Raw genomic sequence first — 57,671 nt, forward strand, 5'->3', positions numbered from 1 at the left:
AACCAGGAAATATTGGCGCTATTCTAAGGACTGCTGATGCTGCTGCGGTAGACGCGGTCATTATTGCAAACCCTAAAACAGATCTCTATAATCCAAATATCATCAGGAGTAGCGTAGGTTGTGTTTTCACTAACAAAATAGCCACCGGGGAAACTTCAGAAATAATAGAATTTCTTCGGAATAAGAATATTCATATTTATGCAGCCATTTTACAGGCCGCCAAACCTTACCATGAAGTTGATTTAAAAGGACCAACCGCAATCGTCGTGGGAACCGAAGCCACAGGGCTTAGCGAAGAATGGCGCGAACATTCTCTTCAGAATATCATCATTCCCATGCAGGGTGCTATCGATAGTATGAACGTATCGGTCGCAGCTGGTATTCTCATTTTTGAAGCACGAAGACAACGTGGCTTTAATGTTTAAACTTTATAATTTGCAAGCTGAAACTCTTTATTATATCATCCTTGGAGTCGTGATCGCTGATTTTCTTTTCGACACCCTCCTTGATGCGTTGAATGCCAAACATTTCGATGACCCTATACCCGCGGAACTGACAGATGTGTACGATGATGAGAAGTACGAAAAGTCTCAGGAATACAAAAAAGAACGTTTTAAGTTTGGCCTGCTCTCCTCTGGTTTTTCAGTAATTCTTACGATACTTTTTCTGGTTTTCGAAGGCTTTGCCGCGGTAGATGTTATTGCACGTGAGTTTTCAAGCAATCCTATTGTGATAGCTCTTATATTCTTCGGCATCATCATCATTGGCAGTGACCTGCTTACAACCCCTTTTTCCTGGTATAGCACCTTTATAATTGAAGAAAAATATGGATTTAATAAGACCAGTACTAAAACGTTTGTAATAGATAAATTAAAAGGTCTTTTGATGACCATGATCGTAGGCGGCGGGATCTTGGCATTGATCATCTGGTTCTATCAAATTGCAGGAGAAGATTTCTGGTGGTACGGTTGGATAGTAGTATCTGTCTTCGCTGTTTTCATGAATATGTTCTATGCAAAATTGATCGTTCCACTTTTTAACAAGCAAACCGCTCTGGAGTCAGGTAGTTTGAGAACTAAAATCGAAGCTTATACGCAAAAAGTAGGATTCCAGCTGGATAATATCTTTGTGATCGATGGCTCCAAACGTTCCACTAAAGCCAATGCTTATTTTTCCGGTTTTGGTTCAGAAAAAAGAATTACTTTATATGACACTTTGATCAATGATCTGGATGAAGAAGAGATCGTTGCAGTCCTGGCACACGAGGTTGGTCATTATAAAAAGAGACATATTGTGTTCAATTTAATTGCTTCAATAGCTACTACTGGATTCACCTTATGGCTGCTATCCTTGTTCGTAGGTAGTCCCGTACTATCTTCAGCATTAAGTGTAAGCGATCCAAGTTTTCATATTGGCCTGATTGCCTTCGGAATATTATATAGTCCGATTTCAGAAGTAACCGGTCTTGTTATGAATTACATTTCCAGAAAGTTTGAATACCAGGCTGATGATTATGCGAGTAAAACCTACAACGCACAATACCTGATAAGTAGTTTAAAAAAGTTATCCGGAAATACATTGAGCAACTTAACTCCTCATAAAACCTATATTTTCGTACATTACTCACACCCGAGTTTACTGCAAAGATTTCAGAATTTGAAGGCAGGTATTTAGTTGTTTACTTTTTATCTTAATTGTACTTTTAACTTATGACCGAGGCTGCGATAGAAAAAGAGAACAAGCAAATTGCAAGGCAATACAAGGAATTGCTACGCATAAGCTACCAAACCCTTTCCGAAGATGACAAGAAACTCATTCGAAAGGCGTTTGATACTGCGGTAGACGCACATAAGGATCAGCGCAGAAAATCTGGTGAAGCGTATATTTTCCATCCAATAGCGGTCGCGAAAATAGTAGCTTCGGAAATTGGACTGGATGCAACTTCGATCGCTGCTGCACTTTTGCATGATGTGGTGGAAGACACGGAATACACGCTTTTAAACATAGAAAAAATGTTTGGTGAAACCGTGGCCAAGATCGTAGACGGACTCACCAAGATTTCCAGCCTTAAAAAAGATAAGGATGTTTCGCTGCAGGCAGAAAACTTCCGTAAAATGCTGCTTACACTCAACGATGATGTTCGCGTTATCATCATCAAGATCGCAGACCGCTTACATAATATGCAAACAATGGATGCCATGCGTCCTGATAAGCAGATTAAAATTGCTTCGGAAACCTTATATATTTATGCTCCTCTCGCACACAGGATTGGACTTTACAACATAAAAACCGAATTGGAGGATCTTGGTCTAAAGTATACAGATCCTGAAGTATACCACGATATCTTAACGAAAATCAAGGAAAGTAAGGAAGATCAGGATATTTATATCAAGGCGTTCAGCCGTGTGATCGAAGATTCTCTTGACAAGGAATCGCTTGACTATAGTATAAAAGGGAGACCAAAATCCATCTATTCCATCAACCGGAAGATCCAGACTCAGAATATTAGTTTTGACGAGATCTATGATAAGTTCGCGATCAGGATTATTTATAAAAGTGAACCATCACAGGAGAAATTCCTGGCCTGGAAGATCTATTCCATAGTGACCGATCATTTCCGTCCCAACCCTACTAGACTAAGAGACTGGATCTCATCTCCAAAATCTACAGGATATGAAGCTCTGCATATTACTGTAATGGGACCAAAAGGCAGATGGGTGGAAGTACAGATTCGAAGTGAACGAATGAATGAGATCGCAGAGAAAGGATATGCTGCTCACTATAAGTACAAACAGGGAGATGACAATAAAGAGGAACGAGGTTTTGAAGAATGGGTAACCAGACTTCAGGAAGCACTTGAAAATCCAGATGTGAATGCCGTTGACTTTGTAGAACAGTTCAAACTTAACCTGTATTCAAAAGAGATTTTTGTTTTTACACCTCAGGGAGATCTTAAATCTCTTCCGAAGGGATCCACACCATTAGACTTTGCTTTCAGCATTCATACAGAAATTGGATTGCGAACTCGAGGTGCTCGTGTAAATAGCAAACTGGTTCCTTTAAGTCACGAATTAAAAAGTGGCGACCAGGTGGAAATCATCACTTCAGATAATGCTCAGCCTAATGTGAACTGGCTGGATTATGCAACTACCGCAAGAGCCCGGGCAAAGATCAAATCATCCTTGAAAGATGAGAAGAAAGAGATCGCAGAAGAAGGAAAAGCTGTGCTGGCCAGGAAACTAAAAGCACAGAAGATTCAGTTTAATGAGAAGTCTATCAATGAACTTGTGGTATTCTTTAATCTGAAAACGAGTCTTGATCTTTTTTATCGCGTAGGTATTGGAAAGATCGACAATCAGTTGCTTAAGGATTTCGCAAATTCCCGAAGCAATTCTCTGGTTAGCTATTTCAAAAGTAAGATCAAAAAACCACAGGTAGCAGCCGATATTAATAAGGATGAGATCACTGCTAAGTATGACCAACTGGTGTTTGGTAAGGAAGAAGAGAAACTGGATTATAAATTAGCGAATTGCTGTAATCCTATTCCGGGAGATACTGTATTTGGATTCATTTCTGTAAACGACGGCATTAAGGTTCATAAGAAAGATTGTCCAAATGCATTGCAACTACAATCCAATTACGCCTACAGGATCATCCAGGCGAAATGGATTGACAGTTCTCAACAGGATTTCCAGTCGGTCATTAAATTACAGGGAATTGATAATCTTGGATTGGTAAGTGAGATAACTAAAGAGATCTCAAGTAACATGGGTGTGAATATGAAAAACCTGAATTTTGACAGTTCAGATGGTATTTTCAATGGAAGAATTACGCTGGTGGTGAAGAACAATAATAACCTGAATACGATCATCCAGCGACTGAAAAAAATTAACGGCATAGACAAGGTAAGCCGTGAATAAACTTTTACCTTTGCAAGGCAATTATGAGCAAAAAAGTCGTAAATAAAAACGATCAGGCGGTCGTAAAAAACGTTTTCACGAAGTATCTTGAAGACAAGGGACATCGGAAAACACCCGAACGTTTCGCTATTCTTCAGGAGATCTACAATTCTGAAGATCATTTCGATATTGAGTCTTTGTATATCATGATGAAGAACAAAAAATATCGGGTGAGCCGGGCAACACTATACAACACGATCGAACTCCTACTGGAGTGCGGACTGGTTAGAAAACATCAGTTTGGGCAGAATCAGTCACAATACGAGAAATCATATTTTGACCGGCAGCACGATCATATCATACTTACAGATACAGGAGAAGTTATTGAATTCTGCGATCCAAGGATACAAAGTATTAAGCAAACGATCGAGGAAGTTTTTGATATTGAAATCAATAAACACTCCCTGTATTTCTACGGAAACAAAAAATCAACCAACTAAGTTTAAGAATTCATGGCTGTAGATTTACTACTAGGTCTTCAATGGGGTGACGAAGGAAAAGGCAAAATTGTCGATGTACTTACCTCCAAATACGATATCATTGCCAGATTTCAGGGTGGTCCAAATGCAGGACATACTTTGGAGTTTGATGGGCAAAAACACGTTTTACACACGATACCATCAGGTATATTTCATGATGATAGCATCAATCTTGTTGGAAACGGCGTAGTGATAGACCCGGTAATCTTTAAAAAAGAACTGGACAATCTTGCCAAACATGGAATAGATTATAAGTCTAAACTATTAATCTCCAGAAAGGCACATCTTATTCTTCCAACCCATAGATTGCTTGACGCTGCTTCGGAAGCTTCAAAAGGCAAAGCTAAAATTGGATCTACTTTAAAAGGAATTGGTCCAACTTACATGGATAAAACCGGTAGAAATGGTTTACGTGTAGGAGATCTGGAAATGGCCGACTGGCAGGATTGCTATCGTGCACTTGCAGACAAGCATGAGAAGATGATCGCATTCTATGATGTGGATGTACAGTACGATCTGAAGGAACTTGAAAAAGAATTCCGTACTGCGATTGAAACTTTGAAAGAACTTACTTTTATTGACAGTGAGGATTACCTTCACAAGTCTATGAAAAACGGAAAATCAATCCTTGCTGAAGGTGCCCAGGGCTCTTTACTGGATATTGATTTTGGAACATACCCATTTGTAACCTCTTCCAACACTACTGCGGCCGGTGCATGTACCGGGCTTGGAGTAGCACCACGCGAGATCGGGGAAGCATTTGGAATATTCAAAGCCTATACCACCAGAGTTGGTAGTGGCCCTTTCCCTACCGAACTTTTCGATGAGACAGGAGAAAAGATGGGACGAATAGGTAATGAATTTGGAGCTACTACAGGACGAAAGAGAAGATGTGGATGGCTGGATCTGGTTGCATTGAAATATGCGGTCCAGGTGAATGGAATCACCCAGTTGATTATGATGAAAGGTGACGTACTTAGTGGTTTTGATACTTTAAAGGTATGTACCGCCTATAAATACAAAGGTGAAACTATTGATCATCTACCATTTAATATAGAACCTGAAAATCTTGAACCGGTCTATACCGAAATGAAAGGCTGGAAAGAAGATCTTACTAAAATGACAGATGCCAACACGCTTCCAAAAGAATTCAACGACTACGTTGAGTACCTTGAGCGAGAACTGGAAACACCAATTACCATTGTATCGGTAGGTCCAGACAGAAGTCAGACGATTCAAAGAAGCTAATACAAAGTTATTTTATATATCAAAAAGCCCCTGTGTGGGGCTTTTTTTGTTTTTTATTTCTACAAGATAATTATTGAAATGGTTCCGTTTAACATCGTATAATTTGATAATCTTTTTCATCAAGCCTATCCTAATTGTTCAACTACGGGTAGCTGAAAGCAAAGCTTAATTACTAAATTTAAAGGTTTATTTATTCAAGGATTTATTCAAAGCGGATAATATTATTCTCGAATCACTGCTATATTCGCTTACTCATAGACTTACTCAGATTACAAAAATAAAATTATAGCATAAAAAAAAGCCCCCTAATTGGGGCTTTTTCTATTCGGTAGTATTGAATTAGTTTAGCTATCTGAGTCAGAATCTGAATCAGAATCACCTGATACTATAAATAAACTTGCAATATTAGTAGCGGTCTCAGCATTAATTGGCTCATCAAACGCTTGAGAAACAGCTTCGGCTGCATCACCAACAAGTGGGGAATCTCCGTAATCGTACCCTACAAGATCAATATCTGCCTGAGTTGTTACTTCTTCACCATCATATACAGCCTGAGTAGCTTCCGGCATACCTTCACCTCTGTTATTTAATGTAATCCAACCTTCAAGTCCGCGAATTCTTCTAATTTCAGAAGCATGACGCGCTTCTACGGAGTGAATTTGAAGAGCTGGCTCTAAAAATGGAGTTCCCATAAGATTTGCAGCCTGCCCTTTGTAGGCTCTAACTCCAGTATCTTCGAAAGCCTGAGCTAACGCAAGTAATTGTGCATAAGCTGTAGCCTCTCCAATACCATTATCGTTAAAAGGATCAAAGTCGCCACCAGCCGTAAAGTCAAAGTTTGGCTTGGGCACTGGAGTTGCTCCAACTCCTTCTAATCCTGCCACTAGGAAATCCACGTGTGCCGACTCATGCTTAGAAATTTGCATATATACCGTTTCTGGTCTACCTGAAGGTAGCACACCCGATTCCAATGCTTTTAAATAAAATTCGGCTTCTAGATATTCCAAGGTTAATGCTAATTGTAAGGCATCTACCGCTGGATTTCCACTGTCCTGAAACATTGCATTAGCTTTTGTACTAGCCAATCCAAAAGGAACAGCAGCCATTGCCGCCTTCTTTCCGAAAGAACCTAGGGTACTAAACATCTCCCTACGTGAAGAAGATTTCGTCGTTAGTTTTTCAGATGAAAATTCATCCAATAATTTTATTATACTCATAATGTTTTTTTTTAGATTTTAATAGATTACGCTCCAGTCATTGGTTCAGGCAGCTCATTAGCTGTGAAATCAGTTACAATAAATCCACCTGCAATGTCAAATACTTCTGCTGGATCGTAAGCAAGATCTAAACCTGTATCTGTAGTAATAACGTCATCACCTGCGAAATCTGCAGAGTCTGGATTAATTAATGATCTAATAGCAGACGCGTGTCTAGCCTCTACTGATACAATTTTACCAGCTAATAATAGGTAAGCAGGATCAGCAATACGATCTCCAGCACCATTGTATGCTCCGACTCCAGTATCCTCAAGTGCCATTGCAGTTGCTAGTACCTGATCTCTACTAGACAAATCAACAGAACTTAAATCAAATTCCAAATCCGGCAACATTGCCTCCGGAGTATCAACGGTTGCTGCGGCTATAGCTGTTCTAAAAAATTCTCTGTGTATAACTTCATGGTTGTAAAGATCATCCATTAGATCTTTTTCTTCTTGTGGAGCGCCTGCATAATAGTCACCACCTCTTACAGCAGTATAAAATGCAGCTTCCAATTGCTCTAAAGCATATGCGTAATTAAGAATACCCAAATCTCCGCTTCCTAGATCAAATACTGCATCTACTGGTGGCTCTGTTGGATCCGGATCCACTGGATCTGGTCCTCCTACATCTCCGCCTGGGTTGAATAAATCATCATCGCTACATCCGTACAGTAAAAAACTGGAACCGGCTATACCGAGACCACCTAATTTAATGAACTTCCTACGCGAATTCTTGTTCGAATTTTTCGGTGATGCATCAACTACATCTACCTTCACTAAGGGTTTTTTCATGATTAAAATTTTAGTTTCTATGGAAACTTACGAAGGGAAAGGCAATTCAGTTTTAATCCAATCGTTAAGGTTGTCTTAAAAGCCTTAAAATTTTGAAAGCTTTAAGAAATTTGATAAAATCAAGATTTTATTTTAAGACAAATTAGCATACCTGATCTTACCACACCACGTTTATGTATAAAATTAAGGGCATATAAATTTTGAGTACTTTTGAAAAAAATATCTGCATTGCGAAACATCTTTAGCGTACTTCTTTGTGTGATCTTCTTTCAGGTAGGAATGGCACAAAATAGTCAGGAAATCAACTATGAATCTGATAGAACTTTAAAAAATGAAGCCAGGTATCCTGGGGCTCTTATATTGAGTAAAATCGATAACCAGGTATATTTTGATCACGATGGAATCGAAGTCTGGTGCGATAATGCTGTTTTTTATAAAGAAGCCAATTTCTTCAAGGCATATGGTAATATTCGAATGCAGCAGGGCGATAGTGTAAGTATGACCAGCAACTATGCTGAATATAATGGTGATACCGAATTTGCATTTGCCAGCGGAAAAGTATTAATGAAAAGACCTCAAACCACCCTTGAAACCGACAGTTTGTTCTTTGACAGACTGAAACAGGAAGCATACTATAGAAGTGGCGGAAAGGTTCGGGATACTGCGAGTGTCCTTACCAGTAGGATTGGCCGCTATTATATGGAACAAAACAAATACAGTTTTGTTGATGAAGTAGTAGTAACTAACCCGGAATATACTATAAACTCTGAACAACTTGATTTTTATTCTGAAAGTGGTTACGCTTACTTATATGGACCTTCAACAATTAAAAGTGAAACCAGCACTGTTTACTGCGAACGCGGATTTTATGATACCAGAGCAGATAATGGTTATTTTGTGAAAAACTCCAGGATAGATTATGAAAACCGAGTCCTAAAGGGTGACAGTCTGTATTTCGATCGTGAAACCAGTTTCGCTTCTGCCACAAATAATATACAGGTCATCGACACTATAAACCAAAGCAAAGTAACCGGTCATTATGCTGAAGTTTATAGGGATAAAGATTCTGTTTTTATAACCAAAAGAGCACTTGCCGCAAGCTTACAGGAAAGAGACACCCTGTTTATCCATAGTGATACCATTATGATCACTGGGAAACCTGAACATAGAATTATTCGTGGTTTTTATGACGTTCGAATTCTAAAAGAAGATCAAACCGGTGAAAATCCAATGAGCGGGCGTAGTGATTCAATTTACTCAGATCAACAAAACGGACTTTCAAAATTGATCAATCTTGGTCGTTTTGGTGATAAAAAACCTGTTTTATGGTCGGGGCTCAATCAAATGAGTGGTGATAGCATTCACCTTCAATCCAATCCTGAAACTGAACAACTGGATAGTCTGCTGGTATTTGACAATGCTTTTTTAATTCAGAAGGATACCATAGAAGGATACAACCAGTTGAAAGGAAAGATTCTCACAGGATATTTTGAAGATAATCAACTACGGGAAGTTATTATTGATAAGAACACTGAAACTCTCAATTATTTGAGAAACGATGAGGGCGCCCTTATATCGATTAATAAAACACTAGCCAGTTATATACGTATCCTGTTTCAGAATCAGCAGATCGAATTCATAGATTATTTAAACGCTGTCCAGGGTAAAATGCCTCCGGAAGATGAAGTTCCTCAAAACCAAAGAACCTTAGCTGGTTTTAACTGGCGCGGTGATGAAAGAATCACTTCGAAAGATGGACTATTTGAAGGTAAACCTGTACCGGAACTTACCAAGATCAAAGGTATCGAAATGCCTGAAGCTCCTGAGGAATTTTTTGAAGAACGCGAGAAGGACGACCTCCTACTGGATCAAAATTCCAGACTCAAACCAGAAATTCTAAAGAATAGAGCTAAAGATTCTCTGAAGTATAAAAATGAAAAGGTTCAGGATTCACTTAAGGACGCTATTGAACCAATTGCAAAACCTGTAAAGGACACTCTAACTGGCAACCAGGAATGAAAGAAGATTTTCTAAAGTTTCAGGCCCAAACCACTCCTCACCCACTGGCATTAGAAGTAGAAAGTGCTACCGGTAGTTATATAAAGACAAGTGACAGCAAAGAATACCTTGATTTCGTTGCTGGCGTATCTGCCTGTACTCTTGGTCACTCTCATCCTGCAGTGGTAAATGCTATCAAGGAGCAGGCTGAGAAATATCTGCATGTCATGGTCTATGGCGAATATGCACAGGCTCCGGCAGTAGAGCTTAGTAAATTACTTGCTGAAAATTTACCTGGCTCGCTCTCTAAAACCTATCTCGTAAATAGTGGAACTGAGGCGATCGAAGGTGCACTAAAACTGGCCAGAAGGGCTTCTGGAAGAACAGGGATCATTGCTGCAAGGCACGCCTACCATGGTAATACGATGGGCTCCTTAAGTCTGATGGATTTTGAAGAAAGGGTAAAGGTTTTTAAACCTTTGATAGGAGATGTTTCATTTATAGAATTCAACTCCACGGATGACCTTTCAAATATCAACGAACATACAGCATGCGTAATTCTGGAGACAATCCAGGGTGGAGCCGGATTTATTCAGCCTGTAGATGATTATCTTCTGAAAGTAAAAAAACGTTGTGAAGAAGTAGGCGCATTACTTATTCTTGATGAGATACAACCTGGTTTTGGAAGGACCGGTAAATTATTTGGATTCGCAAATTTCGGACTTGTTCCTGATATCCTGGTAATGGGAAAAGGAATGGGCGGAGGATTGCCAATTGGAGCTTTTACAGCTTCAGAAGAGGTCATGGATCTACTTATGGATAATCCTAAACTTGGACATATCACAACATTTGGCGGCAATCCTTTAATTGCTTCAGCAGCACTTGCTACTTTAAAAGAACTCCTTAGCACAAACCTTATTTCTGAAACACTACAAAAGGAAAAGCTCTTCAGAAAACATTTAGAACATCCGCTCATTGAAGAAGTTAGAGGAAAAGGCTTAATGCTGGCAATCATATTAAAGTCTGCCGAAATTGCAGACCAGCTGGTGCTTAGAGCTAAAGATGAACAATTGATCTTATTCTGGTTATTGTTCGAAAAGCGAGCCGTAAGGATCACTCCGCCCCTGACAATATCTTCTGAAGAAATTTTGAAAGGATGTGGCATTATTGTTGACATACTGGAAGAGTTAAATAGTAATATTGAAGCTGTTAATTAATTTGTTAACAACAATGCTAGCGGGCGTACCTATTGCCCTTATTCCTTTTTAACTTTAATAACAGTAGAAATCCCATAATCACTCTCTTATGCAATTGAGCCATAACGAAGAAGATAATTTCTCTCTTGATCGCTTCGAATCCATGCTAAAGACCAATGACGTTCTTTTCTTCGATTCAAACGAATTTGAGAATATCATCAACCATTACATGGAGAATGGCAAGATAGCTCTTGCTAAAAAAGCGGTGAAATTGGGTCTCGCCCAGCATCCTACTTCAGTAAATCTAAGATTATACAAAGTTGAGATTCTGGTTTTTGAAGACAAACTGGATCTTGCAGACAGTATACTTAATGAGTTGAAGAATCTGGAATCTTCCAACGAAGAGATCTACATTCAAAAAGCTCAGATCTATTCTAAGCGAGATATGCATGCTGAAGCAATTACCATGCTGGAAGCAGCTTTGGAGATCACGCTTGAAGATGCAGAAATATTTTCGCTCATCGGGATGGAATATCTGTTTCTTGAGGATTTTGAAAATGCGAAATATAGCTTCATGAAATGCCTTGAGGCAGATGATGAAGATTACTCCGCACTTTATAACATCATGTATTGCTTCGATTTTCTTGAACAGAAAGAGGAGGCTATTGATTACCTGAATCTATATCTGGACAAACACCCGTATTGCGAAGTAGCCTGGCATCAGGTTGGAAAGCAATATTTTGACTTGAAGAACTACTCTAAAGCACTGGCAGCATTTGATTTTGCCATTATTAGTGATGACAGGTTCGTGGGAGCTTACCTGGAAAAAGGAAAGGTTCTTGAGAAATTAAAACGTTACAATGAGGCCATCGAAAACTATAATATCACCTTGGAACTCGATGATCCTACATCTTTCGCATATTTAAGAATTGGTAAATGCTTCGAAAAACTTGGTTGTGATGATTTTGCGATCAAAAATTACGAGCAAACTGTGCACGAAGATCCTTTACTTGACAAAGGCTGGATCGCGATTACCGATTTCTATTTCAAAAAATTAAACTTCCCAAAGGCTTTATATTATATCAATAAAGCGATCAATATAGACGAGGAAAATGTTCTTTACTGGAAACGTTACGCAAAAATCAACAGTAGGCTGAATTTCCCGGAAGAAGCTGAGCAAGGCTATAAAAAAAGTCTTGAGTTGGGAAATTACGAATTAGAGACCTGGATTAGAAGATGTGATATCCTGATTGGACTGGGAGAATATGAAACTGCAATTTCCAGCATGATGCAGGCTCTGGAATTTTACCCGGGTACTGCGGAAGTCGAATATCGTCTTGCCGGTTTATATTTCAATACAAACAATGGTGACAAAGGCTATTTTCATTTGAATAATGCCTTGAAAACCGACTCAGAATATTACATCATCATAGAAGAACTTTTCCCGAATATTTTTGAGCGAAAAAGCATCAAACAAATTATAAATTCCTTCGTAAAGCTCTCTTAGTAATTTTGCTACCTTTGAGCAAAATCATAAAATTCTAAGATGCAACGCAGTTTAGTGGACTATCTAAAGATAAGCCTTAAAGGAATGGCTATGGGAGCCGCAGATGTTGTTCCCGGAGTCTCCGGCGGTACTATCGCATTTATTTCAGGTATATACGAAGAGTTGATCACCACCATTGGTGGAGTCAATCTTGGTTTGCTTTCCACCTGGAAGGCAAATGGCTTTAAAGCCATGTGGGAAGAGCTGAATGGTAATTTCATTGTAGCTCTTTTTGCAGGAATTCTCGTTAGCATATTTAGTGTAATGCGTGTTGCAAATTACTTGCTCGAGAATCATCCGGTTCTAATCTGGTCCTTTTTCTTCGGCCTTGTGGTTGCCAGTATTTGGTTTGTAGGTAAACAAATCCCAAAGTGGACCTGGAAGATCGTTTTAGCGCTGGTAATTGGTGCAGCAGTTGCGTTCTATATCGTTAGCCTGCCACCACTTTCTGCCAGTAATTCCTATTTGTTTTTGTTCTTTGCCGGAGCACTTGCCGTATGCGCAATGATCCTGCCTGGAATTTCAGGCGCTTTTATTCTGGTATTGCTAGGTGCTTATAAGTCTATTACAGAAGCAGCTCATGATTTTGACCTAAAGACAATAGGTATTGTAGGTGTTGGAGCAGTTTTTGGATTGCTTACATTTTCAAAGATTCTGAAATGGCTATTCGTTCATTACAGTAGTATTACCCTCGCAGTTCTTACCGGCTTTATTGCTGGTTCACTGAACAAGATCTGGCCGTGGAAAGAAACTCTGGAAACCGCGATGTATGGTGAAAAAGAGGTTGTTCTTAAGGAAGCTTCAGTATTGCCATGGAATTTCGACGGAGATCCACAAACATTTTGGTCTGTCGCACTTATGCTGGCCGGGTTTTTCCTTATTTTAGGTCTGGAAATGCTAGCCGGTAATAAACCTGAAAATGCCAATGCAGCAGACTAGGACCTTCACAGATAAGTTCCTGCTGATTCTAAAAGGTCTGGCTATGGGCGCTGCGAACAAAGTTCCTGGCGTGTCTGGTGGCGTTGTTGCCTTTGTTGCCGGATTCTATGAAGAGTTCATCTATTCATTACAAAAAGTAAACTTCAAAGCCTTTAAGCTTTTGATCTCTGGTAGATTCAGAAGCCTTTATCATTATATCAACGGGAAATTTTTATTCCTGTTAATTCTTGGGATGCTCATTAGCTATTTTAGTGTTTCCAAGATCCTGGATTATCTCATTATACACTACGAACTATACGTGTGGTCGGCTTTCTTCGGAATGATCATTGGTTCTATTTATTACATTAGTAAGGACTTTGAAGACTGGGATCGTAATTCCATTGTATTTGCAGTACTCGGGATCATTGCCGGAATAGCAATTAGTTTCCTGGAACCTGCAAGAGAAAACGACAATCTCTGGTTTGTATTTATCTGCGGAATGATAAGTGTGTCGGGCATGACCCTTCCGGGTCTCTCAGGCAGCTTTATTTTGATTCTGGTGGGGAATTATGTCCTGTTGCTGGTAGACTCTGTTAATGCGCTCTATGATACGATGGCAGACATTCTATTGATGGACTTCTCCTGGACTGGAAATGCGGAAAGAATTCAAATGCTTAAAGTATTGGGGGTCTTCGCCATTGGGTCTCTGGCCGGACTGGTTTCATTATCTCATTTGCTGGGATACGTACTCAAGACAAGAAAAAGAGAAACTTTTGCAGTCATCATTGGTTTCATCACGGGCTCCCTTGGAGTTGTATGGCCATGGAAGGAGAAAGTATACAAAATTGGAGAACAGGGTAAAGTTCTTATCGATAGGAACGGAAATAAGGTGATCGACAACTACGATCGATACTGGCCACAATTCGATCAGGTAGAAACTTTCGCGGCAATCTTCTGTATAGGAATAGGAATTAGCATTGTACTTGGACTCGCCTGGTACGAAAAAATTACTTCGGAAAAATGAGAACTTTTGGACTCGTTGGAAAAGACATAGATTATTCCTTTTCCAGAAACTACTTCAGCAAGAAATTCAGCAATAAAAATATCGATGCCAGGTATATTAATTTCGACCTTGAAAGCATTGATCAGTTTCCTGAAATTTTTAAAACTACTGAAGTTTCCGGATTGAACGTAACCATCCCCTACAAGGAAAAAGTAATTCCATTTCTAGATCATCTTGACTCTGAAGCGCAGAAAATTGGCGCTGTGAATACCATTAAAATTTCTGAAAACGGTGAGCTCACCGGCTATAATACAGATCATTTTGGTTTCAAAAAAGCACTAGAGAATCACTTGGAAAGTTTCCATAACTCTGCTCTTATTCTGGGAACCGGAGGAGCTTCAAAAGCCGTCGCTTATGCTCTTGACAAACTGTCAGTTCCCTACCAGTTTATCTCAAGAAATTCTTTGGAAAACACGCTTTCATATAGTGAACTAAGCATTGAAGTCATAAGTAGTAACAAACTGGTAATTAACACAACACCTTTAGGAACTTCTCCAGAAACCGAACTTTATCCTGATATTCCTCTTGAGGGTATTTCAGGCCAGCATATCATCTTTGATCTTATCTATAATCCTGAAGAAACCAGGCTCATCAAGCTAGCTTCTGAACGTGGTGCAAAAACCCTAAACGGTTATAGAATGTTAGAACTTCAGGCTGAAAAAAGCTGGTCCATCTGGAATTCTTAATCCGACTCTCAAAGCTTTATTCAATTTATAAATAGAATCATTCCCTTGTCCAATTTTAGTGGAGTTGTTATCTTTCAGAATAATTCGATTTTGAAGAACCCTAACATTGAAAGATATGTCCACTACAGAAAATGAGAACAAGAAAAATGAAATGTCTGAGAACCATGAAAAGGACTCCAAGAAGACCTCCGGTTCCACAGATCATTCTTTGAATGACCCGAACGAAAACTCTGAAAAACTTCAGCAGGAAACTGAACGAAAAGGTAATGTCGGGACCGATCATGAAGATGCAATCGTTCATGAATCTGCTTCAGGGAAGGCGACTTCAGATCAAAAGAAAATAGAAAAAGCAGATCCAGATAAAGATCCGTATACGGCCATGGAAGGAGACGGAGATACTTATCCTGTGAAAAAGAACAAGGAATCTGTAGAACCGGAAAACAAATCTATTCGAAAAGTTTCGGAATCTACAGATCATGAAGATGCGATCGTTTCAGAATCTGAGAGCAGGAAAATGGCGGCAAATACGGAAGAACAGGATGAAGATCTTGATAGTGATATTGGTGAAGCAGTTGTTGGGGAGAATCAGAAAGGCAGCGAGAGTCATGAGGAAGACATGGAGAACTCTGTTGCTGAAGAAAGTGAAGATGAAAGTGCTGGTGAACGACACACTATAGAGAAGAAGGATTACCATTCCATGAGTAAGGAAGCTCTTGTAGAGGAACTGGAAAGACTGCTGAAAACCGAGAAGGTTCAGGCGATCAAAGAACACGTGCAGGAGATCAGAACCGAATTTAATGCCAAATTCGACGAGGAAATGGAAGAGAAAAAGGAAGAGTTTCTTGCTGAAGGTGGCAATATAATTGACTTCCACTACTCTACTCCACTTAACAAACAATTCAGTTCAACATACTTCGATTATCGTGAGAAGCGAAATGACTATTATAAACGCCTGAAGAAAGATCTCAATCAAAACCTGAATATACGTTTAGAGCTTATTGAGGAATTGAAGGGACTTCTGGGAGTTGAAGAAAATATCAATACGACTTATAATCATTTCAAGGAAATTCAGGATAAATGGCGTACCGCCGGACCTATTCCAAGAGATCGTTATAATAATGTATGGAACACTTACCATCATCATGTGGAAAACTTCTATGATTTTTTGCATTTAAACCGGGAATTCAGAGACCTGGATTTTAAACATAATCTAGAGCAAAAACTTAAGGTTATAGACCGTGCTGAAGAATTAGCGCAGGAAAAAGACACGAATCGTTCTTTCCGGGAGTTGCAGATGCTGCATAAAATGTGGAAGGAAGAACTTGGACCTGTAGCGAAGGAGTATCGGGAAGACATCTGGAAGCGATTTAGCGCTGCCACAAAACAAATTCACGACAAGCGCCAGGCATATTTCTCTCAGCTTGATGAACAGTACGAGAAGAACTGGGAGACAAAAAGAGATATCATTATCAAGATCAAGGAAATTGCAGAACAGGATTTTGATAGCCACAACAAATGGCAGCAAAGCATAAAGCAAATTGAAGCTCTACGTGAAGAATTCTTCAAGGCCGGCAAAGTTCCAAGAAATAAGAACCAGGAAACCTGGAATGAATTCAAGGAGCATGTTCGTAAATTCAATCGTAAGAAAAATGCGTACTATAAGAATTTAAAGAAGGTGCAATACGATAATCTTGAGCAGAAGAAAGAACTTATTAAGATTGCAGAAGACAATATGGATAGTGATGACTTTAAAACGGTCACACCGCTCATGAAGAAAATCCAGAACGATTGGAAGAAAGTTGGACATGTACCCCGAAAGGATAGTGATAAGGTCTGGAAACAGTTTAAAAAGGCCTGTAATCATTATTTTGATCGCATGCACGCCCAGAAAAATGAAGAGAATAAGGATGAAGTAGAAGCTTTCGAAAAGAAAAAAGCCATATTGGATGAAGTAAAATCTTTGGACCTAGATGGCACTAAGAAGGAAAACCTTGCCACTATTAAAGATAAAATCAACTCCTGGAAGGAAGTGGGTCGGGTACCCTATAACAAAAGATTTATAGAAGGAAAGTTTAATAAAGCGCTGGATCAACTTTTCAAGAAGCTTGATGTTGACAACACCAAGGCAGAGATGATGAAGTACGAGAATAAGATCCAGGCCCTTGATGACGCTGATGATGACAAGAAGATCAGGAATGAACACTATTTTCTTACCAAGAAGATCGAAGAGACCAAGGCAGAGATCAGGCAACTAGAGAACAATTTACAGTTCTTCAGCAATGTAGATGATGATAATCCACTTGTACAGGATGTGCACAAGAATATCGCTCAGCACAAAGCCGACCTGGAAGTATGGCAGGAAAAACTTGCCAAAATTAAAACCTTGTATTAGGAAGAGTTCGATACTATAGCCTGTATTATTCTTTATGATCGGAAAAGCTTAAGAACTTTTCGTGATAAAAGTTTACAGGCTATAGTTATTCAGAGTTAAGTAAATCTTATTAGTGCGATTCGTTATATAATTATATAAAATAAGATCGTTTAATTATAAAACGGACTCCTATCAATCTTACCTAAAAATTTAACTATTAATTCAATACTAACTTACTTTTGAAATATCTTAAAATTGCTGTTATATTATTACTCATTACAAACAGTGCTTGCGCCCAAGAACACCAGACAAAAGATGAGTTAGCAAAACAGATTATCGGTTCTTGGCATCTAGAAAACAGTTCTGAAGACAGATTAACTTTTTTTAAAGACGGAACTTTAGAAAGATCTATTGAAAATGGATCAATCTCATCCAACAAATATGAAATTACTAAAGACTGTGATGGAGAGAAACTCTCCGATAAAGATTTCTTTTTAAAAATAATAGATGAAAATGGAATTTCCTCCTGTGCCTACATAGAAGGTATAAATTATGATGAAAATGGAATTTTCTCATTGATGACAAAAAACCAAGGTAAAATCATAGTTTATAGGAAAGATCAATAATCCGTGAAATAAAACTTTCAACAACAACGGATAATTGACAATAGCCGGCATCGTAAGTAAGAAAATAATTATCTTGACCAACAAACCAATACTAAGCCGACAAATCCGCGTCCCTTATTCCGCTAATTATCAATAAATTATACCGTTAAACATAGGAGTATCGTAACATGACTCGTTATCTCGAGTTTATTACGCTATTTTAGAGAGTTATTATCTTTTCTAAATTGCATTAAGAGTTGACGGATAGCTATCTAAATCGCTTCGGAAGTAGTTGCTCGTAACGGCCAGAGATATTTCGGCGCTGTTACTAAAGCCCTATGCAATCAACACTAAATAAAATTCCGGGGTGATCTGAAAATTTTCGTGAAATCTGAAAGTTTGAAAAATACCAATTCTAATAAACTTTGTTTTTCATTTCTGAAAACTACTTTTGATGGATAAGATGACCACGCATATGTATCGATACTTTAAACTTTTTTAGCTTCGTTCCAGAATACATCCATTTCCGCAAGGCTCATATCTTTTAGCGCTTTACCCTGCTCTGCCGCTTTGCCTTCCAGATACTGAAAACGTTTTATGAATTTTTTATTGGTACGTTCTAAAGCATTTTCAGGATTCACTTTCAGAAAACGTGCATAGTTGATCATAGAAAACAGTACATCACCAAATTCTGCTTCAATTAGATCACTGTTATTCTCAGTTACTTCATCTTCCAACTCCTTGAGTTCTTCCTGAAGCTTTTCGAATACCTGTTTGGGTTCTTCCCAGTCAAACCCAACTCCTGCAACCTTATCCTGTATCCTATTGGCTTTGACCATTGCCGGCAATGATCTGGGCACTCCTTCGAGAACACTTTTCTTGCCTTCTTTTAATTTCAGGTTTTCCCAATTCCGCTTAACTTCCTCCTCATCTGCAACGATCACATCCCCGTAGATATGAGGATGCCGGTCTATAAGTTTATCACATATGCCATTCGCAACATCTGCAATGTCAAAATCATTAGTTTCACTTCCAATCTTTGAATAAAACACAAGGTGTAATAAGACGTCTCCTAACTCTTTCCGAATCTCCTCCATGTCTTTGTCCAGAATGGCATCGCCAAGCTCGTAGGTTTCTTCAATGGTAAGATGACGCAATGATTCCATGGTTTGTTTACGATCCCAGGGACATTTTTCCCGGAGCTCATCCATAATGGTTAATAATCTGTCAAAAGCCTTTAGTTGATCTTGCCTGGAATTCATACTGAAATACGATTTTTTCAAAAGTAATATATCAAAACCGTATGATGAACATGAACTGAATTTTATTGCTTACGATATCTGTAGATACAAGCTTCTATACAACCTATGTAACTTATCTCCATTTCGCTTTCAGTAATGCTAACTACCCTAAAGGAGCGCATACTTTCCGTGTCATTCGTGCAAGTGAATGAAAGTGTGTTTTCATCAAGATTGAGATTATAGGTTCCTGTTGGACATTCACCCTGGGTAGCATTAAAATTACCATTTGGAAAAAATGTATATTCTGTACCGTTTTCAACGGTTTGCCAGGTTGTCTCACCGCCTGGACTTACATATGCATGTGTCATTTTCCAGGTTCCTGAAAGACTATCTACAGTAAGATCTACAATTAACAGGCTGTCATCACTACTGCTACAACTACTCAACGAAATGGCTGCGACGAAAAGAAGTATTAATTTTCTCATTTTTCAATTGATTTGATTCAATAATTAGATGCAAATAACTGAGAAAGGTTGCGTAAACAAAAAAAGCTTCTCATTTCTGAGAAGCTTTATGAGGGTGGAAGACCGGTTTCGAACCGGCGACCTCCGGAACCACAATCCGGCGCTCTAACCAGCTGAGCTACAACCACCATTTGATTAGCGGTTGCAAATGTAAGTTATTTGTACATTTCAGCAAAGAAAAATTTTCAATTAAATAAGGTCAAATACAGAATCCACTGCTACATAACGATCTACATTATAACCTTCGGCATGTTCAGTATTAATAAGCCTTCCCATATCCTGTGCCCGGTAAGTAATGCTATCCAGGAAGTTACTGCTTGAAATTGGAGTTTCAGGCTCTTTACTATCTTCACTATAGAATTGCGACCTGTAAGCTTTTACCGAATCAATTTTTTTATCCAGAAAGCCTGTAATATCCACTACAAAATCTGGTTTTAGATTCTTCCATTGGATATAATGAAAAACATGCATTGGTCGCCATGCGTTCTGGCTATCACCATTCATAATGGTCTCGATCTTACGCAAACCACTTAAAAAACAGGCATCACTTATTAATCTTGCAGCCTTTCCATGATCGATATGCCTGTCATCTACCGCATTACATAGCACAATCTTTGGCTGGTACTTTCTTATCATTTTAATGATCTCCATTTGATGAGAAGCATTGTTTGTGAAAAAAGCATCACTAAATTCCAGATTCTCGCGAACCTCAACTCCTAAAACCTCGGCTGCAGCGGCTGCTTCCTGATCACGAATCTCTGCAGTTCCTCTTGTACCAAGTTCTCCCCTAGTAAGATCAAGAATTCCAACTTTTTTTCCTCGACTAATCTCTTTTGCAATGGTTCCAGCACAACTTAATTCCACATCATCAGGGTGTGCGCCAATCGCAAGTATATCTAATTTCATAAATCTTTATTTGGTATTTGCTATTGCCTGCTCAAGGTCTTGTTTAATATCTTCAAACTCTTCGATACCCACAGAGAATCTCAAAAGATTATCCTTGATCCCTTGCTGTGCTCTTTCTTCCTCAGTCAATAAACCATGACTTGTCTTTGAAGGTAAAAGAATGGTACTTTCCACACCGGCAAGGCTCATGGAGGGTTTTATTAGTTTCAGGGATTTCATAAAATGCTGCACATCGATCTCAGCATTCAGTTCAAAGGACATCATTCCGCCGAAACCAGACATTTGCTTTGCTGCCAGTTCGTGATCTGGATGATCTTTTAAACCAGGATAATAAACATTCGCGACACTGGAATGAGTAGTTAAAAATTCAGCCAGTTGCATAGCATTCGAATTCTGGGCTTTCACACGTAAGCCCATGGTTTTGATACTTCTTTCCAGTAACCAAACCGTATAATCACTTAAGTTTCCACCAAAATTCTTCGCCATTTGAAAGATCTTGTCGATATGTGCTTCTGAACTTATTGCAGTTCCAGCCAGGATATCGCTATGACCTCCCATATATTTCGTTGCAGAGTGTAAAACGATATCTATTCCCAAATCCAAAGGGTTCTGGTTTACCGGTGATGCAAATGTATTATCGATCATACTTACAAGACCATGCTTTTTAGCCAGACCTGCAACTTCTTCGATATCTGTGATCTTCAACAAAGGATTAGATGGTGTCTCGATGTAAATTACCTTCGTGTTTTCCTTGATTTCAGACTCCAATGAAGCTATTGATGAATCTTTGGCGAAAGTATACTCTATTCGGAATTTAGCGAACTCCTCTACTGCAAGGTTACTGGTTCCCCCATAAAGTGCATCTGGAAATACAACGTGATCACCAGACTTCAAAAATGCCATTAATGAAGTGCTGACTGCGGCCATCCCACTACCAAAGATCAAAGCAGCTTCTCCGTGTTCCAGTGCAGCCATCTTTTTAGCAAGGGCTACCTGGTTTGGAGTATTAAAATATCTAGGGTAACGCTTGGTCTCCACGTCCTCAAATGCGTAAGAAGTTGCCATATAAAGTGGAGAAACCGCTCCTTTAAACTGAGTGTCTTCCAGTTCACCAGCATGTGTACATATCGTATTGATTCCTTTAGAATCGCTCATAATTTATAATTCAAAATTGAGCACCTAAGGTACTAAGAATTCTTTGAAAGCAATGGACTACAGGAAACTTGACCTACGTCAATTCAGCGCGTTAAGAATAGTTAAACCTGCATGACACATCACCTGCAGCAGTTATAAATTAAGTAACTTTCAACAAAAGAGAATAAAATGAAAAATGTAAAAGCTTACGGCGCAAAGTCGAATGATGCAGATCTTAACATGATGGAGATCGAACGCAGGGACATTCTTGGAAATGATGTGAAGATCGAAATCGATTATTGTGGAGTTTGTCATAGCGATATACACCAGGTTAGAAATGATTGGGGTAATAGTAAATATCCCGTGGTACCAGGCCATGAAATCATAGGTCGCGTGGTAGAAGTTGGCGCAGACGTAAAAAACTTTAAGGAAGGTGATCTTGTTGGAGTTGGATGTATGGTGGATTCCTGCCAGGAATGTAAATCTTGTGAAGATGGTCTTGAGCAATATTGTGAAAATGGAATGACTGCTACTTATAATGGTAAGGACGAACATTTGGGTGGTCATACTTTTGGTGGATATTCTGAAATGGTGGTAGTCCGCGAAAAATTTGTACTGAAGGTTCCTGAAAACCTGGAGACGAAAGCCGTTGCACCGTTATTATGTGCAGGCATCACAACATGGTCTCCACTTAGACAATGGAATGTAAAGAAAGGTGATAAAGTTGGAGTTGTTGGACTGGGAGGTCTGGGACATATGGGTGTTAAGTTTGCCCACGCGTTGGGAGCTCACGTTGTGATGATCACTACCTCTCCTGCTAAAGCCGAAGATGCTAAATCCCTTGGTGCAGATGAAGTTCTGATCTCTAAGGATGAAGCAGAAATGAAGAAACATGCGAATTCATTCGATTTTATTCTGAATACTGTCCCAGTTGGACATGATACGAATCCTTATGTTGCCTTACTGAAAAGAGATGCGACAATGACCTTAGTGGGTGCGATCGATGAAGTGGATATTCATGGTGGCGGACTTATCATGGGTAGAAAAAGACTTGCAGGCTCATTAATTGGCGGAATCAAGGAAACTCAGGAAATGCTTGATTTCTGTGGAGAGCATAATATTGTTTCAGATATTGAAATGATCGATATGGACTCTATAAATACTGCTTTCGACAGAGTTGTAAAATCTGATGTTAAGTATAGATTTGTAATCGATATGAAATCATTAAAGAATTAATTATGGGTCTACTATCCTCATTGCTTGGTAATGCCGGTGCTATAGAGAATTCAGTTATTCAGGAGAAATACGGCAAGTTGCTAATTGATTCTGAAGAAGTTATTGCTGGTTTTAAGATCATTCGAGATACTTTCATTTTCACTAACAAACGACTAATCATTGTAGATGTGCAGGGATTAACCGGAAGTAAGATTGAATATTTCTCAGTGCTATACAAAAGCATTACACGTTTTAGCGTGGAAACTGCAGGAAGTTTTGATCTGGATGCAGAACTTAAAATCTGGATTTCCGCGGAACAATCACCCAGTATTTCTAAGAAATTCAATAAGAAAGTTGATATCTATGAAGTTCAGAAATTACTTGCTGAGTATACTTTATAGAATAGGATAGTCAGAAATTTAAAAAAAAGCCACTGAGATTCAGTGGCTTTTCTATGTTCAGGTTTAAGCTTCCTGATTCAACCTGTTCTCTTTTACCTTCCTTTGCCATGGAAACCTGCCTTCAATCTCCAGTTCAATGGAAAGACTTAAAAATGTTCTTATCAGGACGATGATTCCCAAGGAGATAACCTCATCCAGCGTTGGTTTTGTTACTACGGTTGCTATAATATCTGCAGCGACCAGAATCTCAAGTCCAAGGAGAATAGCTTTCCCCAATTCCTGCCTTAATAATTTGTAAGATCTGACTCCTTTACTTTGCTTGGCTAGTAAATATTTGAATAATGCTACGATCGTTCCCAGAAGTATCACCGCCACTCCGGTTATTTCTATAAACTTTGCCGCATACTCGATATACAAACTTATGTTTTCCATAAACTATTCTTCTGAAGATAATTTTTTATAAATTCCGTTAGTCCAGCCGAACCCATCCTGGGTAGGATACTCACCACCTCCACTTTCTTTGGAAAGATCCATTACATTGTACTTCTCGGTCATCTTGTAGGTTCGATCGTAAACTGCGCTATTTACATCAAGCCATCTACTTTTTATTTCTTCGTAAAGTTCCAGTTGCTTATAATTCCTTAAACCCTGAATAGTGATCCACTGCAATGGAGCCCAGCCATTTGGTGCATCCCATTGCTGTCCGGTATTATAAGGCGTGGTTACAACACCTCCAGGTTTCAAGAAGTCTTCTTTGATCTTCTTAGCCACTTTGTTAGCCTGCTGTTCATCTGCGATCTGGAAGAATAAAGGATACATTGCTGCAAGAGAAAGGTTTCCCCTGAATTCCTGCTTTTCAAAATTATAATCCTGGAAGAACTCCATTTCAGAATCCCAGAAATAGTTTGCGATCGCCTGTTGTCGTTTTTCTGCTAGCTTCGCATAAGTAGCCGAAATTTCTTCTTTGTCTGAAATTTTAGCTGCCTTGGAGATGGTCTTTTCCAGTTTGTAAAGCAACGAATTTAAATCAACTGGAAGAATGGAAGTAGTTTGAATACTTGAAAGTTCAAACTCATTTCGCTTATTTTTTACCAGCCATCTGCTTGAATAATCCCACCCAGACTCAGCACCAGCTCTAAGATTACGATAAACATCTTCTTTCCTGAGTATTGGATTAGCTTTCATTGCAATTTCCGCGGTTTCTACATCTTCACGGTAGCTTTCTGGTCTTGGAGTATCAAACTCATCATAGTAGCGGTTCAGGACAGTTCCATCCTTCAGCTTAACGACTCTATTAATAGCGTTCCCTGGATTGAGTTCATTATTTCCCTTCATCCAGAACTGATGTTCTTTCACCAATGCATCTAGAAATTCGGCATAAACCTGCTCGCCTTCAATATCAGCTAGAATATCAACCATAAGAGAAAAGAACGGTGGTTGAGATCTTCCGAGGTAATAAGTACGATTCCCATTCGGAATAAAGCCAAGTTCATCAATAAGGAATGCGAAATTTTCCACCATGTTCCTGATAACTACATTTTCACCATCTACCTGCAATCCTAACATAGTAAAATAGCTATCCCAGTAATAAACCTCACGAAATCTACCACCCGGCACTATATAATCATTTGGCAACGGAATAAGAGTTCCCGAAATACTATCATTTGCAGGCCTTTTAAGCTTTTCCCATAAACTCTTTATGTGCATACCTATCTGCAGACTATCGCTCTTGAAATCCAGATCGGCTTCAGGAATAATAAAATGTTGATTCAGAAAGGTTTTCATTCCCGTAACGGTAGTATCTTCCAGCATATCATATCGTTGCCTGATAAGACCTACACTGTATTTAGGAGTCGCATCAACAAAAGTCTTACTGTCCTCGAAAATAGCCCGGGTTTGTACATCATAGAATAAATTTCCGTAGAGCTCGGCTGGTGGCAGTATATTAATTTCCGGGTCATCATTGTCAACAACGGTAATCTCACTGGACTTACAACTGTTGAACATCATCACTAAGCATAGTAGGAATAACTTTAAATATCTTCGGAAGTTCATATAGATGTCTTTAAGATCTATAAATATAAATAAATTGATAACTGAAAAGCGTGGCTACTCAAAGCTTCTTTATATTTTTGATCTATAACTAATGATCATGGAGATACTCAACTGGGATAAAAAATACGCGGAAGAATTTGAAAAAATGAACCTTCACTGGCTGAATGAATTCTTTTATGTGGAACCACATGATGAGGAGGTTTTAGGAAAACAAGAAAAATATATCATTAAGCCAGGTGGAAAGATCTTCTTTGTAAGAAAAGACGAAACTATCGTAGCCTGTGTAGCATTGATGAAGATGGAAGATGATATTTACGAGCTCACAAAAATGGCGGTTAAACCAGCATTTCGAGGTCAGAAGATCGGACACTTCCTGATTAACCATACCATACAATTTGCTAAAAGCAGTGGATGGAAAAAATTGATCATTTACTCAAATCGAAAACTTGAAAACGCCATTCATTTATATCGTAAATATGGATTCGAGGAAATTCCAATCGAAAAAAATAATCCCTATGCTCGTGGTGATATTAAAATGTCATTATTCCTTTCATAATTCTTTATTAAACCAAATAGCTAAAGTCATATCCAGCCTTATCTTAGACTAAAAATTGACTATGAAAAATGTAGCTACTCTAATTGCCGCAGGCTTATTGCTTGTTGGTTGTAAAGATCAGGGGAATGAAAAGGATAAGATGATGAACGACACTCTTGCAGAGAACAATGCAGAGATGAGTCAGACGCCTCCTCAGGAAACTATGGATCTCGAGATCGAACCAATTTCCCATGCCACTGCTGTCTTTAAATGGGGAGATAAAATCTTTTACACAGATCCAGTAGGTGGAGCTGAAGCTTTTGAAGGCAAAGACAGACCAGATTTTATTCTGATCACAGACATACATGGAGATCATATGAATGCGGAAACACTAAAGGCGATTGGTCTGGATAGTGTGACTGTAATTGTACCACAGGCCGTAAAAGACAAATTACCAGAAGATCTGAAAGCTGAATATATAGTAATGAATAATGGAGACTCTAAAGAACTTATGGGTTTTAATATTCAGGCAATTCCAATGTACAATTTACCTCAGTCTAAAGATGCTATGCATGTGAAGGGTCGTGGAAATGAATATATTATTGAGATTAATGGGCAGAGACTATATATTTCCGGCGATACTGAAGATATCCCTGAAATGAGAAATCTGAAGAATATCGATGTTGCTTTAGTATCCATGAATCTACCTTATACGATGCCAGTAGATCGCGCTGCAAAAGGTGTCCTGGCCTTCCAACCTAAGAAAGTAATTCCATACCATTACCGTGGTAAAAATGGACTTTCTGATGTTGAAGAATTCAAGAAATTAGTAGAAGACGAAAATTCTGATATTGAAGTGGAGCTAATGAACTGGTACCCGGAAAGATCGAAGTAGATGATATGGAAACAAGAAGTCGCTCTTCAGATTAATACGCTTGAAATTTTTGTAAAATTTTTAGTTGGCTAAAACAAATTCAACAAATATTTAATCAAGCTAGAACATTAATCTGGGAAGCGACTTTTAAGTTATTGATTCTCATATTATTAAATATAAGGTTTCCTGTTTATTTAGAACGAGTCTTTTTTAACTCAATTGTCCGCAATCATTAATTTTTAGAAAACTTTATGATTTAGCGGTTTTAAGATCTGAACTTTTCATTGCAAGCAAATTGATGTTTTAACTCTATAATACTCAATTTTAACTTACGTTACAGAGAATAAATTTTAGGGTACATGAGAAATAGAGCTAGTATTCCGGAAATGGAATTGGTAATCTATAGTATTACTTGAGGTGAAATAAAACTAATAGCGCAAATTATATAGAAACAAAAAACCCGGCCAATGGCCGGGTTTTTTATAATATGAATAAGTTACTAGGAAAGTACTTCCTGAACTTTATCTGCAGCTTCCTGGAATTGTACCGCACTGTAAACTTTAAGTCCGCTATTATCGATAAGTTCCTTAGCGATATCTGCGTTTGTTCCTTGCAATCTAACAATGATTGGCACATTCATAGCGTCTCCCATATTCTTGGAAGCGTCTACGATACCCTGAGCTACACGGTCACATCTTACGATTCCTCCAAAGATATTAACCAGGATTGCTTCTACTTTATCATCCTTCAAGATCAATCTGAAAGCTTCTTCTACTCTCTTAGCATCAGCTGTTCCACCAACATCAAGGAAGTTAGCCGGCTCTCCACCTGCTTGTTTAATAAGGTCCATAGTTGCCATTGCAAGTCCTGCACCGTTTACCATACATCCAACGTTACCGTCAAGATCTACGTAGTTAAGTCCAACTTCTCTTGCTTCAACTTCAGTAGCATTCTCTTCACGAACATCACGCATTTCAGCATAATCCTTGTGACGGAAAAGTGCATTATCATCTAATGTAACCTTAGCATCTACTGCCATGATCTTATCATCACTCGTTTTCAACACAGGGTTGATCTCAAATAGTGAAGAATCAGATTTTTCAAAAGCTTCATATAAAGACATTACGAATTTGGTCATTTCTTTAAATGCCTTTCCGCTTAGTCCAAGATTGAAAGCGATTCTACGTGCCTGGAATCCAAGCAAACCTGTAGAAGGATCAATCTCTTCAGTAAATATAAGGTCTGGAGTTTCTTCAGCAACAGTTTCAATATCCATTCCACCTTCAGTAGAGTACATGATCATGTTACGTCCGGTAGCTCTGTTTAAAAGAACAGACATATAATATTCTTCCGGCTCACTGTCTCCAGGATAGTAAACATCTTCAGCAACTAAAACCTGGTGTACCTTTTTCCCTTCCGCAGAAGTTTGAGGAGTTACAAGATTCATCCCGATGATCTCTCCGGCGATTTCTTCAACTTCCTTCAGGTTTTTGGCAAGTTTTACACCACCACCTTTACCACGTCCACCAGCATGAACCTGTGCTTTAATCACATGCCATCCAGTACCGGTTTGCTCGGTAAGTGCTTTCGCAGCATCTACTGCTTCTTTAGCGTTTTTTGCTACGGTTCCACGTTGAATGCGGACTCCAAAGCTGCTCAAAATTTCTTTTCCTTGATATTCGTGTATATTCATAATCAGCTATTTCTTCTGTATTTATTATGGAAAGCAAAAGTAACAAATACATACTATTGTACCAATCTTTTTTGAGCTTCTTAACGATAGCCTAATAGTCGGAAATTCTTATGCTGCAGGGCTTTCAGAATATCTGCGGAAAAACGAAAAGGTTATCGCAGAAAACTGAAGTAAATCTGGTGAGACTTTCGATTCTCAACTAAATTTGATCTTTTAATTATTTCTCATGAAGAAGGCATTACTGGCGCTGGCAATTGGAGGTTTTGGAATAGGAATGACAGAATTTGTGATCATGGGTATTCTGCCTGAGATCGCTAATGCTCTGGATGTTTCCATCCCGGTCGCAGGACATTTTATCTCGGCATATGCTCTTGGAGTAGTCGTTGGCGCTCCCCTGCTTACCATCTTCGGAAATAAATGGCCGCCTCAAAAGACTCTTTTAGGTTTGATGGTATGGTTCACTATATTCAATACCCTTTCAGCTTTTGCAGATTCCTACGAGCTTCTAATGTTTGCCAGGTTTCTATCCGGTCTTCCTCATGGTGCATTCTTCGGAATTGGTGCAGTGGTAGCTGGAAAACTCGCCCGTCCCGGGAAAGAAGCTCAGGCGATCGCGATGATGTTCACCGGGCTTACAGTGGCCAATGTGATCGGGGTTCCTCTGGGGACCTGGCTAGGACAGAACTTCAGCTGGGGAATTGCATTTCTCGCGGTTGGTGTGGTTGGGATTTGTGCAATTCTAAGTATTAAATTCTGGATGCCGGAAGTAAAAATTGCCAATGCCGGCGGAATGAAAGAAGAATTGAGATTACTTCGGAAACCAGAACTCTGGATGGTTATTCTACTAACGACTATTGGAACTGGCGGATTTTTCGCCTGGTATAGCTATATAGCCCCACTTATTACAGACGTTGCCGGTCATTCTGAAGGTGTTGTAAGTTATGCGATGATCCTTGCCGGTTTAGGAATGGTCGCCGGAAACTTTCTGGGTGCGAAACTGGCTGAGATGTTCAGTCCGATCAAAGCGGTTATTATAGCTCTGATCCTGATGGTTACCGCACTTTTAGTAAATACTTTCATTGCTTACGATCAAATTGGCGTGCTCATTACTACATTTATTATTCCTGTGATCGCATTTTGTATCGCCACACCCATTCAAATGGCCGTTATCAATACTGCTAAAGGTTCTGAGATGTTGGGTTCTTCGCTTAATCAAAGTGCATTTAATATGGGAAATGCCAGTGGAGCCTATCTTGCCGGTCTACCTATCGCTTACGGGTACGGCATTGTATCTGCTCAATACGTTGGAGCAGCCATGGCTGGAATTGGAATCTTCATAGGGATTGGTGTTATTTATATGCGCAAAAAACAGGCATCACTCCAAAGTGCTATATAGGAATACGCATATTTAACAAAAGGTATAAATTGGTTATATTTAAATTTGATCTAGGGTAACTTTTACAAAACACTGTAGTTTTACGCCAAATTAGGATTAGAAATGACACATAAGGATCTACTTTCTGTAGCAAATGATTTTGGCAGCCCGGTTTACGTCTATGATGCTGATAAAATTACTTCTCAATATCAAAGATTAACCAATGCATTTAGGGTTGATGAACTAAGAATTCACTACGCAGTAAAAGCACTTTCTAATATTTCTATCCTGAAATTACTTAATTCTCTAGGTTGCGGATTGGATACCGTATCGATTCAGGAAGTAAAACTGGGAATACAGGCAGGTGTTTCACCTGAAAAGATCATTTACACGCCTAATGGTGTTTCCCTGGAAGAAATTGAGGAAGTCGTAACATTAGGAGCCCAGATCAACATAGATAATCTTTCCATTTTGGAACAGTTTGGAAGCAGGCATCCAGAAATTCCTGTTTGCATTCGCATTAATCCTCATGTGATGGCAGGTGGAAATTCAAAAATTTCTGTTGGACATATTGATTCCAAATTCGGGATCAGTATTCACCAAATGCCACATTTGTTAAGGATTGTAGAAAATACAGGAATGCATATTAACGGTATTCATATGCATACTGGAAGTGATATTCTTGATATTGGAGTTTTTCTTCATGCTTCAGAAATTCTTTTTGAAGCCGCAAGAAACTTTAAAGAACTTGAATTCATAGATTTTGGAAGTGGTTTCAAAGTTCCTTACCGTCCTGGCGATATAGAAACCGACATCGAAGATCTGGGTGAACAACTCACCCGGAAGTTTAAAGCATTTTGCAAGGAATACGGTCGTGATCTTGCACTCGCTTTTGAACCTGGTAAATACCTGGTAAGTGACGCCGGGAAATTCCTGGCGAAAGTAAATGTGATCAAACAAACCACCTCAACTGTTTTTGCAGGAATCGACTCAGGATTTAATCATCTTATCAGACCAATGTTCTATGGTTCACATCACGAAATCACCAATATTAGTAATCCGGATGCGAAGAACAGGTTCTACAGTGTCGTAGGCTATATTTGTGAAACCGATACTTTCGGAAATAACCGGCGTATTTCTGAAATAAGGGAAGGTGACATTTTAAGTTTTAGCAATGCCGGAGCTTATTGCTTTAGCATGGCCAGCAATTTCAATTCCAGATTGAAGCCTGCGGAAGTATTATGGTATAACAACCAGGCTCACCTAATTAGAGAACGTGAAGTTTTTGAAGATCTTACCAGGCATCAGATCGAACTTGAATTTGAAACTAAAGAGACTGAAGTTTCTGAAATTCAGGATTAAACAACGTATAGGTAAATTGATATAAAATGGGAGAGTGTTCCTATGAGCACGAAAACGTGGAAGATAGCGTGATTAAAAGGTATTTTCTTCAGCATAAATAGGATAGCCCCTATAGTATAGGAAACCCCTCCTGCTCCCAGCCACCATAAACCTTCAGTACTCAGATTTTCTACCATGGAATTTCCGGCGAAAACAATAATCCAGCCCATCGCCACATACATGATGGTAGAGAGCAACTGGTATTTGCCAGTGAAGAAAAATTTCAGAATTATTCCCGCCAGTGCGATCAGCCAGACGGTCCAAAGTATGATATCACCAACCAGGCCGGGTAAACTAATGACTGCAAAAGGTGTATAGGTCCCAGCGATCAAAACATAAATTGATGCGTGATCCAGAATATTCAATCTGGCTCTCTTTTGATGGTCTTTAGCGCTATGGTACAAAGTACTCGCCGCATACAACAGGATCATACTGGCACCAAATACTGAAAAACTTATAAGATAAGCGGAAGAATCAAATTCTAATGCGCGCTCGATAAGCAGGTAAAGTGCAACAATACTAAGCAAAAATCCTATGCCGTGGGAAATTACATTCAGACGTTCCTCTTCTGGTGGATAGTATTTAGGCTCCATGTTTTTTTCCATGGAGCAAAATTAATCTTTTTAAGAAATTCCTTCTATACTTCTAATAGAAACCAGTTATGCCGGGATTTTCACAAAGGTTTCCACTCCATACCCATCTGCCCTGTTCCTGATTTCGAAGATGTACTTGTCCTTGTACAAATTTCTCAATCGATCATCAATATTTCTTAATCCAACGCCTTTTTCAAGCAGTTCTTTGTGAGTGAGTTTTAAAGGTTCTCCATCGTTCTCAACTTTGATGATCAGGCAACCTTTTTCTTCACGTATTTTGATAAGGATATAAAGATTTGTATGATCATAAGAATATCCATGCTTGATAGAGTTTTCTATCATTGGCTGTAGTAACATCGCCGGAATCTTCTTCAGCAGTAGTGAGTCGTCAATATCCTTTTTTATACTAAGATGATCTGAAAACCGAACATTCAGAATATTGAGATAATATTCCAGGATCCTGAGTTCCTCATCAAGGCTAATGCGGTTTCTATCACTATGGTAAAGGATCTCTCGTAGAAAATCGCTAAGATCTGCAATTGTATCCTTCGCTTTATTACTATCCAGATCTGTTAACACAGCAATACTATTAAGCGTATTGAACAAAAAATGAGGTTGTAATTGAGAGGAAAGCATACGCATCCTGGTGTTCATTAACTGACTTTCCAATTTCGAATGTCGTTTTTCTGCTTCTTTTACCTGGCGGAGATAATAGTAGGTATAGATGATAAAAATCATCGCAAAATAGATCAGAAAATTCAGGTCAAGCACATAGACAAATGCGTTTACACTTTTCCGAAGATCAAATTCTGCAAGGCTTATTCTTCCTGCAAGTATGGAATAGAAATCAAATACAAGCCTGATAATAAGGCCTATTAATATGGAGAACAGGGTGTGTATGAAAATGATCTTTACCCAGGAATAGTTCTTATTTAGAAACCTCTTTGTACTAATCGCAATGAGCGTCATATAGCTTACTACGATGATGTAATCAAAGAGCATATTATAGACAAGAAAGTCAGCCCAGCTGAAGTGTTGCATTTCCTTAGGCATAAACTCTTGCATATACGCTGTTTTTGCTATATGTATGAGGTCAAACATCAGGTAGAATCCTGCGAGTAAAAGTACCAGTTTGAAATCTATATACTTTTGTTTTAGTTCATGAAGACTCATTAAATTCCAATTTTTTCAAGAAACTCCTTCTTATGGGATTTGCTTACATGTAACAATTCACCACAAGTCATTTTTGCATCGATCTCAGAGTAATCTGAATGGATAATCTCATGTACAAAATTGAGATTTACGATCGTAGACCTGTGGATCCTGATAAAATTATGATCTAGGATCTCTGCCAGATTGTTCAACGATTCTCTCAGAACATGCTTCTTGCCTTTCACATAAATTTCAGCATAATAACCAGATGCTTGTATATAATGTATTTCCCGGGGATCTACCAGTGAGGTTTTATTGCCTTGCTTAATAGGGATTTTTGCAACAGAATTTAAATGAAGATTACTTTTAGAATATTCATGAAATAGTTCTACGAGTCGTTTTTCAAAATTCTCCTGAGCTTCAGAAGTAGTAGTGTTCAAAACCTTTGTAATTGTTTTAAAAAATCTTTCATCCTTAAAAGGTTTCAGAAGAAAATCAAATGCTTCCGCATCAAAAGCTTTAAGGGCGTAAGTGTCATAGGCCGTTACAAATATTACGATTGGTTTAGGATGTATTTCGATCTTCTTGAGCACATCAAAACCATTCATATCTTTCATGTTAATATCCAGAAAAATAAGATCAGGCTTGTCGCGATTAATTTTTTCAATAGCAGTTTTGCCATTGGAACACTCACCAAGAATGTCTATTTGCGATATATCTTCCAGTAGATTAAGAACACGTTTTCGGGCTAGTTCCTCATCATCGATGATTAAAGCTTTCATATAAAATGTTATTTGGCTATTACAAGTTATGATTATTTACAATAAGTCAAATTGCCTGAGCCTGTAGTAAATATTGATCTATAAGCGTTTGATTCTATGATTGCTGAATAAAGGGCTATCGAACTTTATCCGACAGCCCTCTGACTAACTAACTACTAACCTGTTTTTAATTACTTGCTACCGACACTCTTGAAATTGTACTCGGATTCAACTTAACTGTTCGTTTTTGATTTGCATTTTCCAACCTGATCTTATAAATTTCCCTGTTCACGAACTCTCCTTTTCCAGAAGCTACGTATTTATTCGAAACCATGGTCCAGCCCTTATTCGAACTATAAAGTTCAGATCGTAATGCTGATGGTAAAGCGATATTTTTAAATTTCTGACTGGTTCTTTGCAACTTTCCTTTTTTATCGAATTCGGCTGCCAGGTAACCTTTGTTGCTTCTAAAAGTTACCTGATAGGTAACAAAGTTCTCTTCTGCCAGTTCTTCCAACATCGCAGTGATGTCAAGATTGGAGCGCATAAAGGCGATTGGATCTTTCTCAAATTCTCCGGATTGTTTTTCGGTTACGGAGTAAGTAAAACCATCGCCAGATTTAACAAATTTCGATTTGTTGGTTTCCAGACGAACTTCAGCTTCGTCTAATTCAATTTCCTGTGCGTTTCCAAATGCTGTTACTGCGATTAGCAATAATAAAATAAATAAAGTCTTCATAATGTACATTTTTTGAATGATGAATAATGATTTATTGATATCACTAAACTACATTCAAACAATAGATACAATTGACTCAATGATCTGGAGCACAGGTTTCTGGAACTGAAGACTGGAAAAAAAGATCTAAGTTGAAAAGGAGGGTTATGGAGAGCAAGATGAAAAAAACTAGTTGTTCACCGCTCCAAAATGATGTTTCACAATGTGTTCTAAGCTAACGACAGCTTTATACATAGGCAGTGAAAATTGTCCTTATTAATCAAGATCCATCATTGGACCTGATCTGAATATAGTAGCAGAAGTCATTCGCTTTCGAACTTTACGGAGTGAACTCAATTCGCGTTTGTAAGATTTAATAAGCTTTTCCTGCCTGGAATTGTCCTTTCTCAACTGGTAATAAATAGCTCCGATAATGGTAATAGCTGCACCCAATACTGAACAAAATAATGTAGTATCCATTTTGTTTGTTTTTGAAGTTAAATCTTTGGGGGGATCTATAAAGATAAATTTCAAAGCCACTTAACTTCTTAAAATTGAGTTAATTAACGTCGATATAGAACAAAAAAAAGAGATCAATTAAATTCATGATCCCTTTTATAAACCTCAGATTAAATGTCAATTAATATAGCACACGGAATCTAATTGTACCCTGTATACCTTTCAATTCCTTGATCACCACCTCATCGTAAGCCTTGTCAATATCTGTAATCACATAACCAATGGTTTCATTGGTTTTTAGATACTGTCCAACAATGTTGATATCGTTGGCCGCCAGTATCCTGTTTATATGAGCTATGATCCCAGGTTTGTTATGGTGAATATGGATAAGCCTGTGAGCGTTTTCAAGAATTGGAAGCTGTAAATTCGGGAAATTCACCGAGTTTGTAGTACTTCCCGTGTTAATGTAATTAATGATTTTTCCTGGTACAAAGTTCCCAATATTTTCCTGAGCTTCTTCCGTAGAACCTCCAATATGCGGAGTAAGAATAAGATTAGGTAAACCTCTTAACGCTGATTCAAATTCTTCCTGGTTCGTTTTAGGCTCTTTTGGAAAAACATCCACCCCTGCTCCAATGATCCTTTTGCTTTCCATATGTTTTCGTAGCGCATCTACATCAACCACCTGTCCCCTGGCGAGATTCAGGAAAATACTTCCTTCCTTCATCCATCCAAACTGTTTATCGCCAATCATATTGGTATTTTCCTTTCGACCGTCAACATGCAAGGTTACAATATCAACTTTTTCGAATAACTCTTTTAAACTATTGCATTTAGTAGCATTCCCCAAAGCAAGTCTCTCGACCAGATCATAATAATAAACATCGAAACCGATCGCCTCTGCAACTACCGATAATTGCGATCCAATATTCCCGTAACCAACGATACCCAGCTTTTTTCCACGGGTTTCATAGCTACCTTTTGCAGATTTGTTCCATTCCCCTCGATGCATTTCTGCAATTCTATCGGGCAGATTTCTCATTAACAGGATGATCTCTCCTATCGCCAGTTCCACTACAGACCTGGTATTACTATACGGCGCATTAAAAACTGCTACTCCTTTTTTAAGGCAGGCTTCCAGATCGATCTGGTTAGTACCAATACAAAAAGCGCCAACTGCGATGAGTCGGTTTGCATTTTCTAGCACCTTTTCAGTTAAATTGGTCTTGGACCTGATCCCAAGGATGGAGACATCTTTAATCTTTTCTGCAAGTTCCTGCTCATCCAGAGCACCAGAAACTGTCTCTACATTATAACCTTCCTCCTTCATTATGGCAACGGCATCTGCATGCACATTTTCAAGAAGTAATACTTTAATTCTGTTCTTAGGGTATGATATTGCTTTGTTCATTTTGTGTAAGTATAGAAATTCGTCCAGGCTGGGAGTTACATGATCTGCTTTTTCAAGCACCTCTCCACGTTGAACATTTTCAGTAAAAGCGTAAAATTTATTGGCCAGTCCAGCCGCCTTGATCTCGTAATCGTTGTATCCATCGCCAATCACATAAACGTCTCCTTGAAGATCCATTTGCTTTAGCAGTGCGACCTTACCGTTGCTTGAAGATAATACATTATCTCTGTCAAAGCCAGTGATATGTCCATTTTCAGCAGTAAAAGTATTTGCATATACATTTTCCTCTCTCACTCCAAGCTCCTTTACTATAGGAACGATAATCTCCTTGAAACCATTGGAAATTATATAGATATGATCCTTGTTCTCCTGGAAGAAGGCTTCATTTCTCACAAAAGAAACAGACACCTTGCTTTTAAGATCTTCGATCACCTGAGGGATCATATTCATATCTGCTTCCAGGATCTCGAGTCTTTTCTCGAGTGATTCTCTAAAACCTATTTTTCCTGCCATTGCCAGATCTGTAAGCTCGGTTAATCGGTGTAGTTTCTGATCCTTTTCAGGATGAGATTTTAGACTGATCTCGCCCAGAACATCCAATGCTTCCACTTGTGTAAAAGTGCTGTCAAAATCAATTACATAATGTCGGTTCTCCTTCATAGCAGGATTCAATTCGGTTGAAATTATTTATAAAACTAGTTGTTTTCTGAAGATTTAAAAATTACTTATTCCTTCTAATTTTACTGAATTAGCATATTCTCAATTTCAGTTTAAAATTTTTATTTAATCTGAAAAACATAAGCGGAATTAAGGTTTTGCCTGATATTAATTCAATCATTCAGAAAAGAATTCGATCTCAGGTTCTTAACCTTCCAATACTTCAACCACTCCTAAAGCTGCGCGCTCACCACTAAGCATAGCTGCATTCTGGGAACCATTTAATAGTTGATCTCCGGCAAGGAAAATCTGTGTACTTAGGCGCGCCTCCGTAGATTGCAGTTCATATTGAATATCTTTCAAGTCTGGAAGTGCCTTTGGAATATAGAACTGTTTTAAAAATTTGATCGTTTTAATGCCAAATTCAAACTTTAGTTCTTCTGAAACTTTCTCCACCAATTCTTCTTCGTTGTATTCTACATCGCGTACAATGGTTGCCGATAACAGCTTTCCTTCTGAAGTATTGTTGTTTAAAATTGAAGAGTGGTAAAAAATATTATTGACCAGTTTCTCTTTATCAGATTGTAAACCTATGATCGCATCCCCGATTACATCCTCTTCCACGGTAAAATATAGACATCGGCATGATTTCCACTCCTGTTTTTGACCCCGAAGATTGGCTACCATCGAACTTGCTTCCGTAGCGATAATGGTAAAATGAGATTTTACTTGCGCGCCATTTTCCAGAGTCAGCACATCATCAGTTACCTGTTTAATCCTGGAATTAAAATTCAACTTAGTAGTCTTCAGCCTTTTATAAAGTTGCATTGGAACCGCATTAATTCCACCCTTAGGAATCACCGCGTCTCCTTCCCCGAACATTTTATAAACAAACTCAAACATCCTGCTGGAAGTCTTTAAATCTGGCTCGAGAAAGATTCCGGAGAAAAAAGGTCTGAAAAAATTACTGATCATCTTTTCTGAAAATCCTTTATTCCGAAGGTATTGCAGCGTCGTGGTTTCCTCTTTGTTGAAGATTTCCTGAATGCTTAGCTTCTTAAGCTCAAGGTTGAGTTTAAGAACTTTGAATTTATCTGAAATCGACCCGATATTTGAGAAAATTGTAGGAAGTAATGCCGAAATATCTCTGGTAGGATCTCCAATCCTGGTACTTTCACGCTTATTGTAAATCACTGCGCCGGGCTTCAGCTTTTGAAGCTGCAATGCTTCCAGATCAACATATTGCCGAACTTTTGGATACTGACTCAACATTACCTGGAAACCTCTGTCTAGCTGGTACCCATCCACTTCAAATGTTCGCAACCTTCCTCCTACGTGACTTTCAGCTTCATAGATTGTAGGTTGATAGCCATGATCTTCAAGCACTCTGGCTGCAACGAGTCCGCTTAAACCAGCTCCAATAATATTAATACTGTAATCTTCTTTTTCCATAACAAATCAAATGTAAAACTAAAAAGCAGCAGAAGGTTCTATAGAATTGTTAACATTCTCAAGATTACTACTTTAATATCCCTGGTCGACAGCAGATCTTTATTACAGAAATTGTTGGTAAAAACCTGCTATTTTGAATGCTTCCGGTTTTCCTGAAACTCAAATTTCACTATCTTGATTTCTCGAATTTCTTACCTGAAATTCAACGACTCCTCACTTGCGACGACAAGTTCTGTCACAGGTGCAGCTTAGTTTAGCATTATAAAATTTTTGCATGAAAATAGTTCATACTGCCGACTGGCATATTGGAAAGAAACTACATAAGCATGATCTTAGTGAAGACTTCGATCTATTTATCAACTGGCTCACCAAGTTTATTGAAGTTGAAAATGTCGACCTGCTCTTGATCTCCGGGGATATTTTTGACCTGGTTAACCCGTCTTCTGAAGCTCGAAGACAATATTATCGCGCACTCATTCGCTTACAAAAACTGAATTGTAAGATTATTGCCACCGGTGGGAACCATGATTCTCCTGCAATGCTGGACGCTCCACAGGAAATTATGCGGGCCCTAGATCTTAGTGTTATTGGCGGCCTGCCGCAAGATCTGGATGAAGTGATCATTCCGGTAAAAAATAAAAGCGGTGAAACAGAACTAGTGGTTGCAGCGATTCCATACTTACGCGATGCCGATCTTAGAAGTGGCGAACAGGCTTCTAATCATGAAGATAGGATTGAAGCTATTAGATTGGGAATTGAAAGAGTCTTTACTGAAGCTGCAGCTATTTGCAAACACAAATACCCGGGAATTCCTGCAATCGCCATGGGACATTTATTTACGGCGGGAATTGAATCTTCAGAAAGTGAACGAGACATACAAATTGGTAATCTTGCTGCTTTCCGGGCTTCACAATTCGGAAGTTATTACGAGTATCTCGCGTTAGGACATATTCACAAACCTCAAAGAGTTTCCGCAAAAAAACCTGTCTTTTATAGTGGATCTCCATTCCCGCTTAGTTTTAGTGAAAGAGCCGATGAAAAAAGAATTCTTTTACTGGATACCAATACCGGCTATGAACCAGATAGCATTGCGATTCCGAATTTTAGGAAGCTTATAAAGTTGAGTGGAAATCTTAGCGAACTGGAATTAAAACTTAATTCACTGGAGCATAACTCCAGTTTAAAATCTTTAATAGAAGTAGCCCTTATAGAAGAACAGTATGACGCACAGCAAGTCTATGCGCTGGACCAGTTAGTAGATCAATTTCAAACCGATGGTTTCGAGATCGTAAAACAGCGTGTTCAGTTTAAAAATCAGATAGAAGGTAGTTCCCAGTTGTATGACGAGGATCAGCAATTGGAAGACCTGAAGCCAAAAGATGTTTTTGCTGAATTAATAGCTACTCACCAATACTCTAGAGATGATCAAAATGAGATCATTGCTGCTTTTGATGAAATACTTGAAGAAGTTCACTCTGGAAATACCGGCAATTAAATGAAGATCTTAAAAATAGAATTCGAGAATATCAATTCCCTCAAGGGATCTCATAGTATCGATTTTACCAAAGAACCTTTTACCACGAATTCGCTTTTTGCAATCACTGGTCCAACAGGTAGCGGGAAGAGCAGTATTCTCGATGTGATCTCGCTGGCATTGTTTAATCATGTGCCTAGATTGGGAAAGATTACCAAAAACGAAATTGCCACAAAAGGAGCGATCCTTACCCGTAACCAGAAAAACGCGATGGCCCGTATTACCTATAGCTGTAATTCCGGGATCTACAGTTCCCAATGGACCATTGAAATAAACCGAAACAACAATTTGAATGATTATGAAATGGAACTTCATGATCATCAATCTGGCAAATTGATTGATTTGAAAAAGTCATTGATCCCAGGTAAGAATGAAGAATTGATTGGTCTCAATTATGACCAGTTCATAAAAGCTGTGTTGTTGGCGCAGGGTGAATTTGCCCAATTCCTGAGGGCAAAGAAGGATGAACGAGGTGAATTACTGGAGAAGATCACTGGAACCGGCATCTATCGACAGCTTGGAATTCGAGCTTTTGAAAAGAATAAGGAAGCTAGCCAGGAGATCATTCAGCAGCAGAACGAGATCAGGATCATAGATCAAAATTTGCTTAGTGATGAAGATTTTGCTGAGAAACAGCTAGATCTAAAGGAAAAATCACAGATCTGCGAAAACTGGAGATCTGAGATAGAAAGTATCAAAAAAGCTATTGAGCTGAAAAAATCTGTCTCAGAGCTGGAATCGCAACTTTCTATTCTAAAATCTTCGGAAGAAAAAGCTAAATTACAGCTAGAAGATTTTGAAAAGGAACAGGGAAAACGTTTAAAATTCCATGAGAAGATCGAACCCAAAGCTGAAAGATTTCGGGAATGGTCTCACAATACCGCCAAAATAAAGGAACTGGAAGCTGAAAAGTCCAGGCTCTCCAATAAGCTCATCTCTACAAAAAAGAATATTGAAGAGCTGGTGGAAAATGCTTCAGCGCTTACAGGATCAAAACTTTCAGAAGAAAGTCTGGAAAAAGGAATATCCGATTTTAGACAACGAGTGCTGGATCTACAACAAAAAAGAGCAGAGAAGCTTTCTCTTTACACTACCAGAAAAGAACAGTTAAAGACAGAGTTAAGAGATACAGAGATTTCAGTGAGTGATGATGCTGCTGAATTAAAATCGAATCTCAATACTGCATATAGCACTATTTCTTCAGAATTAAACCTGCTACTTCAGAAACATCAAATTGCGGCAATCGAAGATATTTCAGAAGAAATGGAAAAGCTAAGAGTATTTCAGAAGCGATCGCGGGATGCCTATCGTTATTTTATGGAGCTTCAGGATAGCAGAAAGGAGTCTGGTGCAATAATGGAGCAGCTGGAAATTCTGGAACCTGAACTCAAATCTGCTCCTGAAAAGATTAATAAACTATTCAAAGACACTGCCTTATTGAAGTCGGATCTGGCAAACAAGCAGCTTTCTCTTGAAAATTTGAAATTACGCGCGAGCCTGGAGGAACACAGAAAGAATCTGGTAGATGGAAAGCCATGCCCTCTCTGTGGAGCTACTGATCATCCTCTTGCCGAAGAAAATGGGGGAAGTACTACAGTTCTGGAAACTGAAATTGCCAGCCTGACAAGAAGATACGAGAGTTCCCGGGAGCTACTTACGCGGGAAGAATCTAAACTGGAAAATATCAGGAAAAATTTCAGTGAGTATTCTGAAAAGTTGAAAGCACTTCAACTAAAGGAAAAAGAGCAAATTCAGCGGTTGAGTACTAATTATGAGGAATTCAGCAATTTAAAGTCTAAGGAAGAATTTCAGAAATATGAAAACAGTCTGGAAGAGAAATCCCAGGATCTGGCAAAAATGGAAAGGTCTTCGCGCCTGCGCAAAGCTTTTAAAAATGCTCTGCCTATCGTGGACGAAATTCAGGAAATCATAGATGCTGGTAAAAACCTGAAATTACAGATAGATAATCTTTACTCAGGATCGAATATTCAAAATGATGTACAGCAACTGCATACAACCTGGATCAGACTTCTACAGGAAAGAGATAGCCTCAAAGAGCAAATCATGACTACTACTTCACAATACTCCGGAATCACTGAAGATCAAGAGAAAGTAGAAAGCGAACTTAAAGCCTTCTGCTTAGAGCATGATTTTGAAAGTGTTGAAACTGCGAGGAAATTTTTATTAAGCGAATCTGAAGCCAGCAGCTTTAGAAGGGAAAAACAGCAGATCGCCGATCAATTAACCAGTGCTCATGCTTCTGGCAAAACACTTTTGGAACAGTTATCAAAACTGAAAAAAATCGAAACTGAACAAGAGCGTTCGATACTCGAAGAACAGTTGAAAGAGAAGACAACTGAACTAGCTAACATGGATACTGCTTGTAAGGAAATCGATAGGATCCTTAAAAATTACGAGGATAATATCAATCGTAAAACCAAACTCCAAGAGGAAATTTTAGAAAAGGAAAAGCAGAGTAAAAGATGGCGTATTCTCAATGAGCTTATTGGAGATTCCAAAGGAAAAAAATTCAACGATTTCGCCCAGGATCTTACGTTATCCAGATTACTCAGCCTTGCAAACGTTCGTTTAAAAGATCTAAATGATCGCTATCTTATCGATAAACCTGAAGTACAGGAAGACGACGGACTCGTAGCAATAGATCAGCACATGGGTGGTCAGCGAAGATCTGTCAAAACGCTGTCTGGCGGAGAAACTTTTATACTCAGCCTGAGCATGGCGCTGGCATTGTCTGACCTTGCTTCTAAAAATGTAGAAATTAACAGTCTGTTTATCGATGAAGGTTTTGGAACGCTGGATCCTGAAACACTGGATCAAACCCTGGATACGCTGGAAAGGTTGCAGGCCGAAAGTTCCAAGACCATTGGAATTATAAGTCACGTTGATTCATTAAAAGAGAGAATTTCCACGCAAATAAAATTAACAAGAAATGGACAGGGATATAGTAGCCTAGAAATAACTTAAAAGAGAAAAGCCGGACTCTCCGGCTTTGTCTTAGGCTAATTCAATGATTAAAAATTAAAAATTGAACCATAGTTTTAAATTTTATTTCTCCATATAAACCTCCTTCTTTTAAGTCTCAATATATTTACGACAATTTGTAAGCCAGGGTTTTACGGGAATCGACACTATTAGTTAAATAATTAACACAAAAGCAACTATTAAGATTATTTTCCCTGTTTTCAGCAGGTTTTATCACAAAGTGACTGCAAAGCTCAATTTCATACCACTGAGTTTAATTATATTTACTCAAACTGTCTACTACACACATTATTTATGGAAAAGAAGATCCTAGTCCCTACCAATTTCACCAAACATTCATGGAGCGCATTGATTTTTGCCATGAAGCTTTTCAAGAAATTTCCATGCACTTTCTATCTAATTAACGTTTATAGCTCTCGCGGATCATTAAGTGAAGCGATGTCCATCCACAAGGAGGATGATGAAGAAACCAATGCCTCTGTTTCTGAAAAAGGACTCGCGAGGATCATGCAGGGCTTAAATTTCAGAAAAGAGAATCAAAAACATCGATTTGAGCAGATAAGTTTTGATGGCAGTCTGGTTGAAGGAATTCAGGAGCAGGTGAATAAACTTGGGATCGATATGATCATCGTAGGTTCGCCAGGCGATACTGCGGGAATCAATACTGCGGAGAATAACAAGATCTCCAAGATCACTGAAAAGGTAAAAGAATGCCCGGTACTGGTCATCCCGGAAAAATATGAAACTGCGATCGATCCTAATCTGGAAATCGTGTTTCCAACAAATTTACGCAAGCCCTTCAAGCCAAGCGAACTGGAACATTTGATAGAACTTGCTCAAAATACAGAATGTTCCATTAGAGTACTCTATATCAATACGGAAGGGAAAGCGCTATCAACCGATCAGGAGAAGAATAAAGAAGACCTGTTGAAGCAACTGGCTAAGGTAAATACCAGTTATCATATGCTTACTAAAACCAGTCCTACAACCGGAGTGCATTTATTCATTGAAAGCAGGGAAAGTGATTTTCTTGCGTTGTATCAAAGAAAACAAGGATTCTTCGGAAAGATATTCAATAAAGCGGCTATCGAGGATATCGATTTTGATCCAAAATTACCAGTGCTTATTCTGAAGGAAATACGCTAAGAATTTTAATTATAGTATCCTGATATTGGTTTCATATGAAAATGTGGAACCAATTCATTTTTAATGTATTTTGGATCACTAAGATTTCACCTGATTAACCTGGAAAGAGCTTAACCAAATCTGTGGATAATACCAGCAAGAAAAAAAAGAAAAATAAGCCTAATTGGATCAAACGCATCCTTATTGCATTGGGTCTGCTATTTCTTGCGCCCATGTTTCTTTTCACACTGGGATGGTTTAGTCGGGATCTATTGATTGATGAGCTTCAAATATGGTATGAGGCGAATAGTAACGGGACTCTGGAAATTGGAGAGGTAAACGCAAATTTTATTACCGGTTTTCCAAATGTTGGTTTCAGTATAGAGGATGTCAAACAAAGTAGTTTTGATACCATTCTGGATAAGAGAACCATCATTAAGCTAGCACGAGCAGATGTGAATATCGCTGCAAGAGACCTGATGCGGGGAAATATTCAGTTTCGTAAAATCAAGATTAGAGATGCCAGTGTTCATACGCAAGTTATTACTGAAAAAAATCTGCAGCAGTATATCGAACTGAAGCTTATCAAGCAACTCGAACAGAACAGCGGATTTGACCTTCCCTCCTGGGTTCACCCTGATAAAACGAATTTTCAGCTGCAGAACGTTCACTTTATTGCTGAAAATAAAATCCTTCACAAGTATTTCGATCTTGTTGCAGAAAATGTTTCCGGACAAATTGGATCAAATGACGAAGTCATTAGTGGAAATATAACCTACGAAGTTTTTATCAACGATCTTGGCTTCAATACCCGAAAAGGTAATTTTATCAATGGAGCCCTGGCCACGGGAAACCCTGAATTTGAACTAAAAAAATCCAATAATACGCTGAATTTGCCAGCCTTTAAACTTCGGCTGGATGATCAAAATTTTGAAGCTGAAGCTCAATTCGTGTTTGATAAACTTACAGCATACGAATTCAGTCTAAAAAATGAGCTAACAGATTTCAAGAAGATCCAGCATTTCCTGGCAGATTCCCTGGCCGCTAAGGTAAAACCATACCAGCTTCAGGATCCCATCGCTACCAATTTGAAACTAAAAGGAAAATTTGCATACGGAGACGTTCCTTTTATCCATGTTGACTTCAGTACGAATAAGAATAAGCTTCAACTATTCGAGGAACTTGAACTGGAAAACGTACAGTCGCACGGAATTATCACGAACAACCTAAATTCGACAGACTCTCTGGCGGAACAACCCGGCAAGCGAGATATCAAGCTTTATTTTAAAGATTTTTCAGCGAATCTGGAAGATATTCAGGTAAATGCTCAGGACAGTTATTACCAGTCTACGGCGAATCTAAGAAACCAGGTCAGGGCAAATGTACAGGTCAAAGGTTCTAATGAAACCATGGCCAGGACTCTTGATCACGAGAACTTCAGCTTCAAGGGCGGGCAATTTTCTCTGGATGCAACCATAGATGGCAATATCGATGATCCATATATGATCCTTAATGCTGCCAAAGGGACATTTACTATGGGAAATACCCAGGTAGCTCTTAAGGAAAACAATGTACAGTTACCACTGCGGCGTCTTGATCTAAAATTGGATAACAACAATTCCATTCTCAGGCAATTGCAAATCGACCTGCCCAATGGGGAAAGTTTGAATTTTAGAGGTAAAGTAAAGAATGTTTCAGCGTTAATGGTTTCAAACCCTTCAACGCCTGCAGAGGCCAGTCTTATTTTAAACTCCGATGCTCTTAATCTTGATGACCTCATCAATACGGCCACTAAATTCACTTCAGAAAATAAAGGTGATCAGGATAATTTAAAGACATTGCATCAAACACTGGCGACGATCTATAAAAAATTTCAACCTGGCTTTCAGCTGAATATAAATTCTGTGATCTACCAGGATAACTTATTTCAAAATTTAAAAGCTCGGGTACATCTAAGCAATTCTGAAGTTATTCAGTTCGATCAGCTTCAGTTCGATTACCAGGATGCAGAAACTTTGCTTTCCGGAAGTGTTCGGGTTCCAGAAGTCAAAGAGAATACTCGGGAGCCTATTTTTATAAATGTAACCGCAGATTCGAAAGGCTCTATCAGAGTTTTTCAGGATCTATTCAATATTAAACTGGTTTCTTTGCGAAAGGGTGATTTTGCCTTTCAAGGTAAATTTACGGGTAACGTTCAGCACTTCGATGAGTTGCTGAGAAATGCTGAAGGTGATCTACAATTATCTGGCACAGAATTATACTATCCCGAGGCTGAATTGAAATTCGCCATGGATACCTTGCATGTAGAAATTGAGAAGAGCGATATCCAGATCGATAGATTTGCATTGGAAACTATAGGTCATCACCCAATTTATCTACAGAGTAAGATCACAGATTTCGCTTCTTTCCTACTGGAGGAAGATACCGATACTGGAAGTATTGCTGTAAAACTGGATGCAGATTACATTGATATGGATCAGTGGCTGGAATCCATTGCTGAAATGGAGCGAAACAGTTTGAAGGATATCAACAAGAATACACATGTTTCAAATATATTCAAGGATATTTATAAGTTTCATCCAGAGTTCCAGGTTGAGTTAGACTCCGTAAAGTTCAATGATCTTATTTCTGAAAATCTTCAGGCTTTTGTGAATTTCGAAAATGACTCGATCCTTAAACTGGACGATCTCAATCTTCAATTTAAAGACACCCGCGCCAGTATTCAGGGCTCAATTACTGCAAAGCAGCCTGTGATGAATACTGAATCTGAAAATCCTTTTGACTTCCAGTTTTCCTTCGCCATGAATGGAAAATCCAAAGATCTTAATGAGCTTTTAAATACCGTTAACTTTGAACTAAGTTCTGGTGATTTTGAGTTTACCGGAAGTTACCAGGGACAGGCACAGGATCTTAGTATTCTTAATTCTAATGCTGAAGGTGACCTAAAACTTGGTGCGACCCTTGTCAGGATCAATGAAACAGAGCTTCAAATCCCCGTGGACAGCCTGCATTTGATGATTAAGAATGATCTTGCAACTCTTGATCGACTCGATGTGGATCTACCTGGTAAAAGTTCGATCGATATCACAGGTACTATCGATCATTTTTCGAATTTTATTAATAATGAACAGTTGGAACTTGCGCATACTTCTAATTTCATGATTAGATCGCCCTACCTGGATAGTAAGGATATTGCTGAATTTATAGGCTCTGATACCTCGAAGAGAAAGAAAAAGACTAGATCTGAATTTAAAGTCACTAATCTCAAGGATATTCTCAGGAATATTAATGACTCTTATTTTCCAACGGCCAGTGTCACCCTGGACAGCGTTATCATTGAAGGGCTGGGAGTTTCAGATTTTAATGCCAAGTTGAGTTTTGACCCTGATGGCAATTTTGAACTGACCAATACGAACTTCAGTTACCACCAAGGATCAATTGATGTTGAAATTCTCGCTAGTGTTGATTCATCGGAAGTGCTTCCTGTACATTTGATGACAGAGATCGAAGCTATAGATATTCAAAAGCTTATAGCAGATCTCGACTATCTTAATATGGAAGAATTACGTTCTGCTGAAAAAATTGCAGGAACACTTGATCTGAAAATTGATGCCAGAACTAAGTTATTGTCAAACGGCAACATAGATATCAACTCACTGAACGGCAGCATAGTATTCGACCTACAAGATCTGGAACTATACAATTTTAAGCCAGTTCTGGAGTCGGTAGTTCTAATGAAAGAAGAGCGTTTTGAAAACCTGCGGTTCCGACCAATAACTCAAACTTTCAGGATTGAAAATGGCGTAGTAAAGGTTCCGAGAACACAGATACAATCTTCAGCTTTACAGTTGTATGCTGAAGGAGAATTCAAGTTGGATGAATATTTTGATATTTGGCTTTCCCTACCCTGGAAAAACCTGAAGTCTAATGACGGACTTCAATTACCTGAAAAAGAAACCTACAAAGAAGCAGGAGCGAAGTTTTACCTTCAGCTAATTCAGAATAAAGAAAGTGATGAAGAGAAAGAACGAAAGCTGAGAACACGTTTTCGACTTTGGAATCGCGAGTTGAAAAATAAAAAATCCTCAGAAAATTAATATTCCCGCCAATTAGCGGGAATATTGAACTACTAGTCTATTCCTGAATAAAGATGAGTGCGGAATATCCTGGAATTTCAAAAGTTCCCGTGTTCGTTTCTTCTAAATTCTCCAATTGTATTTCCGGATCATGAACTTCCATTTCTGAAAAATCATCATCATACTCTTTAGCTACCGTGTTTAAACGCAGCTTCCATTTGGACTGTTCAGCAAGATCCAGGTTGTATTCGGTATAATCTGTATTACTGAAGTTTATAACTATTAAAACTTTGGAGTTCTCTTCTCCTCGAAGATATGCCAGAACTTTAGAATCGTTATTCAAGTGTATGATTTCAATAGGCTGTTGTCTTAGACCTTCATAGCCCACGATCTCTCCTGTTCTTATTTTAATAAGATCACTTACCAATCTGGAAATTCCCTGATGCTTTTCTAATTTCTCCCAGTTGAGTTCTACAGTATCCTGGAAATAAGAATCTTCCATAAATTCCTGACCCTGAAATACCATAGGAATTCCGGGAGCAGTAAGTGTGAGTACTATCCCAAGCAGAGCTCGCTTTTTAGCGAAAGCACTTTCGGCATCACCAGGCTGAACTTCTTCGGGCACCCTTGCTTTTCCATGGGCGACTTCATCATGAGATTCAGTATAAATAATCCTTTTAAAAGCATCTTTGCTTTGCACGAACTGTAATGCACCAGCGATCTTTTCCAGATCCCTGCTATCATCATGTGTATCGGTAAGTACTTCACGTACGGGATGTACGAAATTCATATCCCATTGGGAACCATAACCAATTCCGCCATTTTCGATAGTATCGGTTACCATATCATGACCTTTAAGATCTTCAGCAATAGTAATAATATGAGGATATTTCTCCTGAATTTCAGCATTGATCTCGCGCATCATTTGATTTCCTTCTTCAATAGCAGTGTCTTCACCCAAACCTCCACCTTCGAAACGAATATAGGAAGTCGCGTCCATGCGCAATCCATCACAACGATATTTCTCTATCCACATGAGGGCGTTGTCTCTTAAATACTGTCTTACCTCTTCCCTGCCATAGTCTGGACGGGTGTCACCCCAGGGAGTCTCGCTTCTATGGTCATTATAGAAATAAATACCACCCTTATCATTTTGCGACCAGCCATCAAACTGCCAGAGATCCATATCTGAAGGGCCAAAATGGTTATAGACAACATCCATGATCACTCCAATTCCATGCTGGTGAGCAGCTTTAACCAGATTTGCCAGTCCGTTTGGTCCACCATAATCCTGTTCTATGGCGAAAGGATGCGCCGGGTTATAACCCCAGGATTCTCCACCCGGGAACTCAGCTACCGGAAGCAGTTCTATACAATTGATTCCCAGATTTTTTAAATAATCCAGTTTTTCGATAACATCTTCAAAAGTTCCAACAGTATCTTCCGATTTCCTATTGAAAGTTCCTACGTGTAGTTCATAAATTACTAATTGATTGAAGGAGGGCAAGTGATATTGATCATCACCAAAATCAAAGTTAAGATCGCGAATTACAGAATTTCCATCGCTATTGGTGAACTCAAAAGCATAGGGATCATTGCGGTAGAAGGTTTCACCATTATTGTGGATGACGTATTTGTACTCATCGCCTTGCTTTGCCTTATCGGTCGTACCAGCCCAGTAACCATTTTCTTCATGTTCAAGTTCCAGGTCTTCGGCGTTCCATTCATTGAAGGTTCCCGTGACGAATATTTTCTCGGCATTTGGAGCCCATACGCGAAAGGTGGTAAGCTCTTCATCTATGATGCATCCCATTCCTGGTGAGCGTTTTATGATAGTTTCCATATTAATTATTGATAATTAGATCGTTGATTCAAGTCTTCAAAACAAGAAGTAAAAGTAGCTGCAGATCTTATTACAAAACGTTAATTATCATTACATTAACTTGCACTTCAGCTGATCCCATTCTCTTTACCTTTTCTACTTCGGAAGAAGTTAGCTTCAGAAATAATACTGGACATGGGAACATCCATTAATTCTGAATATTGCATATATTAAAAGCTGAAACAATTGAAATTCAGTAGTGATTCAACAGAAAGAGCAATATTATATCCTATCTAAAAAATGGAGCCTGGACCCAAATCAATGGTCTATGCTCATGGATGGCACAGCAGTTTTATTGACCTTGTTCGGCTTTATCATCGCATTCTGGCTCTACAAGGTGCAGCGAGATTATAAAGCCACAGATGCACATCGATTCTTCAAATCTTCCCTACCCGGATTAAAATCTTCCATACATCACGCGATTGCAGATCTACGGGAGTTTAGAGAATCACTGGATCTGGACGAAGTGGTTGATCCTGTGCTTTCAGTTTCCCTGAATGACAAATTCCTGGAGAAAGTAAATCTGGTTGCTTTAAACCGTTATTATGCAAAAAATGAATCGGCAAATCTCGAACACTTCAATCGATTACTGGTTGATTCAAATTTCTTTGGAGATTATCGAGACTATATCACCAACCAGATCAAATATTTTAGAACTGTATACCTGGAAAGAGCTGATGTTAATTCCGGAAATATCCTGAGGATGAAAGAAAAGATAAGGACGGTGCTGGATAAAGATATTCTCAGATTCGAAGACATACTTGAGAACATTGATCTTCTCCTTCAGGATAGTTCAAAATAGATACTTACTGCCAAATTGAAGTATCGGAGCTAAATTACATTTCTCTGGCACTTAAAAAATATCTACCGTTTAGCTCATTCAAAATTTAGGATTATGAAAATTTATAAATGATTTATGATACGGAAAACTTCAATTTCGGGGGCTTTTGGTAATTTCAATTAAATCAAAAAAATCTCGTTATGAAAAAGATATTGATGGTGGTGACATCTCACAAAGCATTGGAAAATACCGACAGTACCACTGGTTTATGGATTGGAGAATTTACAGATCCATATTATGTTTTTAAGGATGAAGGTTATTCAATAGAGATCGCCAGTCCTATGGGTGGCAAGCCGCCTATTGATCCAATGAGTGAACTGACCGAGCATATCACTAGTTCCAATCGGAGATTTCAAGATGATGAAGTGGCTCAAAATGCATTAAATAATACAAAACTTCTGTCTGAGGTTTCCGCAGAAAACTATGATGCTTTATTTTTTCCTGGTGGGCATGGGCCCATGTTCGATCTTGCCTCAAATCATGATAGCGGGAAATTGATCCTGGAGTTTATTGAAAGTAACAAACCGGTAGCTTCAGTTTGTCATGGACCTGCAGCACTCATCAAGGCTGCTGAAATTGAACCGAGCTTTTTAAAAGAAAAGAGAGTGACCGGCTATTCAAATCTTGAAGAAAAATTGTCGCTTAAAATGGACAATATTCCTTATACACTTGAGAACCGACTGAAAGAACTGGGAGGTGAATATCATAGTGCAAGCGCTCCCTTCCTTTCTCATGTAGAAGTTGATGGTTTATTAATAACCGGACAAAATCCATTGTCTGCAGAACCAACTGCAAAGGCTTTAGTAAATTTCTGGAAGTAAATGATCTGGAATTATCTATCCTGATTACTATAAAAAGCAGAAACCCTGATTACAGATCAGGGTTTTTGCTTTTGAACTGTGTCTAGTAGAGCAATTCACAATTTCTGGATGTTATTTCAGAACATAACCCTTGCATTTGTTAATTTCATTATAAGCTCTATTATTTCAGCAGAACAATTAAGTATTTTTAGGGTAAAAACTTTCAGTGAATATTGAATCCATCGCAAAGATTGTTGCGGAGCTAGAAGCTTATGGTAACCAAACGCCCTCGGTATCGTCAGACATCGAGTTAAGCGTTTGTATTCCTGCCAGGAACGAAGAGGAAACGATTTGGAAAACCTTAACGGCATTGGCAAATCAGCTGTCAGGAGATAAAACCTTTCCTACTCATTTATATGAAGTTCTGGTTTTATGCAATAACTGTAATGATCATACTGTAGAGCTATGTAAACTATTTCAGGAACTCAATCCTGGGTTTCCATTCTATATTCATGTAACAAACAATCCAGCGATCAATAATGTTGGTGCAGCGAGAAGAGTTTTAATGGATCTTGCCAGCGAGAGACTTACTGATACCGGTTTAATAATCATGACCGATGCTGATACCATAGCAGATAAGAACTGGCTAGATTCATTTCTAAAATTTCAAACTGAACCGGTAGATCTTATATGCGGACAGATAATTCCAGACACAAAAGGTTTAAATGCTGATGCAAAGAAGAATCTTTTTGAAAACAGGCATTATCTTGACCTGGTAAGCAGACTTGAAAGTGAAATATACCCACAGCAATCTGATCCCTGGCCGAGGCACTCTCATAATTCAGGACCTAACATGGCGGTTCGAAATTCCGTTTATAAAAAAATTGGAGGCATACCTCCTATCGCCTGCCTGGAAGATATCGCATTGTATCAGAAAGTGATAAGCTATGGTTATCATATTAAACATGCGATGGAGCCTATAGTTACTACTTCCTGCCGTAGCTCATCCAGGGTTCAGGGTGGTTTTGGTTCCCAGATCCAGAACTGGTCGGCTTCTAAAACTGAAAATGTTGAAGGCTATGAAAAACTAAGAGTACGTTTCACGGCTTTCGCTGAAATTAAACAATATTACTCTCAGCCTTCTGAAGACCTTCTGAATTCTATCGGTCAACAGTTGAAAATTAAGAAACAGGCGCTGCTATCTTTAATTGAAATCCACCATAATAGTAATTCACTGGTCATTTACCTGGAAAATTTTTTGAAAGATCATTCTCCATGGAATGCCGCCCATCCTAATATCAATATAGCTGAAGCTATTAACGAACTAGAGAGTCATTTTTCAGTTTTTTCCCAGACTTCCAAGATATATAGTTCAGCTCGCTCCGAATTAAGCAGTTTAAAACGATTAGAGTAATTTTTTCTGAAGTGATCATGTACCTGTTGTCCCGTTAGTGGATATGATCTAACATAAGCTGTCCAGTGCACCATGACTAAAATTCCACCTGACTGCAAAGAGTTCGTAATATTTTTAAATATTATACCTAATCTTTCCAGATCGAAATAATAACCTACTTCAGATAAAAAGATGGCGTCATAATTACTTCCTGGCAGACCATTACCAATATCCCATTGCATGAATTTGCATTGCGATAACCCGGCACACCTTTTTCTAGCAGATTTTAAGGCTTGCTGACTAAGATCAATAGCAAGTAGATTTTTGCACTTTGGAGCTAATAACCTGGTGAAAACTCCGTTGGAACATCCAATCTCTAAAGCATTCTCGAATGACTTTCCTGAGACCGCAGCAATAGTTTTATGGTATTTTTCCTGCTCGTAACTGCTAGTTTCAAAATCCCATGGATCGTCATTATCTGCATATAAGTTCTCAAAATAGGTTTCATTAACTGCAGGTTTAGATTTGGCTGGAAAAAAGAAATATTCATAATTCCCTATAAACGGCTGCATTAGATCTTCAGTGAGAATAAAACCTTCAGGATCATCATCGATCAAATTTGTAGTCTGACTTATATGAGCCTGGATCGCTGCTTTCTTAATTTCTTTTACAGAATCTATCTTTAATCTGAAAACCAGAACCTCATCTTTGGCGGGCCAGTCGGCAGATTCTCCTTTTTTCCAGAGCCAGATTGGATATTCAACAATAGTGCTTTCCAGGCTCTCCGCTGCTTTATTGATCAGATTATAAGCAGCAACATGATCAATATGATGGTCTCTACGCCAGGGTGAAAAAATAGTGTCCGGTTCCTTCTGCAGAAAGAATTGTTTTAATTCATTTATGACCGAATGGTCATTTTTAAACTTTTCAGCTAATTTCCCATCACCAGCATTTAGAAATATGAGATTTTCTTCCTTTACCCCTAAAATCTTACAGGCATTAATCGCTTCAGACTTTCGCAATTTCCCCAATTTATCTGGTGGAAATTTACTGGAATTAGGATGCGAAGCATCACCATTGGTAAGAAATAGTACGTATACTTCTGCATTCTGAGCAGCTAAATGAGCGATTAATCCTCCGCAGCCAAGGCTTTCATCATCGGGATGTGGGGCTACAATGATCACTTTTCCCAAATCCCTGTGGAGTCCTTCGATATTTAGAAATGGGGCTTTCTCTATGTGTTCCCGGGTATTTTTCATTTCGTATAATGATCAAAAGTATAAGCTCCTACATTTTTGAGAGCAAGATCCGGTCCAGGTTGTTTAAGATATACTTTAAGATCCCTGTAAACCTGCTCCATTGGATGATTTTCCATAAAACCCTGGACGCCAATAGAACGTTCGGTTAGCTGTAAGATTTCTTCGGAAATATTTAAAATCGCACTGCGCATCATATCGGCAAAATTCACAATTTCAGCTGAAGAATAATTTTCCTGATGATCATCTATTTCCTGGGCTTTTTGTAACCAGAACTTCCCAGATTCGACCAGTATCGCCATAGTACCCATACGCTGTTGTTGATAAGGGTCACTGGATTTGTTTTGTGCATTCAAGTGATCGATCGTAGAGAGCATCAATGCCTCTGCCCCGCCGAGTTGAACCGCTGCAAAACGCATGGCGCCACCCGAAAACCACGGCTGTTGCTGGTAAGCATTTAATTTACCTAACTTCAAATCGCTTGAAATCTCTATCCCCGAAAAATCGATTCGGCAACTTACCGAGTTTTTCATTCCCATGGGATTCCACAGGGACCAGTCCTCGATTAGTTTCGGATATTCCTTAAGCGGAATGATCAACATCTGTTTATCACCCGCAACTTCAGCAGTTATGATCGCATAATCAATTTGTAATCCTCCTGAACAAAAAGTTTTTGCTCCATTCAGTTTAAGCTTGCTATGACTTACTTGTGCTGTAAGGGCTTCAGAACTCATTTCTGTATTCCAAACGCTAAATAATTTTCCAATTCTGGCCTCCTGGAAAAAATACTCCTGTTGTGACTCAGATCCATGATCCTTAATGAGCTTGATCGCGTTTAAATGACCTTCATAAATACGCCCTACAGACAGATTGCATTTACCAATCTTACATAGTGTTTTATAAACAGGTATGCGTTCATCTATTACCCGAAATCTCTTCGGAAGATTAATTTGAAGCAATGATTGTTCATGAAGCAATTGCATTGCAGCCGCTGGAAAATGCCTTGAATCTTCTGGCATCTTTAAACAACATGAATTAATATCTGCAAAATTGGGCATGCTTGTTTTTTTTAAATAAAAATAGAATGTACCCTGCACTCCATTGTTAATATCATACTAAATTATTTTAAACGCTTGAAAGTATATGAATGGATGTATTCAAGGGGATGAGGAGTAATCGAAAAATTTTTATGATTAAATCATATTAGAAAACTAATATTCACTTAATTAAAAATGCTTATCTGAATAATCAAATGCAAATAAATCTCTCCTATCACCCAATGGTGCTACGAAAAACGCAGGAAGAGGTCCGCATCCCGGAAAAATCTTCTATTTTCGCACATTAACCTAAAAATCTCAAAAATGAAAGAGCTAGTTGAAAACATTCAGTCAACATTTGAATCATTCCAGACAGAGGCCAATACTCAATTAGAGAGTGGTAATAAAAGTGCTGGAACCAGAGCAAGAAAAGCCTCTTTGGAATTAGAAAAACTTCTAAAAGAATTTCGTAAAGTCTCTGTTGCAGAATCAAAAAAGTAAACTAAAAACCTCCTGAAAAGGAGGTTTTTTTTATTAAATAGAAGTTTAAATCTGCCTCCAAGCTTTATTATTAAGATTCCAATAACATTATCCTAGAGCCGTACTTTGAAAGCTTTCTGGGGAAGTAACTTCGATTGCCTAATATTATAAAATACAACGTTCTACCTTGTGCAAACATGTCTGAAACTTTATTCCTATAGTTTCTTCCAGAATATTTACTTTTTATTTGTCACCTGCTAAATATAGCAGTAAAAGAAGGCATTTCATCTATCAAATACAAAGCTGTACCGCCGAACTTAATAACATTGTGATTCATCTCACCTTTTGTTCAAATGCCAGATAATGGGTTGTATTATCGTTAAACAATGGGATTACCTTGATCTCACAATTGTAAGCAGTTCTATCCTTCTTATAGTTGATAATGATTTCTTTAAATGGCTTATTCTGAGCTATCTTTTCTCTAAATCTTAATTTTGCCTCTAAGGAAGTATTTTCTCCGTGTAAAAATTTAGGACTTTTATTTATTGCGAAATTTTTGGAATAGCCAGTCATTTTTGTGAATCCTTCATTCAGCCAGATTATTTTTTGGTTCAAATCTGTAATGACCAAAGCCTCATATTCATATTCTTTGAAGGCCAATTTCAAATCATTCCTCCATCTGAATTTCTCAGCTAATGCATAAACTTGTTTAATTTCTGAAGATTTTCTGGCATCGCGTATTTTCTTTTGATAACTATCCATAAAAATATCCCAACTTACCAAAGGTCCTCTTTTCATTTTAGAAGGATCTATTTCATGTTTAATATTATCATATTGTTCTTTTGATAATCCGGATAAATATATATCCAGACATCTCATATTGTAAAGATTATTTTTCATGATCTAATTATTTATGCTTCACAACTGGAACAACTTACAATGTCTGAGACAAACTCTTTAGAAACACTTTGACTTCTCTGGTAGTACAAAGTCTTAACCCCGAGTTTCCAGGCTTCGATCAGTAATTTATTGACCTCCCTTACAGGTAAGCCTGAGGGAATATTCAAATTGAGACTTTGAGCTTGATCTATAAACTTTTGGCGTATGGAAGCCTGCTGAATAATTTCTAACTGACTTATCTCTTTAAAAGTTTTAAAAACATTTTTTTCCTCTTGAGTCAGCGTGTCTAAATGTTGAATACTTCCGTGATTTAACATGATGCTCCTCCAAGTATCTTCATTATCAAGACCTTTTTCAGCTAACAATTCTTTTAGATATTTATTCTTACGCATGAAGTTTCCTTTTGCCAGTCCAGCTTTATAGTAATTACTGCTAAACGGTTCAATACCGGGGGATGTTTGTCCAAGTATTGCTGAAGAGGAGGTCGTTGGTGCGATGGCCATTAAGGTTGTGTTTCTCAATCCATAGCCTTTGAGAATTTCCGGTTCTCCATAAATCACGGCAAGTTCCTTACTTGCCTTAGTTGCTTTAACACTAATATCTTCGAAGATGTTGTGGGTAATTCCCTTTGCCTGCATTCCTTCGAACGGGATCCTTTTCTTTTGCAA

At 38.5% G+C, this 57,671-nt stretch carries 48 protein-coding genes and 1 tRNA gene (2 of these 49 cut by a window edge); 27 read left to right on the forward strand and 22 right to left on the reverse strand.

From position 1 onward, the window contains the following. The 5 genes in view from ACSHZO_RS14445 to ACSHZO_RS14465 are tightly spaced (at most 35 nt apart) and all read left to right on the forward strand, a layout consistent with a single transcriptional unit that may run on beyond the window. A protein-coding gene (locus ACSHZO_RS14445) for a TrmH family RNA methyltransferase (RefSeq protein WP_298248135.1) crosses the window boundary here: on the forward strand, positions 1-425 show its 3' portion. 388 nt of this gene lie to the left of the window's left edge; the window shows 425 of its 813 coding nt (coding positions 389-813); its start codon lies beyond the left edge, outside the window; its stop codon occupies positions 423-425. Next, a complete protein-coding gene (locus tag ACSHZO_RS14450) occupies positions 418-1,674 on the forward strand; it encodes a M48 family metallopeptidase (RefSeq protein WP_435067342.1) in 1,257 nt (418 codons plus the stop codon). The genes ACSHZO_RS14445 and ACSHZO_RS14450 overlap by 8 nt, the downstream gene beginning before the upstream one ends. Before the next feature lie 35 nt (positions 1,675-1,709). Then, on the forward strand, positions 1,710-3,920 hold the full coding sequence (locus tag ACSHZO_RS14455; RefSeq protein ID WP_298248134.1) for a RelA/SpoT family protein: 2,211 nt from the start codon (positions 1,710-1,712) through the stop codon (positions 3,918-3,920). 23 nt (positions 3,921-3,943) lie between these two features. Then, on the forward strand, positions 3,944-4,399 hold the full coding sequence (locus ACSHZO_RS14460) for a Fur family transcriptional regulator (RefSeq protein ID WP_141878269.1): 456 nt from the start codon (positions 3,944-3,946) through the stop codon (positions 4,397-4,399). Between the two features lie 12 nt (positions 4,400-4,411). Then, positions 4,412-5,686, forward strand: a complete 1,275-nt coding sequence (locus ACSHZO_RS14465) for an adenylosuccinate synthase (protein ID WP_298248133.1) — start codon at positions 4,412-4,414, stop codon at positions 5,684-5,686. Between the two features lie 344 nt (positions 5,687-6,030). Here the strand turns inward: ACSHZO_RS14465 and ACSHZO_RS14470 are convergent, their stop codons facing one another. Together ACSHZO_RS14470 and ACSHZO_RS14475 are read right to left on the reverse strand one after the other, a co-directional pair. After that, positions 6,031-6,903 (reverse strand): ferritin-like domain-containing protein, encoded by an 873-nt coding sequence (locus ACSHZO_RS14470; RefSeq protein WP_298248132.1) that lies wholly within the window; start codon positions 6,901-6,903, stop codon positions 6,031-6,033. Between the two features lie 26 nt (positions 6,904-6,929). Continuing rightward, entirely contained in the window at positions 6,930-7,736 is an 807-nt protein-coding gene (locus ACSHZO_RS14475) for a ferritin-like domain-containing protein (protein WP_295181537.1), read from the reverse strand. Between the two features lie 279 nt (positions 7,737-8,015). Between ACSHZO_RS14475 and ACSHZO_RS14480 the strand changes: the two genes are divergently transcribed. The 8 genes from ACSHZO_RS14480 (at position 8,016) to ACSHZO_RS14515 (ending at position 18,140) form a co-directional block, all read left to right on the forward strand. Beyond that, positions 8,016-9,755 (forward strand): OstA-like protein, encoded by a 1,740-nt coding sequence (locus ACSHZO_RS14480; RefSeq protein WP_298248182.1) that lies wholly within the window; start codon positions 8,016-8,018, stop codon positions 9,753-9,755. Next, positions 9,752-10,951, forward strand: coding sequence for an aspartate aminotransferase family protein (locus ACSHZO_RS14485; RefSeq protein WP_298248131.1), 1,200 nt, complete (start codon positions 9,752-9,754; stop codon positions 10,949-10,951). Before ACSHZO_RS14480 ends, ACSHZO_RS14485 begins: the two co-directional genes overlap by 4 nt. 88 nt (positions 10,952-11,039) lie before the next feature. Continuing rightward, the gene (locus ACSHZO_RS14490; RefSeq protein WP_298248130.1) at positions 11,040-12,437 is read left to right on the forward strand and encodes a tetratricopeptide repeat protein; all 1,398 of its coding nucleotides are present in this window, start codon (positions 11,040-11,042) and stop codon (positions 12,435-12,437) included. 39 nt (positions 12,438-12,476) lie between these two features. Next, positions 12,477-13,415 (forward strand): DUF368 domain-containing protein, encoded by a 939-nt coding sequence (locus ACSHZO_RS14495; RefSeq protein ID WP_298248129.1) that lies wholly within the window; start codon positions 12,477-12,479, stop codon positions 13,413-13,415. Further along, positions 13,402-14,418: a DUF368 domain-containing protein gene (locus tag ACSHZO_RS14500; RefSeq protein ID WP_298248128.1), complete on the forward strand. Its 1,017-nt coding sequence runs from the start codon at positions 13,402-13,404 to the stop codon at positions 14,416-14,418. The genes ACSHZO_RS14495 and ACSHZO_RS14500 overlap by 14 nt, the downstream gene beginning before the upstream one ends. After that, a complete protein-coding gene (locus ACSHZO_RS14505) occupies positions 14,415-15,143 on the forward strand; it encodes a shikimate dehydrogenase family protein (protein WP_298248127.1) in 729 nt (242 codons plus the stop codon). Before ACSHZO_RS14500 ends, ACSHZO_RS14505 begins: the two co-directional genes overlap by 4 nt. A 115-nt stretch (positions 15,144-15,258) precedes the next feature. Then, entirely contained in the window at positions 15,259-17,535 is a 2,277-nt protein-coding gene (locus ACSHZO_RS14510; RefSeq protein WP_298248126.1) for a DUF349 domain-containing protein, read from the forward strand. Between the two features lie 218 nt (positions 17,536-17,753). Next, entirely contained in the window at positions 17,754-18,140 is a 387-nt protein-coding gene (locus tag ACSHZO_RS14515; RefSeq protein ID WP_298248125.1) for a hypothetical protein, read from the forward strand. A gap of 467 nt (positions 18,141-18,607) precedes the next feature. Here ACSHZO_RS14515 and mazG read toward each other — a convergent pair whose 3' ends face one another. From mazG to ACSHZO_RS14540, 5 genes are all read right to left on the reverse strand, one after another. Then, positions 18,608-19,381 carry a nucleoside triphosphate pyrophosphohydrolase gene (mazG, locus tag ACSHZO_RS14520; protein WP_298248124.1) on the reverse strand — a complete coding sequence of 258 codons (774 nt, stop codon included), beginning with the start codon at positions 19,379-19,381 and terminating at the stop codon, positions 18,608-18,610. Between the two features lie 62 nt (positions 19,382-19,443). Then, the gene (locus ACSHZO_RS14525) at positions 19,444-19,845 is read right to left on the reverse strand and encodes a lipocalin family protein (RefSeq protein ID WP_298248123.1); all 402 of its coding nucleotides are present in this window, start codon (positions 19,843-19,845) and stop codon (positions 19,444-19,446) included. Between the two features lie 92 nt (positions 19,846-19,937). After that, positions 19,938-20,013 (reverse strand) — tRNA-His (locus ACSHZO_RS14530). A gap of 60 nt (positions 20,014-20,073) precedes the next feature. Continuing rightward, positions 20,074-20,790 (reverse strand): bacillithiol biosynthesis deacetylase BshB1, encoded by a 717-nt coding sequence (gene bshB1, locus ACSHZO_RS14535; protein ID WP_298248122.1) that lies wholly within the window; start codon positions 20,788-20,790, stop codon positions 20,074-20,076. Between the two features lie 6 nt (positions 20,791-20,796). Further along, positions 20,797-21,945, reverse strand: a complete 1,149-nt coding sequence (locus ACSHZO_RS14540) for a trans-sulfuration enzyme family protein (protein WP_298248121.1) — start codon at positions 21,943-21,945, stop codon at positions 20,797-20,799. 168 nt (positions 21,946-22,113) lie between these two features. Here ACSHZO_RS14540 and ACSHZO_RS14545 point away from each other — a divergent pair, with 168 nt between their 5' ends. Together ACSHZO_RS14545 and ACSHZO_RS14550 are read left to right on the forward strand one after the other, a co-directional pair. Beyond that, the gene (locus tag ACSHZO_RS14545; RefSeq protein ID WP_298248120.1) at positions 22,114-23,160 is read left to right on the forward strand and encodes an NAD(P)-dependent alcohol dehydrogenase; all 1,047 of its coding nucleotides are present in this window, start codon (positions 22,114-22,116) and stop codon (positions 23,158-23,160) included. 2 nt (positions 23,161-23,162) lie between these two features. Continuing rightward, entirely contained in the window at positions 23,163-23,540 is a 378-nt protein-coding gene (locus ACSHZO_RS14550) for a PH domain-containing protein (RefSeq protein WP_298248119.1), read from the forward strand. 63 nt (positions 23,541-23,603) lie between these two features. On the opposite strand, the gene ACSHZO_RS14555 is transcribed toward ACSHZO_RS14550, so the two are convergent. Both ACSHZO_RS14555 and treA read right to left on the reverse strand, forming a co-directional pair. Beyond that, the gene (locus ACSHZO_RS14555; RefSeq protein WP_298248118.1) at positions 23,604-23,972 is read right to left on the reverse strand and encodes a DUF1622 domain-containing protein; all 369 of its coding nucleotides are present in this window, start codon (positions 23,970-23,972) and stop codon (positions 23,604-23,606) included. Positions 23,973-23,975: 3 nt separating this feature from the next. After that, positions 23,976-25,595, reverse strand: a complete 1,620-nt coding sequence (treA, locus tag ACSHZO_RS14560) for an alpha,alpha-trehalase TreA (RefSeq protein WP_298248117.1) — start codon at positions 25,593-25,595, stop codon at positions 23,976-23,978. Positions 25,596-25,692: 97 nt separating this feature from the next. On the opposite strand from treA, the gene ACSHZO_RS14565 reads away from it, so the two are divergent. Further along, complete coding sequence (locus ACSHZO_RS14565) at positions 25,693-26,151, forward strand: GNAT family N-acetyltransferase (RefSeq protein WP_298248116.1); 459 nt, start codon at positions 25,693-25,695, stop codon at positions 26,149-26,151. Between the two features lie 61 nt (positions 26,152-26,212). Then, positions 26,213-27,025 (forward strand): MBL fold metallo-hydrolase, encoded by an 813-nt coding sequence (locus ACSHZO_RS14570; RefSeq protein WP_298248115.1) that lies wholly within the window; start codon positions 26,213-26,215, stop codon positions 27,023-27,025. 478 nt (positions 27,026-27,503) lie between these two features. Here the strand turns inward: ACSHZO_RS14570 and sucC are convergent, their stop codons facing one another. Next, positions 27,504-28,697, reverse strand: coding sequence for an ADP-forming succinate--CoA ligase subunit beta (sucC, locus tag ACSHZO_RS14575; RefSeq protein WP_295181852.1), 1,194 nt, complete (start codon positions 28,695-28,697; stop codon positions 27,504-27,506). Between the two features lie 226 nt (positions 28,698-28,923). Here sucC and ACSHZO_RS14580 point away from each other — a divergent pair, with 226 nt between their 5' ends. Beyond that, the gene (locus ACSHZO_RS14580) at positions 28,924-30,093 is read left to right on the forward strand and encodes an MFS transporter (protein ID WP_298248114.1); all 1,170 of its coding nucleotides are present in this window, start codon (positions 28,924-28,926) and stop codon (positions 30,091-30,093) included. 102 nt (positions 30,094-30,195) lie between these two features. Further along, entirely contained in the window at positions 30,196-31,434 is a 1,239-nt protein-coding gene (gene lysA / locus ACSHZO_RS14585) for a diaminopimelate decarboxylase (RefSeq protein ID WP_298248113.1), read from the forward strand. On the opposite strand, the gene trhA is transcribed toward lysA, so the two are convergent. From trhA to ACSHZO_RS14620, 7 genes are all read right to left on the reverse strand, one after another. Further along, positions 31,431-32,078 carry a PAQR family membrane homeostasis protein TrhA gene (gene trhA / locus ACSHZO_RS14590; protein ID WP_298248112.1) on the reverse strand — a complete coding sequence of 216 codons (648 nt, stop codon included), beginning with the start codon at positions 32,076-32,078 and terminating at the stop codon, positions 31,431-31,433. The two genes, lysA and trhA, sit on opposite strands and share 4 nt — an antisense overlap. A gap of 54 nt (positions 32,079-32,132) precedes the next feature. Continuing rightward, complete coding sequence (locus ACSHZO_RS14595; RefSeq protein WP_298248111.1) at positions 32,133-33,239, reverse strand: sensor histidine kinase; 1,107 nt, start codon at positions 33,237-33,239, stop codon at positions 32,133-32,135. Further along, on the reverse strand, positions 33,239-34,000 hold the full coding sequence (locus ACSHZO_RS14600; protein ID WP_298248110.1) for a LytR/AlgR family response regulator transcription factor: 762 nt from the start codon (positions 33,998-34,000) through the stop codon (positions 33,239-33,241). Before ACSHZO_RS14600 ends, ACSHZO_RS14595 begins: the two co-directional genes overlap by 1 nt. A 166-nt stretch (positions 34,001-34,166) precedes the next feature. Then, complete coding sequence (locus ACSHZO_RS14605) at positions 34,167-34,718, reverse strand: hypothetical protein (protein WP_298248109.1); 552 nt, start codon at positions 34,716-34,718, stop codon at positions 34,167-34,169. A 255-nt stretch (positions 34,719-34,973) separates the two neighbouring features. Further along, on the reverse strand, positions 34,974-35,177 hold the full coding sequence (locus ACSHZO_RS14610; protein WP_141878296.1) for a hypothetical protein: 204 nt from the start codon (positions 35,175-35,177) through the stop codon (positions 34,974-34,976). Positions 35,178-35,337: 160 nt separating this feature from the next. Continuing rightward, the gene (gene serA / locus ACSHZO_RS14615; RefSeq protein WP_298248108.1) at positions 35,338-37,227 is read right to left on the reverse strand and encodes a phosphoglycerate dehydrogenase; all 1,890 of its coding nucleotides are present in this window, start codon (positions 37,225-37,227) and stop codon (positions 35,338-35,340) included. A gap of 204 nt (positions 37,228-37,431) precedes the next feature. After that, the gene (locus ACSHZO_RS14620) at positions 37,432-38,676 is read right to left on the reverse strand and encodes an NAD(P)/FAD-dependent oxidoreductase (protein ID WP_298248107.1); all 1,245 of its coding nucleotides are present in this window, start codon (positions 38,674-38,676) and stop codon (positions 37,432-37,434) included. A gap of 274 nt (positions 38,677-38,950) precedes the next feature. On the opposite strand from ACSHZO_RS14620, the gene ACSHZO_RS14625 reads away from it, so the two are divergent. From ACSHZO_RS14625 to ACSHZO_RS14640, 4 genes are all read left to right on the forward strand, one after another. Continuing rightward, a complete protein-coding gene (locus ACSHZO_RS14625) occupies positions 38,951-40,171 on the forward strand; it encodes an exonuclease SbcCD subunit D C-terminal domain-containing protein (RefSeq protein ID WP_298248106.1) in 1,221 nt (406 codons plus the stop codon). Continuing rightward, on the forward strand, positions 40,172-43,195 hold the full coding sequence (locus ACSHZO_RS14630; RefSeq protein ID WP_298248105.1) for an AAA family ATPase: 3,024 nt from the start codon (positions 40,172-40,174) through the stop codon (positions 43,193-43,195). Between the two features lie 312 nt (positions 43,196-43,507). Beyond that, complete coding sequence (locus tag ACSHZO_RS14635; protein ID WP_298248104.1) at positions 43,508-44,359, forward strand: universal stress protein; 852 nt, start codon at positions 43,508-43,510, stop codon at positions 44,357-44,359. A gap of 122 nt (positions 44,360-44,481) precedes the next feature. After that, positions 44,482-48,435 carry an AsmA-like C-terminal region-containing protein gene (locus tag ACSHZO_RS14640; protein WP_298248103.1) on the forward strand — a complete coding sequence of 1,318 codons (3,954 nt, stop codon included), beginning with the start codon at positions 44,482-44,484 and terminating at the stop codon, positions 48,433-48,435. A gap of 37 nt (positions 48,436-48,472) precedes the next feature. On the opposite strand, the gene ACSHZO_RS14645 is transcribed toward ACSHZO_RS14640, so the two are convergent. After that, positions 48,473-50,257, reverse strand: coding sequence for an alpha-amylase family glycosyl hydrolase (locus ACSHZO_RS14645; RefSeq protein ID WP_298248102.1), 1,785 nt, complete (start codon positions 50,255-50,257; stop codon positions 48,473-48,475). A 238-nt stretch (positions 50,258-50,495) separates the two neighbouring features. On the opposite strand from ACSHZO_RS14645, the gene ACSHZO_RS14650 reads away from it, so the two are divergent. From ACSHZO_RS14650 to ACSHZO_RS14660, 3 genes are all read left to right on the forward strand, one after another. After that, on the forward strand, positions 50,496-51,098 hold the full coding sequence (locus tag ACSHZO_RS14650) for a hypothetical protein (RefSeq protein WP_298248101.1): 603 nt from the start codon (positions 50,496-50,498) through the stop codon (positions 51,096-51,098). A gap of 179 nt (positions 51,099-51,277) precedes the next feature. Beyond that, positions 51,278-51,958, forward strand: coding sequence for a type 1 glutamine amidotransferase domain-containing protein (locus tag ACSHZO_RS14655; RefSeq protein WP_298248100.1), 681 nt, complete (start codon positions 51,278-51,280; stop codon positions 51,956-51,958). A 205-nt stretch (positions 51,959-52,163) separates the two neighbouring features. Further along, complete coding sequence (locus tag ACSHZO_RS14660; protein ID WP_298248099.1) at positions 52,164-53,351, forward strand: glycosyltransferase; 1,188 nt, start codon at positions 52,164-52,166, stop codon at positions 53,349-53,351. Here ACSHZO_RS14660 and ACSHZO_RS14665 read toward each other — a convergent pair. Both ACSHZO_RS14665 and ACSHZO_RS14670 read right to left on the reverse strand, forming a co-directional pair. Then, the gene (locus ACSHZO_RS14665; protein WP_298248098.1) at positions 53,270-54,589 is read right to left on the reverse strand and encodes a bifunctional PIG-L family deacetylase/class I SAM-dependent methyltransferase; all 1,320 of its coding nucleotides are present in this window, start codon (positions 54,587-54,589) and stop codon (positions 53,270-53,272) included. The genes ACSHZO_RS14660 and ACSHZO_RS14665 overlap by 82 nt on opposite strands. Further along, positions 54,586-55,644, reverse strand: a complete 1,059-nt coding sequence (locus tag ACSHZO_RS14670) for an acyl-CoA dehydrogenase family protein (protein WP_298248097.1) — start codon at positions 55,642-55,644, stop codon at positions 54,586-54,588. The genes ACSHZO_RS14665 and ACSHZO_RS14670 overlap by 4 nt, the downstream gene beginning before the upstream one ends. Positions 55,645-55,947: 303 nt before the next feature. On the opposite strand from ACSHZO_RS14670, the gene ACSHZO_RS14675 reads away from it, so the two are divergent. Continuing rightward, positions 55,948-56,124 carry a histone H1 gene (locus ACSHZO_RS14675; protein ID WP_141878309.1) on the forward strand — a complete coding sequence of 59 codons (177 nt, stop codon included), beginning with the start codon at positions 55,948-55,950 and terminating at the stop codon, positions 56,122-56,124. A gap of 312 nt (positions 56,125-56,436) precedes the next feature. Here the strand turns inward: ACSHZO_RS14675 and ACSHZO_RS14680 are convergent, their stop codons facing one another. Further along, positions 56,437-57,003 (reverse strand): PAS domain-containing protein, encoded by a 567-nt coding sequence (locus ACSHZO_RS14680; RefSeq protein WP_298248096.1) that lies wholly within the window; start codon positions 57,001-57,003, stop codon positions 56,437-56,439. Positions 57,004-57,014: 11 nt separating this feature from the next. Beyond that, positions 57,015-57,671 carry the end of a ribonucleoside-diphosphate reductase subunit alpha gene (locus ACSHZO_RS14685; RefSeq protein WP_295182411.1) on the reverse strand. It continues 1,038 nt past the right edge of the window, so the window shows 657 of its 1,695 coding nt (coding positions 1,039-1,695); the start codon falls outside the window, past its right edge; the stop codon is at positions 57,015-57,017.

The organism is Christiangramia sp. 3-2217-3z (genome assembly GCF_051195275.1).
GTDB lineage: Bacteria > Bacteroidota > Bacteroidia > Flavobacteriales > Flavobacteriaceae > Christiangramia > Christiangramia marina.

Excerpts from the sequence above, each read along its gene's own strand:
- ACSHZO_RS14450 (WP_435067342.1), top strand. The coding sequence starts at position 418 with ATGTTTAAACTTTATAATTTGCAAGCTGAAACTCTTTATTATATCATC.
- ACSHZO_RS14455 (WP_298248134.1), top strand. The coding sequence starts at position 1,710 with ATGACCGAGGCTGCGATAGAAAAAGAGAACAAGCAAATTGCAAGGCAA.
- ACSHZO_RS14460 (WP_141878269.1), top strand. The coding sequence starts at position 3,944 with ATGAGCAAAAAAGTCGTAAATAAAAACGATCAGGCGGTCGTAAAAAAC.
- ACSHZO_RS14465 (WP_298248133.1), top strand. The coding sequence starts at position 4,412 with ATGGCTGTAGATTTACTACTAGGTCTTCAATGGGGTGACGAAGGAAAA.
- ACSHZO_RS14470 (WP_298248132.1), bottom strand. The coding sequence starts at position 6,903 with ATGAGTATAATAAAATTATTGGATGAATTTTCATCTGAAAAACTAACG.
- ACSHZO_RS14475 (WP_295181537.1), bottom strand. The coding sequence starts at position 7,736 with ATGAAAAAACCCTTAGTGAAGGTAGATGTAGTTGATGCATCACCGAAA.
- ACSHZO_RS14480 (WP_298248182.1), top strand. The coding sequence starts at position 8,016 with ATGGCACAAAATAGTCAGGAAATCAACTATGAATCTGATAGAACTTTA.
- ACSHZO_RS14485 (WP_298248131.1), top strand. The coding sequence starts at position 9,752 with ATGAAAGAAGATTTTCTAAAGTTTCAGGCCCAAACCACTCCTCACCCA.
- ACSHZO_RS14490 (WP_298248130.1), top strand. The coding sequence starts at position 11,040 with ATGCAATTGAGCCATAACGAAGAAGATAATTTCTCTCTTGATCGCTTC.
- ACSHZO_RS14495 (WP_298248129.1), top strand. The coding sequence starts at position 12,477 with ATGCAACGCAGTTTAGTGGACTATCTAAAGATAAGCCTTAAAGGAATG.
- ACSHZO_RS14500 (WP_298248128.1), top strand. The coding sequence starts at position 13,402 with ATGCAGCAGACTAGGACCTTCACAGATAAGTTCCTGCTGATTCTAAAA.
- ACSHZO_RS14505 (WP_298248127.1), top strand. The coding sequence starts at position 14,415 with ATGAGAACTTTTGGACTCGTTGGAAAAGACATAGATTATTCCTTTTCC.
- ACSHZO_RS14510 (WP_298248126.1), top strand. The coding sequence starts at position 15,259 with ATGTCCACTACAGAAAATGAGAACAAGAAAAATGAAATGTCTGAGAAC.
- mazG (WP_298248124.1), bottom strand. The coding sequence starts at position 19,381 with ATGAATTCCAGGCAAGATCAACTAAAGGCTTTTGACAGATTATTAACC.
- ACSHZO_RS14525 (WP_298248123.1), bottom strand. The coding sequence starts at position 19,845 with ATGAGAAAATTAATACTTCTTTTCGTCGCAGCCATTTCGTTGAGTAGT.
- bshB1 (WP_298248122.1), bottom strand. The coding sequence starts at position 20,790 with ATGAAATTAGATATACTTGCGATTGGCGCACACCCTGATGATGTGGAA.
- ACSHZO_RS14540 (WP_298248121.1), bottom strand. The coding sequence starts at position 21,945 with ATGAGCGATTCTAAAGGAATCAATACGATATGTACACATGCTGGTGAA.
- ACSHZO_RS14545 (WP_298248120.1), top strand. The coding sequence starts at position 22,114 with ATGAAAAATGTAAAAGCTTACGGCGCAAAGTCGAATGATGCAGATCTT.
- ACSHZO_RS14550 (WP_298248119.1), top strand. The coding sequence starts at position 23,163 with ATGGGTCTACTATCCTCATTGCTTGGTAATGCCGGTGCTATAGAGAAT.
- ACSHZO_RS14555 (WP_298248118.1), bottom strand. The coding sequence starts at position 23,972 with ATGGAAAACATAAGTTTGTATATCGAGTATGCGGCAAAGTTTATAGAA.
- treA (WP_298248117.1), bottom strand. The coding sequence starts at position 25,595 with ATGAACTTCCGAAGATATTTAAAGTTATTCCTACTATGCTTAGTGATG.
- ACSHZO_RS14565 (WP_298248116.1), top strand. The coding sequence starts at position 25,693 with ATGGAGATACTCAACTGGGATAAAAAATACGCGGAAGAATTTGAAAAA.
- ACSHZO_RS14570 (WP_298248115.1), top strand. The coding sequence starts at position 26,213 with ATGAAAAATGTAGCTACTCTAATTGCCGCAGGCTTATTGCTTGTTGGT.
- sucC (WP_295181852.1), bottom strand. The coding sequence starts at position 28,697 with ATGAATATACACGAATATCAAGGAAAAGAAATTTTGAGCAGCTTTGGA.
- ACSHZO_RS14580 (WP_298248114.1), top strand. The coding sequence starts at position 28,924 with ATGAAGAAGGCATTACTGGCGCTGGCAATTGGAGGTTTTGGAATAGGA.
- lysA (WP_298248113.1), top strand. The coding sequence starts at position 30,196 with ATGACACATAAGGATCTACTTTCTGTAGCAAATGATTTTGGCAGCCCG.
- trhA (WP_298248112.1), bottom strand. The coding sequence starts at position 32,078 with ATGGAAAAAAACATGGAGCCTAAATACTATCCACCAGAAGAGGAACGT.
- ACSHZO_RS14595 (WP_298248111.1), bottom strand. The coding sequence starts at position 33,239 with ATGAGTCTTCATGAACTAAAACAAAAGTATATAGATTTCAAACTGGTA.
- ACSHZO_RS14600 (WP_298248110.1), bottom strand. The coding sequence starts at position 34,000 with ATGAAAGCTTTAATCATCGATGATGAGGAACTAGCCCGAAAACGTGTT.
- ACSHZO_RS14605 (WP_298248109.1), bottom strand. The coding sequence starts at position 34,718 with ATGAAGACTTTATTTATTTTATTATTGCTAATCGCAGTAACAGCATTT.
- ACSHZO_RS14610 (WP_141878296.1), bottom strand. The coding sequence starts at position 35,177 with ATGGATACTACATTATTTTGTTCAGTATTGGGTGCAGCTATTACCATT.
- serA (WP_298248108.1), bottom strand. The coding sequence starts at position 37,227 with ATGAAGGAGAACCGACATTATGTAATTGATTTTGACAGCACTTTTACA.
- ACSHZO_RS14620 (WP_298248107.1), bottom strand. The coding sequence starts at position 38,676 with ATGGAAAAAGAAGATTACAGTATTAATATTATTGGAGCTGGTTTAAGC.
- ACSHZO_RS14625 (WP_298248106.1), top strand. The coding sequence starts at position 38,951 with ATGAAAATAGTTCATACTGCCGACTGGCATATTGGAAAGAAACTACAT.
- ACSHZO_RS14630 (WP_298248105.1), top strand. The coding sequence starts at position 40,172 with ATGAAGATCTTAAAAATAGAATTCGAGAATATCAATTCCCTCAAGGGA.
- ACSHZO_RS14635 (WP_298248104.1), top strand. The coding sequence starts at position 43,508 with ATGGAAAAGAAGATCCTAGTCCCTACCAATTTCACCAAACATTCATGG.
- ACSHZO_RS14645 (WP_298248102.1), bottom strand. The coding sequence starts at position 50,257 with ATGGAAACTATCATAAAACGCTCACCAGGAATGGGATGCATCATAGAT.
- ACSHZO_RS14655 (WP_298248100.1), top strand. The coding sequence starts at position 51,278 with ATGAAAAAGATATTGATGGTGGTGACATCTCACAAAGCATTGGAAAAT.
- ACSHZO_RS14665 (WP_298248098.1), bottom strand. The coding sequence starts at position 54,589 with ATGAAAAATACCCGGGAACACATAGAGAAAGCCCCATTTCTAAATATC.
- ACSHZO_RS14670 (WP_298248097.1), bottom strand. The coding sequence starts at position 55,644 with ATGCCCAATTTTGCAGATATTAATTCATGTTGTTTAAAGATGCCAGAA.
- ACSHZO_RS14675 (WP_141878309.1), top strand. The coding sequence starts at position 55,948 with ATGAAAGAGCTAGTTGAAAACATTCAGTCAACATTTGAATCATTCCAG.
- ACSHZO_RS14680 (WP_298248096.1), bottom strand. The coding sequence starts at position 57,003 with ATGAAAAATAATCTTTACAATATGAGATGTCTGGATATATATTTATCC.